The sequence below is a fragment of the Donghicola sp. genome (assembly GCF_025210255.1).
Lineage (GTDB): Bacteria > Pseudomonadota > Alphaproteobacteria > Rhodobacterales > Rhodobacteraceae > Donghicola > Donghicola eburneus.
Genome location: NZ_JAOARZ010000040.1, coordinates 1 through 55,385 on the forward strand (window position 1 = coordinate 1; position 55,385 = coordinate 55,385).

Genomic DNA, 55,385 nt, shown 5'->3' on the forward strand with positions numbered 1-55,385 from the left:
CGGTCTGGCGCCTGTGGCGCAGGACAGCGGAACGCTGCGTGGCAAGCGCGCCATCGCCGGTGGCAGGCGTGCTCTGCGGCACGTTCTCTTCCAGGCGGCACTGGTTGCCTCAAATCACAACCCGACGCTCAAAGCTTTCGCCGATCGGCTCCGCAAAGCCGGCAAGCCGCACAAGGTCATCGTCACGGCCGTCGCGCGCAAGCTCGTCATCATCGCCAATGCTCTTTGCAAAAAACGGCGGAAATGGGAGCCCCGCCATCCCTGATGAATACAGTTGCTATCGACGCAAAGAGCATCGAGAGCTTTGCGAAGTCCATCGGCATCGGGCAACCATCACACCTAAAGCGTATGATTGAGGCCGGTCATGTTCAAACGACGACCTTGAAGAACCCGATCACCAAGGCAGATCAGGTCTACTTCACCCCAGATGACGAGATCGCCTTTCGAGCGCGTTTCGTTACCCCCAAGCTCATGGCGAAAGTCTACGGCGCCACGTGGCAGAGGTCGGTTCGACAGCTGCGCGACGCCGGCATTGAACCTCTAGGAGGCCGCGAAGGTCCGTTTGGGCACATCTACTTGCGTGAAGAAACCGATCGCATCCTAACTTAACCAACTGATTTTCCTAAAGACAAAGAGGCTCGGGGCAAAATCCCGCCGCCTCTTTGCGCTTGCTTCCACTCCAACGGAAATCAGCTCTTGGAAAACCTATGGTGTGATTTCTGGAAAAGACATGCGGTAACTGACAGGGAGGGCAGGCTTCTTTTTGCTCTAAATACTCAAAACGCCGCCCCAGAGGGGCGGCGCTTCGGTTTGCCATCAGTTTCGGGCCAGATCAGGCGGCGTATGCGTCGCCTTCGCCGTACTTCTTGTAGAAGCTGCTGTTCTTGTCCGCCATCTGGCGCAGCAGGGCAGGGCACGCGAAGCGTTCACCGAATTTTTCGGTCAGGTCATCGCAAACCGCTTCGGCAAAGGGTGCGCCGATAATGTCCAGCCAGCTGAACGGCCCGCCAGACCAAGGCGCAAAGCCCCAGCCAAGGATCGCGCCCACGTCACCTTCGCGGATGTCTTCCAGCACGCCTTCTTCGAACGCGCGGACGGCTTCCAGAACCTGCGCCATAAGCAGACGGTGCTGGACCTCGTGCAGGTCGGGCTGTTCGTCCGCATGGGGATATTTCTCCGCCAGACCGTCCCACAGACCCGTACGCTTGCCCTTTTCGTCATAGGCATAGAAACCGGCGGCAGCTTTGCGGCCCAAGCGGCCTTCGTCCGCCAGCCAGAACAGCACTTCGTCCACGTCGTCGTTGCTGTACTCAGCCCCCATCGCGGCCTTGGTCGCCTTGGCGATCTTGACCCCCAGATCGATCGAAGTTTCGTCGGTCAGCTGCAGCGGACCCAAGGGCATCCCGACCAGCTTGGCGGCGTTCTCGATCAGGGCGGGGCTGACGCCCTCGTGCACCATGCGGATGCCTTCGTTGATGTAGGGGATGATGCAGCGGTTCGCGTAGAAGAAGCGCGCGTCATTCACCACGATCGGCGTCTTACGGATCTGGCGCACGTAGTCCAGCGCCTTGGCGACAGCCACATCGCCAGTCTTTTGACCCTTGATGATTTCGACCAGCATCATCTTCTCGACGGGGCTAAAGAAGTGGATGCCGATGTACTTCTCGGGGCGCTTGGACGCCTTGGCCAGCTCCGAAATCGGAAGGGTCGAGGTGTTGGTGGCAAAGATGCAATCCTCACCGATCACCGCCTCGACCTGAGCGGTCACTTGGGCCTTGATGGCGGGGTCCTCGAACACGGCCTCGATGATTAGGTCGCAACCTGCCAGCGCCTCATAGTCGGTAGTGGCGGTGATGCGGGACAGCACCTGCTCTTTCTTCTCGGGCGTGGCTTTGCGCTTGGCGATGCCCTTGTCCATATAGCTGGCGGTGTAGTCGCGGCCCTTGTCGGCAGCGGCCTGATCGCGGTCCAAGAGAACTACTTCGATCCCCGCCTGAGCGGACACCAGTGCGATGCCAGCACCCATCATGCCCGCGCCAAGTACGCCAACCTTCTGCACTTTCTGGTCGGCAACGTCGGGACGGTTCGCGCCCTTTTCCAGCTTTTCCTTGTTGATGAACAGGGACCGGATCATCGCGCCGGAACTGGGGTTCATCAGGACGTGGGTGAACCAGCGGGCCTCGATCTTCAGCGCAGTGTCAAAGGGCACCATCGCGCCTTCGTAGACCGCCGAGAGCAGCGCCTTGGCCGCCGGATAGACGCCCTTGGTATTGCCGTTGACCATCGCGGAAGCGCCGACAAAGGTCATGAAGCCCGCAGGGTGATAGGGAGCGCCGCCGGGCATCTTGTAGCCCTTGTCGTCCCAAGGCTTCACGATGTCCTTGTCGGTCGCCGACAGGACCCAAGCGCGGGCGTCTGCCATCGGATCAGCGCTGACCTCGTCGATCACACCCAGCATCTTGGCCTTCTTGGGGGCGTTCAGCTTGCCTTCCAGCAGCAGGGGGGCCGCCGCCATCGCGCCCATCTTGCGCACCAGACGGGTGGTGCCGCCCGCACCGGGGAAGATGCCGACCATGATCTCGGGCAGGCCGATCTTGGCCTTGTCGTTATCGGCGGCAAAGATGCGGTGGCAGGACAGGGGCAGTTCTAGGCCGATCCCCAGCGCGGTGCCGGGCAGAACGGCGGCCACAGGCTTGCCGCCCTTGTTGGTTTTGGGGTCCATGCCCGCGCGCTCGATTTTACGCAGCAGTCCGTGCATGTTCATGATGCCGTCGAACAGGCCCTGAGCGGGGTTGTCGCCCGCGCTGTCCTTCATCTTGGCGATGATGTTCAGGTCCATGCCGCCAGCGAATGTGTCCTTGCCGCTGGTGATGATGATGCCCTTTACGGCCTCGTCGGCCAGCGCGTCGTCGACCAGATCGTTCAGCGCTGCCAGACCTTCTAGCGACAGCACATTCATCGACTTTTCTTTGACGTCCCAAGTGATCGTTGCGATCCCTTCGGCGTCTTTAACCATAGTGAAATCGGTCATTTCGAATTCCTCCTCGCAGGTCTGACGCCCGCTTAAACCCGTTCGATGATGGTGGCTGCGCCCATGCCGCTGGCAACGCAGAGGGTGGCAAGGCCGGTGCTTTTGCCCGTCCGCTCCAGCTCGTCCAGCAAGGTGCCAATGATGATCGCACCGGACGCCCCAAGGGGGTGGCCCATCGCAATTGCGCCGCCGTTCACGTTCAGCTTGTCGTGGTCCACGTTGAAGCGCTGCATAAAGCGCAGGACCACGGCACTGAACGCCTCGTTCACCTCGAACAGGTCGATGTCGCTGATCGACATGCCGCTCTCGCTCAGGATTTTTTCGGTGACGGGCACGGGGCCGGTCAGCATGATGGTCGGGTCAGTGCCGATCTTGGCCGTGGCGCGGATCACGGCGCGGGGCTTCAGCCCGTGACGTTCGCCGAACTCCTTGGAGCCGACCAGAACGCCAGCCGCCCCATCCACGATGCCGCTGCTGTTGCCCGCGTGGTGGATGTGGTTGATCCGCTCAAGATGGGGGTACTTCATCAGGGCGATCTTGTCGAAACCGGGCATCACCTCGCCCTGATCCTTGAAGCTGGCCTTGAGCGCGCCAAGGGCCTGCATGTCGGTGCCGGGGCGCATGTATTCGTCGCGGTCCAGAATGGTCAGGCCGTTCACATCGCGCACAGGCACGATCGATTTGTCGAACCGTCCGGCGGCCCAAGCCTCGGCGGCGCGGCGCTGGGATTCTACGGCAAAGGCATCGGCGTCATCGCGGCTGAACCCGTATTCGGTGGCGATGATGTCGGCCGCAATGCCCTGCGGGACAAAGTAGTGATCCATGGCCACCGTCGGATCGACCGCCACGGCCGCGCCATCGCTGCCCATGGCAACGCGGCTCATCATCTCGACGCCGCCTGCGATATAGGCGTGGCCCGAGCCCCCCTTGATCTGGTTGGCCGCCAGATTGACGGCCTCCATGCCGGACGCACAGAAGCGGTTGATCGACAGACCCGGCACGTTCTCGGCCAGATCAGAGGCCATCACCGTGGTCCGCGCCAAGCAGCCGCCCTGTTCCATGACTTGGGTCGCGTTGCCCCAGATCACGTCCTCAAACTCGTCCCCTGCCAGATCCGAACGCTCTTTGAGTGCGTTCAGGATCGTTGCGCCCATACGGACGGCGGTAACCTCGTGCAGGCTGCCATCCTTGCGGCCCTTGCCGCGTGGGGTGCGCACTGCGTCATAGATAAAGGCGTCAGCCATCTGCCTCTCCTCCTAGTCAGTTTTTCTTGGTCTCAGGCCCGGTCCGACGGGTTGCCAGGCATGAGGTCATACGGGTGTTTCCAGCCGGGCAGAGCGCTGATGCGGTCCAGCCAAGCGTTAATGTGGGGCCATTCGGCACGGTCAAAGCCGAACTCCTCGGGGTAGAACAGATAGCCGCAGCAGGTCAGATCAGCGTTGGTCACACTGTCCCCGACGATCCAGTCGCGGCCCTCAAGGTGTTTGTCGAGAATGGCATAAGCGCCTTTGAGACGTCCCTGCAGGAAAGCGATCACCTCGGGCTGTCTCTTGTCCTCGGGGATGAAGTTCATCAGGAACCGTGCGATCCCGGCAAATGATGACAGCTTATGATTGTCCCAAAACTGCCAGCGCAGAACTTCGCGCTCTTCCTCCGGCGTAGTGCCACCGAATTTACCGGTCTTCTCGCCGATGTACCGCTGGATCACCGCCGATTGTGTTAGCTTCAGATCGCCATCCACAAATACTGGCGCTTCGCCCATCTCGTTCACTTCGGTGCGGTAGGCTTGCCCGCGCGTCTCTCCATTAAAGAAATCGATATAGACCGGCTCCCACTCCAGACCGGACAGCTCCAATGCCAAAGCGGCTTTATAGGAATGTCCGCTCTCTCCGAAACAATGCAGCTTGATCGTCATTTCTAAATTCCTTTTCCGGTTCTGACCGATGGGGTCCAACAGTTGAGTATTTGCAGAAAAAAGAAGCCTTAAACCTCTCTGCGGATCACCTTCCTTTAACCAGAATCACCAGAGTTTGATCTCGCGGTACAGGCTGGGGAGCCGATGACCGCCCAAGGTGAAGCTCCGCTCTGGATGAACCGCAGTCGCGCTGTGCGACCCGATCCGGGGCGGAGTAACGCCCTATCCTTCAGCTTGGTAAAAATACCCTCGCGCCGAAGGCGCCCTGACATCTCCACCAGAACCGACTTCACCGCTTCCGCGCCTCGAGTTCCGAGTTGAACAAACGCAGACGATGAGGAAACCGTTCTTCGTGCATCACGCTGTCGAAGTTTTCAAAAATGAACGACAGGGCTTCCCCTTCGTCCAACCCCGCCTCCTGCGCAAAGCGGCGAAGGCGGCGGTAGCCGTCTTCGGTCATGGCAACAGGAAATCGGCGGGTCAGGCGCAGGCGTTTGGGCATAGGTTCCTCGGTTTGATCAGATGGGGCCGAAGGTGCCGGCCCCTGTGGCTGATCAGAAGTTAGCGGCCTCCAGCGTCATCACCGTATCAGCGCCAGTCTCAATACGCGACAGGTGCAGTGCGGTGGCGGGCAGTTGGCGCGCCATGTAGAACCGGCCGGTCTCGATCTTGGTCTGATAGAACTCGGGGTCCGATGTGCCGTTCTCAAGCGCTGCATAGGACGCCTGCGCCATCTTCGCCCACATCAGGCCAAGGCAGACATGCCCGAACAGGTGCATGAAGTCATAGCTGCCAGAAAGCGCGTTATGCGGGTTTTTCATGCCGTTCTGCATAAAGTACATGCCCGCCGTTTGCAGGTCCTTGCTCGCCTTTTTCAGCGGATCAAGGAAGTTGGCCTTCAGCGCCCCGTTGCCTTCGTTCTCTTTGATGTAGCTCTTCACCATGTCAAAGAACGCCATGATGGTCTTGCCGCCATTCATCGCCAGCTTGCGGCCCACAAGGTCCAGCGACTGGATGCCGTTGGTGCCTTCGTAGATCATGGTGATACGGGCATCGCGGACGAACTGTTCCAGTCCCCATTCCTTGGTAAAGCCCGACCCGCCGAGGGTCTGCTGCGCCAGAACGGTGGTCTCAAACCCTTTGTCGGTCAGAAAGCCTTTGATCACGGGGGTTAGCAGCGAGATCATTGCGTCTGCATCGGCGTCCGATTTGCGGTGCGCTTCGTCGATCATTTTGGCGCCCCAGAAGGTGAACGCCCGTGCCCCTTCGGTAAAGCTCTTTTGCATCAGAAGGTTGCGGCGCACGTCGGGGTGCACAATGATCGGATCTGCGGGGCCATCGGGGTTCTGCACACCCTTGACTTCGCGGCCTTGCAGACGCTCGCGGGCAAAGCCCAGAGCGTTCTGGTAAGCGACAGCGCCTTGGGCATAGCCTTGCAGGCCTACACCCAGACGAGCTTCGTTCATCATGGTGAACATGGCGCGCATGCCTTTGTGCATTTCGCCGATCAGGTAGCCGGTTGCGCCGTCATAGTTCATCACGCAAGTGGCGTTGCCGTGGATGCCCATCTTGTGCTCGAGGCCGCCGCAAGACACAGCGTTGCGATCACCGAGAGAGCCATCCTCGTTCACCATAAATTTGGGCACGATGAACAAGGAGATGCCTTTGGTGCCTTCACCGCCGCCTGGTGCCTTGGCCAGCACCAGATGGATGATGTTGTCGGTCAGGTCGTGCTCGCCAGCCGAAATCCAGATCTTGGAGCCACTGATTTTGTAGCTGCCGTCGTCCTGAGGCTCTGCCTTTGTGCGGATCAGGCCCAGATCGGTGCCGCAGTGGGGCTCGGTCAGGTTCATGGTACCGGACCATTTGCCCTCGATCATGTTGGGCAGGTACTTGGCCTTCTGATCGGGCGAGCCGTGGGTCTGGATCGCCGAGATCGCACCGTGCGATAGGCCCTGATACATGTTGAACGCCATGTTGGCCGAAACGAACATTTCGCCCACCGCGGATTGCACCAGATAGGGCATGCCCTGACCGCCGTATTCGGGATCGCAGTCCAGCCCGATCCAAGCGCCTGCGCACATCTGGTCATAGGCGTCCTTGAACCCGTCGGGGGTGGTCACGACACCGTTTTCCAGTTTGCAGCCCTGTTCGTCGCCCACCTTGTTCAGCGGGGCCAGAACGTTTTCCGACAGCTTTGCGGCCTCGTCCAAGATGGCCTGCGTGGTGTCACGGTCCAGCTCGTCATAGCCGGGGATATCGGATTGGGCGACATTCAGAACATCGTGCAGGATGAACTGCATGTCCTTTACCGGAGCGGTATAGGTCGGCATTGGTCTCTCTCCCTTGGTCGCGGCGGATTACTCGGCCGCTTTATTCGTCTGCTTCAGCGAGGCGATGACTTTCTCCGCCCACTTCAGCTGGTCCTTCAGATCGTCGATGGCCTCGTTCAGTTCGTCGCGCTGCTGCTCCATGGCGTGCAGACGCTCCAGCCCGACCTCATGGGTGCGGGATAGCTGGGTCAGCTGCTGGTCGCCCATGTGGTACAGATCCAGAAGCTGGCGGATTTCTTCGAGGCTGAAACCGAACCGTTTGCCGCGCAGGATCAGCTTGAGCCGCGCACGGTCACGTTTGGTGAACAGGCGCTTCTGCCCATCACGAATAGGAAAGATAAGCTCTTTGGCTTCGTAAAAGCGAAGCGTCCGAGGCGTTACGTCATAGGCCTCGCACATTTCGCGGATGGTCATGATGCGATCGTCCATGACGGGTCTCCTGATAGTGTTCGCGCACCAGAATTCGGTTTCTGGTCGTACTATACTACAGGAGTTGACGTTTACGTAAACAGTACGTCACGTCACCTTTTTGTGTGACGGAGGGTCACTTTTGAACTGAACGGTTCATTTTTCTTTCAGAAGGCTTTCCTGCACTTCATCCCGCAGCTGCCGCAGCTCTGTCATGGCGGTTTCGATCTGAGTTTGTTGCTCGTGCAGCTCGCCAAGCTGGCGGTTTGCCATCTCGACCCACGCTTCCATTTGGGCCGTTGTGCCTTCTTTTTCGTAGATTAGCAGCCACTGGCGAATCTCTTCGAGTTGGAAGCCGAACCGGCGTCCGCGCAGAATCAGCGTCATGCGCGCCACATCACGCGGCGAATAGAACCGCGACCGCCCTTCGCGCTCGGGGGCGAGCAGTTCGATATACTCGTAGTAGCGCAGGGTGCGCGGGGTAACGTCGAACTTGGCACACATTTCTTTGAAGCTGAGACGAGTCTCGGACATCTGGCTCCTCCTTGGTTGAGGCGGAGCGTAGGGCGAACGCTGGGGCAGGGCAACTGTCACCCTTTACGGACGCGGCGTGAATGCTCCATACCAAGAGCAACCAAGGAGTTTACCAATATGAGCGCGGACAAGGCGAAAATCGCAGCGCAGTTTATACAGGCGATTCCCCACTCTCGGGCGTTGGGTATGAATCTGGTCGAGATCGGAGATGGCGAGGCCGTGATCGAAATGCCCTATGACACCAAGCTTATCGGAGATCCCGACACGGGCGTGATCCATGGTGGTGCCGTCAGTGCACTAATGGATACCTGCAGCGGAGCAGCTGTCATGAGCCATCCTGACGCGCCGACCTCGACCGCGACCATCGATTTGCGAATCGACTACATGCGGGCCGCGACCCCCGGTCAGACCATCCGCACGCGCGCCTATTGCTACCAAGTGACCCGCAGCGTTGCCTTTGTCCGCGCCGAGGCGGTGGACGAAGACACTGCGCGCCCCGTCGCCACGGCCACCGGTGCCTTTACCTTCGAGAGGTCGAAATGAGCCGTCCCCGTCCCGAACCCGTACAAGTGGTGAAACAACGTCGCGACTCCGCGCTCTCTGCTCTGGTCGAGCGCGTGCCTTACGTCCAGTTCCTTGGGATCAGTTTTGATCGCCGTGGCGACGAGCTGACCGCAACCATGAATTATGACGAAAAGCTGATTGGCAATCCGATGCTGCCCGCCTTGCATGGGGGTGCGACGGCGGCGTTTCTGGAAACAGCCGCGATCATCGAACTCAGCTGGCAAATGATCTGGCCCAGCATCGAGAGCGATAGCCATGAACTGCCCCCCTTGCGGATGCCCAAGACAATCGACTTCACCGTTGATTACCTGCGCTCTGGCCTGCCGCGCGATGCTTATGCCCGTGCACGGGTGAACCGCTCGGGCCGCCGCTACGCGAGCGTCCATGTCGAAGCATGGCAGGACAACCGCGAGAAGCTGTTCGCGCAGGCGACGGGGCATTTCATGATGCCCCAAAAGAATGACTGACACCCCCGCGCCGCGGGCCGTGACCCATCGCAGAGTGCTGAAAATCGCTCTGCCGATTGTGCTGTCTAATGCCACTGTGCCCATCCTGGGTGCGGTAGACACAGGCGTGGTGGGACAGCTTGGAGAGGCCGCGCCCATAGGTGCCGTCGGCATCGGTGCGGTGATCCTGACAGCGGTCTATTGGATTTTTGGCTTCTTGCGCATGGGAACCACAGGGTTCGTGAGCCAAGCCGCGGGGGCAGGCGACCGCTCCGAAATCGCCGCGCTGCTGACGCGGGTGATGATTATTGCCGGACTGGCTGGCTTTGCGCTGATCCTGCTCCAGCAACCGATCTTTGCAGCAGGGTTTGCCCTGTCCCCAGCCTCGACCGAGGTCGAAGCGATGGCCCGCGACTACATGTCGATCCGCATCTGGTCGGCCCCAGCGCCGATTGCCTTGTACGGAATTACAGGCTGGCTCTTGGCCCAAGAACGCACACGCGGCGTTCTGGTTATCCAGATCATCATGAACGGCACCAATATTCTGCTCGACCTGTGGTTCGTGTTGGGGCTGGGCTGGGGCGTCCAAGGAGTGGCGCTGGCGACACTCATATCGGAAGTCTTCGGCCTCTGCGTCGGTCTCTGGCTCTGCCGCGCGGCGTTCCGAGTCCCGGCATGGCGCGACTGGCCCCGCGTGCTGGATCGCGTGCGCCTTCGCCAGATGGCGCTGGTCAACTCGGACATCCTGATACGGTCCTTGCTGCTGCAAGCGATCTTCATGGGATTTCTGTTCGTCAGCGCGCGGTTCGGAGACGTGGCGCTGGCTGCCAACCAAGTTTTACTTCAGTTCCTGAACATCACGGCCTACGCGCTGGACGGTTTCGCCTTCACCGCCGAAACAATAGTCGGCCAAGCCCTCGGAGCGCGCAGCGCGCCCATTCTTCGTCGCGGTGCGGTCCTAACGTCCGCTTGGGCTGTCGGCGCGTCAGTGTTGCTTGCCTGCGTCTTTGCTGTCGGAGGGGGCACCATAATCGATATCATGACCACGGCCCCCGAGGTTCGCATCGCCGCGCGAGAGTTCCTACCGTGGATGGTGGCGGCCCCGCTCCTTGGGGTGGCGGCGTGGATGCTGGACGGTATCTTTATCGGAGCAACCCGCTCGCAGGATATGCGCAACATGATGATCGTCAGTTTTGTGTTCTACGTGGTCTGCGTTGTCGCGCTTGTCCCACCTTACCAAAATCACGGTCTCTGGCTTGCGTTCAACATCGCGTTCGTCGCCAGAGGGGTCACCCTTGGCCTGCGCTATCCCGCTTTGGAACGCAGCGCAGCCTGACTTCTTTTTGCTCTAAATACTCAAACAGAAAGGCCACTTCCGCATCGGAAGTGGCCTGACCAGAATGCGTGCGGGGCGCGGCCCCGCACGCTTTATCTTATTTCGCGCTGATGCGACCGTCGGTATAGGGCGTGTAGGGCGCATTGGCCGCGATGTATTCTGCGGTAACGTCCGCCAAATCGGGGCCAAAGTCGTAGGCATTCTCTGCGTCACGGAACATCTTGTAGCCGTCACCGCCATTGCGAACGTAGTTGTTGGACACCACTCCATAGGTCGCAGCGGGATCAATCGGCTCACCGCCCACCATCACATCGCTCACACGGCTACCTGGCTCTGCGCTTGCGTCAAAGACAAAGCTCATGCCCGCGATCTGGGGGAAGCGGCCGCCGCCTTCCTCGATCTCGCTCACACCATTTTCCAGTGCGTCGATCATGGTCTGGCCCGTGACTTGGAAAGTAGAAAGGGTGTTTTGGAAGGGCAGAACGGTCAGGACTTCGCCCATGGTGACTTCGCCCGCGTCAATGCTGGCACGGACGCCGCCGCCGTTCTGGATGGCGATTTGGATGCCTTGGTCTTTGACACGGTCGAGCATCGCATCCGCGATCAGAGTGCCCATCTGGCATTCCATCGCGCGGCACGAACCACGGTCGCCGTCGATGGCTTCGGCGGTCTCGGCTACGACTTTGCTGCGGATCTCTTCCAGCGGCTTCGCGGCTTCGGCGATGCGATCGACAGTCGGCGCGTCTTCGGTAACGGCCGCGTCCATGATGATCGGAGCGCCGCTGGCCGAGATGATGTTGCCTTCGTCGTCAAAGACAACGTTCAGCTCGCCAAGGAACTTGCCGTAGGCGTAGGCCGACAGGATTTGGGTGCCATTGACCACGGTGGGGTAGGGCCCTTCGGCACCGTCCATATCACCCAAGAGGGTGTTGGTGTGTCCGCCAACGATCACGTCAACCCCGGTGGTTTCCGATGCAACGCGCTGGTCCACGGCGTAGCCCGAGTGGGACAGGACGATAATCTTGTTCACGCCTTCGGCGGTCAGCTTGTCGACTTCGCCCTGAACGGCGTCCACCGGATCGGTAAAGATCACTTTGTCACCGGGCGAGGCCAACTCGTCGGTGTTTTGGGGTGTCAGGCCGATCAGGCCCAGCTTCTCGCCATTGCGCTCGATTACGGTGGACTTCATCAGCTTGTCAGCCAGCGCGGGCTCCATCGAGACATCTGCGTTCGACATCAGCACGGGGAACTCGACTGCATCCATGAAGCCGGCCAGCACTTCGGGGCCGTCATCGAATTCGTGATTGCCAACGGTCATGCCGTCATAGCCGAGCTTGTTCATCATCTCGGCGGCAAGTTTGCCTTTGTAATAGGTGTAGAAGAGCGTGCCCTGAAACTGGTCGCCGCCGTCGAACAGGACGGTGTTTTCGTTGCGGGCGCGGGCGTCTTCGACCGCTGTCACCAGACGGGCGCTGCCGCCAAAACAGTCGCCGGCTGCGTTGTCTTCGGCAGAACAGCCGCTGTCATACTTGCTAATGGGTTCGAAACGAGCATGAAAGTCGTTGGTGTGAAGGATGGTCAGCGCATAATCGGCCGAGGCCGCAGAGGCGGTAATGGCCAGAGCGGCGCAGGTGCTGAACAGACGGATCATCGGGAAACCTTTCTTTCGACTCAGTCTAATGGGACGATGCTAAGGGCATTACATCTGAACTGGCGACATCTTTGTGAACTTGACGTGGGGGCGTGCAGGGGCCATCACCGCACTATGCTCATTTACAAGATCTTTCGGGCCCACGAGTGGGCGATTCTGGAAACGCAAGGCAGCACAACCGGGGCTCAGGTTGATGTGACTGACGGATATATCCACTTCTCGACTGCTGCGCAGGCGCGCGAAACAGCGGCAAAGCACTTTGCCGGAGAAGAGGGGCTCGTTCTGCTTGGCGTGACGACGGAAACCATGGACGGCGATCTGCGTTGGGAAAAATCGCGCGGTGGCGCGCTGTTCCCGCACCTCTACCGCGATCTACGGATGACCGATGTGGCATGGCACAAGCCGCTGCCGCTGGGGCCGGACGGGCACTGTTTTCCCGAGGAAATGGTATGAAGATTCTCGAACAGATTGGGATGCGGGCGATCCGGTCCTTTGATCCTGAAACGGCGCATGGACTGGCGCTCAAGGCGCTGACCTCGGGGCTGGCTCCGCGTCCGAAAACCGTGACATCACCGCGTCTGGCGACCGAACTGGCGGGCTTGTCGCTGCCGAACCCGCTGGGCTTGGCCGCTGGCTTTGACAAGAACGCGGTAGCCCTGCATCCGCTGGCCAAGGTCGGGTTTGGCTTTGTAGAGGTTGGCGCGATCACCCCCCGCGCGCAGCCGGGTAACGCCCGTCCGCGCCTGTTCCGTCTGGAAGAGGATCAGGGCGTGATCAACCGCTTCGGCTTCAACAACGAAGGCATGGTTGTTGCGGCAGAGCGTCTCGCGCAGCGTCCGCGCGATGCGGTGATCGGCCTGAACCTTGGGGCGAACAAGGACAGCGACGACCGCGCCAGCGACTACGCCAAGGTTCTGACCAAGTGTGGTGATTATCTGGATTTCGCGACCGTGAATGTCAGCTCGCCCAACACCGAAAAGCTGCGAGACTTGCAAGGGCGCGAGGCACTGACCGCGCTGCTGGACGGTGTGACGGAAGCGAACAGCAAGCTGGATCGCCCGATCCCGATCTTTCTGAAGATCGCGCCGGACCTGGACCACGATGGGTTGGCCGAGATCGCAGATGTGGCGATCCAGACCGGACTATCCGCGATCATTGCGACGAACACGACTCTGTCGCGAGACGGTCTGAGCAGCAAGCACAAGGACGAGATGGGCGGACTGTCAGGACAGCCCTTGTTCGAGAAATCGACCCGCGTTCTAGCCGAACTGTCCAAACTGACCGAAGGGCGCATTCCTCTGGTTGGTGTCGGCGGCATCAGCAACGCAGAACAAGCCTATGCCAAAATCCGTGCAGGGGCTTCGGCTCTGCAGCTTTATTCGGCGCTGGTCTATGGTGGACTGTCGCTGGTCGAAGACATCTTGCAGGGGCTGGACGAATGCCTGCTGCGCGATGGCTTTGCAACCGTCGAGCAGGCGATAGGCTCAGGGCGCGGCGACTGGCTCTGACCGGTTGATCTGCAGCACAACCTGCACCACTTTTCAAAGGGCGAGGCACTGGGCCTCGCCTTTTTCATGCGGGGCTCGGGGATGTGCGGACGATTTGCGATAACGCTGCCGGATCAGGCGATGGCCGATGTTTTTGACGCAGCGCCCTCGAATGATCTGCCGGATACCCCCAATTATAATGTCTGCCCGACGAATACAGTGCACGTCGTGGTTTCTGCCGAGGCGCGGCGGATCGTGCCCATGCGCTGGGGATTCATCCCGCACTGGTACAAGGCGCACAATGACGGCCCGCTGCTGATCAATGCCCGATCCGAGACGATCGCCGAGAAGCCCGCATTCCGCGAGGCTTGTCGCGAACGGCGCTGCATTCTGCCCGCAACTGGGTTCTATGAATGGACAAAATCGGCCGAGGACGCGCGGCTCCCTTGGTATATTTCACGCGCGGATGAACGACCCATCGCCTTTGCCGGGATCTGGCAGGAGTGGGGCACGGGGGAAGAGCGAATGCGGACCTGTGCCATCGTCACCTGCGGCGCGAATGATCCGATGAAAGCGATTCACCACCGGATGCCTGTTATCCTGACGCCAGACTGCTTTGGCCTGTGGCTTGGCGAAGAAGGGAAGGGCGCCGCGCGCCTGATGCACGCCGCGCCTGACGACGCACTGGTCTGGCATCGCGTTGATCCCAAAGTGAATTCTAATCGAGCAGAAGGAGAGGATTTGATCGAGCCGATCGCTTGACCTTCCTGAAAAGTTGCAATATCTCTCTGCCCACTGCGCGGGTGTTGTGTAGTGGTAAGACCTTAGCCTTCCAAGCTAATGACGCGGGTTCGATTCCCGCCACCCGCTCCAAAATCTTCCACACTTTCGAATTTTTTCGCACAGGTGCTCCTGTATGCGCGACAGTTGTGCTCGTGTGCTGCGTATTTTATTTCTGACTAAATTGCTTTGGAAAGGAATTATGATGCAAAGCCAAACTTTAATCGAGACCGGACAGGCGTCGAAATACTTGCAGCAACTGTGCAAACACTTTGCTCACAAGACCGAAGTCACATTCAGCGAAACCGAAGCGCACTGTGTTTTCGGCACCGCAACTGCTGACATGAGAGCCAAGGAGCAGGGCCTTGAGGTGATCATCACCGCCGAAGACCCCGAGGGCATTGATCGCGGGCAGATGGTGATTTGGAAGCATCTCGAACGCTTCGCTTTCCGCGAAGATTTGTCCGAACCCGTTTGGGAGACGGCCTAAACGTTCCTGATACTGAGCCAAGGAGCCAAGTGAAGGGAAACCTTTGCTTGACCGCGTAGCGCCACGCGGCCATGTATCCCCCGTTATTTCGGAGGACCCATGGCACGAGCTCCTGTTTTGAACGCGCAGCAAGCGGAACGCGAGAAATCCAAGCGTGTGGGCGCGTTACGCGCGCTCTTTCCGTTTCTGGCGCCATACAAAGGGCTCGCTGGTTTTGCCCTGATCGCACTGGTTCTGACGGCATCGATTTCGCTGATGCTGCCTTTGGCTGTGCGCCGCGTCGTCGACAATTTCGGCGCGCAGGACGGGGGGATGCTGAACCTGTATTTCAGCGCTGCACTGGTGCTGGCTGGATTGTTGGCCGTGGGTACGGCACTGCGCTACGCGTTGGTGACGCGGCTAGGTGAGCGCGTGGTCGCGGATATCCGCAAAGCTGTTTTTGGCCGCATGGTCGGGATGAGCCCCGCCTTTTACGAAAACATCATGACTGGCGAAGTGCTGAGCCGGATTACAACGGACACGACGCTGATCCTATCGGTCATCGGGTCGTCCATCAGCGTAGCGTTGCGGAACGTGCTGATCCTGTTTGGCGGCCTTATCCTGATGCTTGCGACGTCAGCCAAGCTGACGGCGCTGGTACTACTGATTGTACCGCTGGTCTTGGTGCCGATCCTGACTCTGGGCCGTAAGCTGCGCGTGCTGAGCCGTGAAAACCAAGACTGGATCGCGACCAGCTCTGGCGAGGCGTCCGAAGTGCTGCTCTCGGTCCAGACCGTTCAGGCATTTACCGCCGAAGCGGCAAGCCGCGATCACTTTGGCGAGGTAACTGAAAAGTCTTTTGACGCCGCACGCCGCCGGATCACCACGCGCTCTTTCATGACGGCTATTGTGATCTTTCTCGTGTTCGCGGGGGTTGTCGGGGTGCTGTGGATTGGTGCGTTGGACGTCCGCGCGGGTCAGATGTCCGCAGGGGCCTTGGTGCAGTTCGTGATCTACTCGGTCATGGTGGCGGGCTCCGTCGGCGCCCTGTCCGAAATCTGGAGCGAACTGCAGCGTGCCGCCGGTGCGACCGAACGTTTGGTGGAACTCCTGCACGCGGATGATGCTGTGGTTGACCCCGACGCACCGGTCTCTTTGCCCGCCCCGGTCAAAGGCGAGATCACCCTGGATCATGTTAGCTTTACCTATCCCGCGCGCCCTGACGCACCCGCGCTGCGCGACCTGTCTTTGCATGTCAAAGCAGGGGAAACTGTAGCGCTGGTCGGCCCATCAGGCGCGGGCAAATCTACTGTGATCCAGTTGTTGGAACGCTTCTACGACCCGACCGCAGGTCAGGTCATGCTGGACGGCGTGGCCTTGGATACGCTCAGCCGTGATGCGTTCCGCCGACACATGGCGCTGGTCCCGCAAGATCCGGTGATCTTTGCGGCATCGGCACGAGAGAACATCCGCTTCGGCCGCCCCGATGCAACGGATGCCGAGGTCGAAGCCGCCGCCAAAGCTGCCGCCGCCCATGACTTCATCTGCGCGTTGCCCGATGGGTACGACACCTATGTTGGCGAACGAGGCGTCATGCTGTCCGGTGGTCAAAAGCAGCGCATCGCGATCGCTCGCGCTATCCTGCGCGCCGCGCCGGTCCTGCTTCTGGACGAAGCCACCAGCGCCTTGGATGCCGAATCCGAACGTCTGGTGCAGGCGGCGGTGGACGAGCTGTCCAAGGATCGCACCACCATCGTAGTCGCGCACCGTTTGGCAACTGTTAAAAAAGCTGACCGGATCGTCGTGCTGGAAGACGGGCAGATTGTTGCGCAGGGCACCCACGAAGAACTGGTCGCCGCTGATGGTCTCTATGCAAAACTAGCGCGTTTGCAGTTCACCGATGGCTTTTCAGGAGAAAAGTAACGCTACGGCGCAACAAGTTTATCTTTCGTTGCGTAAGTCTTGCGCCGCGCCGCTGCTCCGCTCACATTGATAGGTGGGAGACAAGAAATCTGCGACCAAGCAGGTTCAGGGAGGAAGCATGCCATACGCGTCGTATGCAGATCGCGCTGCGATCGAAACAGAAATGCCTTGGGCGGACAGGGATGTGCCCAAGACTATGTACAAACTGCTGGAACGCACCAAAGAGCAGTTTGGCAAACGTCCGGCGGTCAGTTTCCAGCTGACCTCTAGCCCCAAAGACGCGGGTGAAACCCTGACTTGGGCCGAACTGTTCGAAAAAGTCACACAGACCGCGAACCTGCTGCGCAGTCTGCGCGTGGGTCCGAATGACACGGTCGCATTTCTGCTGCCCAACTGTTCCGAGACGGTTATGGCGCTGCTTGGCGGGATGGTCGCGGGGATCGCGAACCCCATAAATCCGCTGCTGGAACCAGAGCAAATCTCGGCCATTCTGCGTGAAACAAACGCCAAGGTGCTGGTGACCCTGCGGGCTTTCCCCAAGACAGACATCGCGCACAAAGCGGCCGAGGCTGTGCGCTTTGCGCCGAATGTGCATACGGTGCTCGAGGTTGATCTGCTGCGCTACCTTAGCCCGCCAAAGTCTTGGATCGTGCCGATGATCCGTCCCAATGCGCCGGACTACGCCCACGCGGACGTGCTGAATTTCAACAAGGCGATTGCCAAGCAGAATACAACGCTGGATTTCGAGGACACCGACGAGGACCGCGTCGCTGCGTATTTCCACACGGGCGGGACAACTGGCATGCCAAAGGTCGCGCAGCACAAATATTCGGGCATGATCTACAACGGCTGGCTCGGGGCCAAGCTGCTGTTCTCGTCCGATGACAACGTGATCTGCCCGCTCCCGCTGTTCCACGTCTTTGCTGTGCACCCGATTATGATGTCCATGATGTCGAGCGGGGCGCACGTGATCTTTCCCACGCCTGCGGGGTATCGAGGCGAGGGCGTGTTCGACAATTTCTGGAAGCTCGTCGAGCGTTGGCAGGTCACTTTCATGATCACCGTGCCGACGGCAGTGTCCGCGCTGATGCAGCGCCCCGTCGATGCCGATATCTCTTCGCTGAAGACGGCGTTCTCTGGCTCTGCGCCCATGCCGCTGGAACTGTTCAAACGGTTCGAGAGCGCGTGCGGCGTTTCGATCTGCGAGGGGTATGGCCTGACCGAAGCAACCTGTCTGGTGTCGATCAACCCGCCTGCGGGGGAAAAACGCGTGGGGTCTGTCGGCATTCCGTTTCCCTACACTGACGTCAAAATTCTGCGCCACGGGCCCGATGGCCCGATTGAGTGCGGTGTCGAAGAGGTTGGCGAAATCTGTGTCGCGAACCCCGGTGTCTACGCGGGCTCGACTTATACCGAGGCGGACAAGAACGCTGATCTGTTTCATTACGACTGCTATCTGCGCACAGGCGATCTGGGGCGTTTGGATGCGGATGGCTACCTGTGGATCACCGGTCGCGCCAAGGATCTGATCATTCGTGGGGGCCACAACATTGACCCCGCCGAAATCGAAGAGGCGCTGCTGACCCACCCCGCCGTTGCCTTTGCGGGCGCGATTGGTCAGCCGGACGCGCATTCTGGCGAGATGCCCTGCGCCTACGTGGAGTTGGTGGATAATGCAGAGGTCACGTGCGAGGAACTGCTCGCCCACGCCAAAAAGCATATCCACGAGCGTGCTGCATGCCCAAAGCATCTGGAAATTCTGCCGGAACTGCCCAAGACGGCGGTGGGTAAGGTCTTTAAACCGGACCTGCGCAAAAGCGCGATCAAGAGGATTTATAATGCCGCTCTGACCGGCACAGGTGCCGAGGTGATCGAAGTTGTAGACGATAAACGCCGCGGACTGACGGCACGCCTGCAGCGATCAGATTCGACGGATACCAAGGCGGTCGAGGCGGCACTGTCGGCGCACACGCGACCTTGGGAATGGGCCGATTGAACGGAGAAGGGGCACCAAAGCGGTGCCCCTTTTATGTTACTGCGCGGTGTAGCCGCCATCGACCAAGTGATAGGAGCCTGTGACAAAGCTCGCTTGGTCTGAGAGCAGGTAAGCGACCAGTGATGCCACCTCTTCGGGTTTGCCGAGCCGCTTCATCGCGTGCATGCCTGCCAGCGCGTCCTGAGTTTCGTCATCCAGCGATTTGTCCACCAGCGGCGTCCGGATAAAGCCCGGCCCGATCGAGTTAACGCGGATGTTGTCGCCCGCATGTTCAATCGCGGCGGCCTTGGTCAATCCAACCACGCCGTGTTTTGCGGCCACGTAGGCGCTGGACCCCGCGATCCCGACCGACCCTAGGATAGACGCGATGTTCACGATGGCGCCGCCACCTGCGGCTTTCATTTCGGGGATCGCATAGCGCAGACCGTAAAAGACGCCGTTCAAGTTGATGTCGATCACCTGCCGCCAGCCGTCTGTGGGATACTCACCGGTCGAGGCTTGCTCGCCGCCGATGCCTGCGTTGTTCACCAGATAATCCAGTCGGCCAGTCTTTTCTTTGGCGAATCGGATCATCTCTTGGACCGACTCTTCGTTTGCGACGTCCACTTTGGTGCCCAAAGCCGATTCGCTAATTTCTTTGGCTGCGGCGTCAGCTTTGTCCTGATCAAGGTCCGCGACGACGACCGTTGCGCCAGATTCTGCCAGTTGTTTTGCGACCGCGTACCCGATGCCAGAGGCGGCTCCGGTGACGATGGCAGTTTTTCCGGAAAAATCGATATTCATAACAAACTCCTTCTCCCGCGAATGTTTTGCGGATGGGTCTGATATGGCGCGATTTTCAGCAGGGCGAAGGCGATCTCTCGAAACCGTGTGTGTGCCAGTGCATACCAAACGGCGCACAGTCGCACGGATCCAAACGCACCAAACAAAGTTGTGACGCGAAGGACGAAAGTTTAACGATTTCAGGGATTTGATGGTGCTGCAGGGGAGGATTGAACTCCCGACCTCTCCCTTACCAAGGGAGTGCTCTACCACTGAGCTACTGCAGCGCCGTGTTGGTGAGGGGGCTTCTAATAACAAAATTCAGGGTGTGCAAGGGCAATCTGGACGGTTTTTTCATCAGGATGTAGGAACGGGGCATGAAAAAAGATTCCGAGCCCCAGAACACCAAGAAATACAAGGATCCGAGCCGTGAAGATCGGCTGAAGGCCGCGCTCAAAGCCAACATGGCGAAGCGTAAGGCTCAGGCAAAGGCTCGTGTCACGACCTCAGAGCAGGACAAGGAAGAGAACTAATGGATTCAATCATCGTAAAAGGCGGCACCGAACTGCGCGGCCAGATCCCGATCGCCGGCGCCAAGAATGCCTGCCTGACGCTGATGCCCGCGACTCTTCTGTCCGAGGAGCCTTTGACCCTGACGAATGCGCCGCGTTTGTCGGACATCCGCACAATGACCCTGCTGCTGCAATCGCTGGGGGCCGAAGTTCAGAGCCTGAACGATGGCCGCGTTTTGGCGCTGTCTTCGCACGGGTTAAATAACCACAAGGCCGACTACGATATCGTCCGCAAAATGCGTGCGTCGATTCTGGTTCTGGGCCCGATGCTGGCGCGCGATGGCCACGCTGTTGTGTCGCTGCCCGGCGGTTGCGCCATTGGCGCGCGTCCCGTGGACCTGCACCTGACCGCGCTAGAGGCGATGGGCGCAGAGCTTGAACTAAAGGACGGCTATGTCCACGCCAAGGCAGCGGGTGGCCTGAAGGGCGGGATCGTTGATTTCCGTTTCGCGTCTGTCGGCGCGACCGAGAACGCCCTGATGGCGGCGACGCTGGCCAAAGGCACCACGGTCCTGAATAACGCGGCCCGCGAGCCCGAAATCGTCGATCTGGCGCAATGCTTGCGCGCGATGGGCGCTCAGATTGAGGGCGAGGGAACAAGCCGAATCGAAATTCAGGGCGTTGAGCGTCTGAATGGCGCGACTCACCAAGTCGTCGCAGACCGAATCGAAATGGGCACCTACATGCTCGCCCCTGCAATTGCGGGCGGTGAAGTCGAAGTGCTTGGCGGATCTATTGAGCTGCTCGGGGCGTTCGTTGAAAAGTTGGAGGCGGCGGGTGTCTCGGTGACGCCCACCAAAGGCGGTGTTCTGGTCGCGCGTAAGAATGGCCGCGTTGATGCGGTAGACGTCACCACCGAGCCTTATCCTGGCTTCCCCACCGATCTTCAGGCACAGTTCATGGCGATGATGTGCACGGCGAATGGCACCAGCGTTCTCGAAGAGAAGATCTTTGAGAATCGCTTCATGCACGCGCCGGAACTGATCCGGATGGGCGCCGATATCGAGGTTCACGGCGGCACTGCAACCGTGACCGGCGTCGAACGTCTGCGCGGCGCGCCTGTGATGGCGACCGACCTGCGCGCCTCTGTCTCGCTGATTCTGGCGGGTCTGGCAGCCGAAGGCGAAACCCGCGTGAACCGCGTGTATCACCTCGACCGCGGCTACGAGAGCGTTGAAACCAAGCTTGGCGCCTGCGGTGCCAACATCGAAAGGGTCAAAGAAGAGTGACACAGGACGCCCGTTTCGAAGATGCCAGCCCCAAGCCCCTGAACATTGGGGCGATGGATGCCGATGACCTGCAAGTGATCTCGGCCCTTGTGCAGGATGCGGTCCTGCCCGTGGGCGAGATGACCTATGAACGGGGGGCAGGGCGCTTTGCCCTGCTGCTGAACCGCTTCCGGTGGGAGGACAAGTCTGCCGCCCGTCCCGAACGAGTGCAGGCTGTGCTGGCCTTTGAAACCGTGCGCGGCGTGTCATCCCAAGGCATCGACCGCAGCGACAAGGACACCGTTCTGTCGCTGCTCTCCGTCGAGTTCGCCGAAACGGACGCCCCGAGTGGCCACGTGACCCTGCATTTCGCGGGTGACGGCGCCTTGCGCCTAACGGTCGAGGCGATCGAAGCGACCCTGCGGGATGTGACGCGGCCCTACTACGCGCCTTCGGGTAAAGTGCCTGATCACAACGCCTGATGCGGCCAAAGCACCGGTAGTTCTTGAGGACAGCGCCCCTGCGGTCTATGTCTGCGCCCGTAATCTTAGGAGCCGCAGCCCATGCCCGTATTACTGTCCACCCGTGACGCCGATTTCGAAGCCCAGTTCACCGCGCTGCTCGGTGCCAAGCGCGAGGACAGCCCCGATGTGGATCATATCGTGGCAGAGATCATTGCGGACATCCGTGCGCGCGGCGACGAAGCTCTGCTGGAATACACGCGGCGCTTTGATCGCCTGGAGCTGACCGCGGATACGCTGGCCTTTTCCGAAGCAGAGATCGACGCACTGATCGCCGAAGTCCCCGCCGAAGAGCGCGAGGCTCTGGAACTGGCAGCCGCCCGCATCCGCGCCTACCACGAGCGTCAAATCCCCGAAGATCAGCGCTGGACTGATGAGAGCGGCGCAGAGCTTGGCTGGCGCTGGACGCCTGTTTCGGCCGCAGGCCTGTACGTGCCAGGTGGTTTGGCGTCCTATCCTAGCTCTGTGTTGATGAACGCCATTCCGGCCAAGGTCGCTGGTGTGCAGCGTCTGGCGATCACCGTACCGACCCCTGATGGCGTGGCGAACCCCTTGGTCCTGCTGGCTGCGCACCTGTCCGGCGTGGACGAAGTTTACCGCGTAGGTGGGGCACAGGCCGTGGCCGCGCTGGCCTATGGCACTGACACCATCAAGCCTGTCGACAAAATAACTGGCCCCGGCAACGCCTTTGTCGCGGCAGCCAAGCGCCGTGTGTTCGGCAAGGTTGGGATCGACATGATCGCGGGCCCCTCGGAAATTCTGGTGATCGCGGACAAGGATAATAACGCGGACTGGATCGCTTTGGACCTGATGAGCCAAGCCGAGCACGACGAAAGTGCGCAATCGATCCTGATCACCGACAGCGAAGATTTCGCGCGCGAGGTCTGCGTCGCTGTGGATCGCCAACTTGAAACGCTAGAGCGTCGTTCGATCGCGGGCGCCAGCTGGCGCGATTTTGGCGCGGTCATTGTGGTGGACGATTTGGATCAGGCCGCGCAACTGTCTGACCGCATCGCGCCAGAGCACTTAGAGCTGTGTGTGGCCGACCCTGACGGCCTGTCGGACAAGATCACCCACGCGGGCGCAATCTTCCTCGGTGCTTGGACGCCAGAAGCGATTGGCGACTATGTCGGCGGCCCGAACCACGTGCTGCCCACCGCACGCTCGGCCCGTTTTAGCTCTGGCCTGTCGGTGATGGATTTCGTCAAACGCACGACGCTGGCCAAGATGACCCCCGCCGCGTTGCGGGCCATCGGGCCTGCGGCTGAGGTGCTGGCAAAATCGGAGAGCCTGCAGTCGCATGGCTTGTCCGTCACCGCACGCCTGCAAAGCCTGAATGATTGATCGCCATGACTGCTACGATTTATCACAATCCCCGCTGCAGCAAATCGCGCAACGCCCTGACTATTTTGCAAGCCGCAGGCGAAGCGCCAGATGTCATTGAATATCTGACAACCGGATGGACGAGCGACTTGCTGGTGTCACTGTTTGCAGACGCGGGCATCACCGCCCGCGATGCTTTGCGCAAGGGCGAGACGCAGGCAAAAGAGCTCGGGCTGTCTGCCCCCGATGTCAGCGACGACCAGATCATCGAGGCCATGATCGCGCACCCCGTTCTGGTCGAGCGGCCCATCGTCCGCACGCCCAAAGGCGTCGCAGTGTGCCGTCCGATGTCGAACCTCTTATCGCTCTTGGCGCAGCCGCTTTCGGGACCCGTCACCGATGCCAAGGGCAAAGTCCTGGTCGACGACCAAGGAAATGCCCTGTGACCGATACGCCGAATATCGACGACACCTTGTTTCAGCCCTTCGACCCTGCGCGTTTGTTCGAGGCGGAGCGCAGCACCCACGCTCCGCGCATTCTGGTGCTCTTTGGATCGCTGCGTGCACGGTCCTATTCGCGCCTTCTGGCCGAAGAAGCTGGCCGCATTCTGACGCGCCTTGGTGCGGAAGTGCGGTTTTTTGATCCCACAGGCCTGCCCTTGCCTGACGCCGAAGACGCCAGCCACCCCAAAGTCGCTGAATTGCGCGAGCTGGCCCAATGGTCCGAAGGCATGGTGTGGTCCAGCCCCGAACGGCATGGCGCGATGACGTCTGTCATGAAAGCGCAGATCGACTGGATACCGCTGTCTCTGGGCGGTGTGCGTCCGACTCAGGGCAAGACGCTGGCGCTCTTGCAGGTCTGCGGCGGCAGTCAAAGTTTCAACACGGTCAACCAGATGCGCATTCTGGGCCGCTGGATGCGGATGCTGACGATCCCGAACCAGAGCAGTGTCGCCAAAGCCTTTCACGAGTTCGATGAGGCAGGCCGGATGCTGCCAAGCGCCTATTACAACCGCGTTGTCGATGTCATGGAAGAGTTGGTGAAATTTACTTGGCTCACCCGCGATCTGAACGATACCCTGCTGGATCGCTACAGCGAACGCGTAGAAACCGCCGAAGAGCTGTCGCAACGGGTGAACCAGAAATCGCTCTGATCGGGGCAATGCGCTTGCACCTATCCTAATGGTCACTAAAGATACGGTAGAAGAAAGTAACTGTTAGTGCCCCCTCTTATGTCTCGTATCTCAAATATCACTCTGGACGACAGCGCCCTCCCGCCGCCGACCCCCGAGATCGAACAGGAACGCCGCGTGGCGATGTTCGATCTTCTAGAGGATAATAGCCTTGTCTTGCCCGCACGGGATGACCGCCCCGCGCCCGACGGGCCCTACCATCTGGATCTGTCGATCCGGGACAAGCGTCTTGTCTTCGATCTGAATACCGAAGGCGGCGAGAAAGCCGCTGAATTCCATCTGTCGCTTGGGCCGTTCCGCCAAGTGGTCAAAGACTACTTCCAGATCTGCGCCAGCTACTTTGACGCGGTCAAAAAGATGCCCCCGAGCCAGATCGAAGCGATCGACATGGCCCGTCGCGGCATCCACAACGAAGGTGCGCGCATCCTTCAAGAGCGTCTCGAAGGCAAAGCCGAGCTCGATATCGACACAGCGCGGCGTCTCTTCACCCTGATTTGCGTTCTGCATTTCGGAGGCTAGTGGTTGACGCGGGAGGTGCCTCAGTCGGTTTTGTTCTGCTGCGATCACAACGCGGTACGGTCCCCCATGGCCGAAGGCTTGATGAAAAAGCTGTACGGGCAGCAATGCTACGTCCAGTCGGTCGGCGTAAAGAATGACATGGAGATCGACGGCTTTGCCGTTTCTGTCTGCAAAGAGGTCGGGGTGGAGTTGGACCGACACCAGTCCCGCAGCTTCGATGAGATGGAGCAATGGGGCGATGATTTGTCGTCCTATGACCTGATTATTGCACTGTCTCCCGCAAGTCAGCGGCGCGCGTTGGAATTGACCCGTTTCTTCCACCTCGACGTAGACTATTGGCCTATCCTCGATCCGACAGGTTTGGGGGAAACTCGCGACGCGAAGCTGGTGCAATATAGGGCCGCTCGTGACCAGATTGTGCAGCGGCTAACGGATGCATTCGGGCCGCCAGAAAGCGAGGATTGAATGAGCGCGACCGACGTACTGCGCCGTTACTACGATGCATTTAACGCAGGCGACACCGACGGCATGCTGGAGTGCTTGTCCGACGACGTGGCGCACCACGTGAACGAGGGTAACATCCGCGTGGGCAAAGAAAAATTTGCAGAGTTCAACGCCCACATGACCCGCTGCTATAAAGAAAACCTGACCGACATCGTGCTGTTCGAAGCCGAAGGCGGTACACGCGCAGCGGCCGAGTTCACCGTGAACGGCACCTATCTGCAAACTGACGAAGGTTTGCCCGAGGCCAAGGGCCAGACCTACCGTTTGCCCGCCGGGACATTCTTTAGCCTCGAGGGCGACAAGATCACTCGCGTGGTGACCTACTACAACCTCTCTGACTGGATTCGGCAGGTCCAGTGACCCTACGCATTGAAACCCTGAGGGGCGAAGCGCTGGACGCGGCACTCGATGATGTGGCGCGTCTGAGGATCACTGTATTTCGCGACTGGCCTTATCTGTACGACGGCTCGCTAGAGTACGAACGCAAGTATCTAGAAGTCTACCGCCAGAGCGATCAGACCGTGCTGGTGGGCGCCTTCGACGGAACGCGCCTGGTTGGTGCGGCGACGGGCACCCCGATGCTGGACCATGCCGAGGATTTCGCGACCGCCTTCGAGGGCGTGGGCTATGACCTTGTGAACATCTTCTACTGTGCCGAATCTGTTTTGCTGCCGGACTATCGGGGGCAGGGCGCAGGGCACCGTTTCTTTGACCTAAGAGAAGCGCATGCGCGATCGGTCGGGGCGCAATACACAGCCTTCTGCGGCGTGCAGCGTCCAGCGGATCACCCGATGCGTCCCGCGGACTATGCTCCGCTGGATCCGTTTTGGCGCAAGCGGGGATACCGTCCACTCGACGGGGTCATTGCACAGTTCAGCTGGAAAGATGTGGGCGATTCCTTCGAAACGAAAAAGCCGCTCCAGTTCTGGATGCGCGACCTTTCGTATGAAGATAAAAGCTGAGGGGGCCAGGGGGTTGGGGGATTTGGGGTGAAGCGCTCGTAGCGGGCCACTCGTACTCTGATACCGACCGTTGAACTCTTTACCGTCACTCGCAAACATGCGCCGTTTGGAACATCTTCATTCGCGTGGACGGGTGAAACGGTCACTCTGTAAAAGGTTACTTCCGACCAGTGGCGCCGCTGGCGCCCCTCTACCCGGCGTAAACCGAGTAAGAATGGTATACCGTCTTGATTTGCAAAAATCTCGGGCACATCGGTGCAGAATCTACTGCCTTTTGTTGGGGCCCCTGACTTAAGGGTAGGAAACTCAACGTCTTGCGTAGGTTTGGGCCTACATGCAAAATTTTGTTATCACGTGAATGGGAAGCCAAAAGATGAAAGTCGCAACCGCAGCCTATCCGATTGACTGGCACGATTCTTGGCAAAGCTACGCGGACAAGGTCACGCGCTGGGTGCATGATGCGGCCGAGAACGGGGCCCAGATGCTTGTTTTCCCAGAGTATGGCGCAATGGAGCTGGCGTCTTTGGCTGGCGCAGTGCAGGCGGGGGACCTGGCTGGGTCGATTCGGGCCGTGTCGGACCGTGTGGCAGAGGCGGATGACTTGCACCGCCAACTGGCGCAGGACACGCAGACCTATATTCTGTCGGCAAGTGCGCCCGTGCCAGACGGGGATGTGATCGTGAACCGCGCTCGCTTCTTTAACCCCGCAGGTGCGATGGACTGGCAGGATAAACAGATCATGACCCGCTTCGAACGCGAAGATTGGGGAATCGCCGGGGGTGGCCCGCTCAAGGTATTCGATACTGCTTTCGGCAAGGTTGGCATCCTAATCTGCTATGATTCGGAATTTCCACTTTTGGCGCGCGCTTTGGTGGACGCAGGCTGCGAAGCGATCCTTGTGCCCTCTGCGACCGAAGCGCTCAGTGGCTACAGTCGCGTTCGTATCGGCGCGATGGCCCGTGCGCTGGAATGCCAGTGCGTGACGGTCATGGCCTCGAACGTGGGCGATGCCCCGTGGTGTGAAGCCGTTGACCTGAATGTGGGGCGCGGAGGCGTCTTCTGCCCGCCGGATAAAGGGTTTGACCCCACGGGCGTTCTGGCCGAAGGTGTGATGAACCAGCCGGGCTGGACCTATGCCGAGATCGACTTTGACCAGATCGCGGAGGTCCGAAAAGACGGCGTGGTGCTTAATTTGACCCACTGGGAAGAGCAACTGCCGCGAGTTTCTGCGGTGGAATTGTCACCTTTCTGAGATTGTTCTTGAAAATCTGCTATAATCGGCCCAATTAGTGGCGCGTCCTACATGAGGGCGAGACTAAATACGGAGTGAACATGGCCAAGGAAGAATTGCTCGAATTTCCCGGCGTCGTGAAGGAACTCCTGCCTAATGCGACATTCCGGGTCGAGCTTGAGAACGGCCATGAGATCATCGCACACACGGCAGGCAAGATGCGCAAAAACCGCATCCGTGTTCTGGCTGGCGACCGCGTACAGGTGGAAATGACCCCCTACGATCTGACCAAGGGTCGGATCAATTACCGCTTCAAGTAAACGAAGTGGCTTTAATCCTCGGCTCAGGTAGCCCGCGCAGGCGGGAACTGTTGGCGCAAATGGGCGTCGTGGCCGATGATATCCGATCGCCGGATATCGATGAAACGCCGGAGCGGGGCGAACAGCCCCGTCCATACTGCGAACGCATGGCGCGGGAGAAGGCTTTGGCCGTTCCCGGCGGTGCGGACGACATCATCCTTTCTGCAGATACGACCGTCGCGCTGGGGCGCCGCATCTTGGGTAAGCCCGAGAACGAGAAAGAGGCAGCCTCTTTCCTACTCGCGCTGTCCGGTCGTCGTCACCGCGTGATCACCGCTGTTGCGGTGCGCAAGGCTGGCAAGCTGTGGGAAAAGTCTGTCGTCACCCAAGTTATGATGAAGCGCCTCTCGGACAACGAGCTCAACACCTACCTCGCCAGCGGTGACTGGAAGGGCAAGGCAGGCGCATACGGGATTCAAGGCGCAGCCAGCGCGTTCATCCCGTGGATCAACGGATCATTTACTGCGGTTGTCGGTCTGCCGATGGCAGAGACCGCGAATTTGCTGCAGGCCGCAGGATATCCTCTTTACGGAGAATGAAGACATGAAAGGTCGTCTGATTGCCCTGGACCACATCGGAGAGGTCGAGGCTGCTGCACTTATGGTGGATGGCAAACTCGAAGACCTTCTGATCGATAGCGATATGCCGCGTCCGGGCACCATCTACCGCGCCATTGCTGACCGCCCCATGAAAGGGCAGGGCGGCATGTTCCTGAAAACACCCGATGGCAACTGCTTCTTGCGTCAGACCAAGGGGCTGGCCCCCGGGGATGCGGTGCTGGTGCAGGTCACCGGCTATGCCGAGCCGGGCAAAGCGATGCCTGTGACCTTGGACGTGTTGTTCAAGAGCCGCTACGCCATCATTACCCCCGACAAGCCCGGTCTGAATATCAGCCGTTCCATCCGCGACGATGATCGCCGTGACGAGCTGCAAGGCATCGCCAAGGGAACGATGCAAGGCAGCGAGTTTGGTTTGATCCTGCGTTCTGCCTGCGCCGAAGCGGACGACGAAGACATCGCCGAGGACGTAACAGCCATGCTCGACATGGCGAATGCCGTGCTGGCAGACCGCGAAGGCTCTGAGCCTGAGAAGCTGGTCGAAGGCGATGGTCCCCACCTGCTGGCATGGCGCGAATGGTACGAACGCGCGACCGTCGACGCAGAGGCTGGCAGCTTCGAAGCCAACGGTGTCCTAGACGCGATAGAGGACCTGTCCTCTCCGAAAGTCATGCTCGAAGGCGGCGGGTTCATGTTTGTCGAACCGACCCGCGCTTTGGTCGCTGTGGATGTGAACACCGGCGGGGATTCGTCCCATGCAGCTGGGACCAAAGCGAACTTTGCTGCTGCACGCGCCATTCCGCGCGCTCTTCGCCTGCGTGGTCTTGGCGGCCAGATTGTGCTGGACTTGGCTCCTATGCCCAAGAAAGAGCGCCGGACGTTTGAAACCAGCCTGCGTGCGGCCTTCAAAGCGGACGGGATCGACACCGCACTTCTGGGCTGGACGACCCTTGGCCATTTCGAACTACAGCGCAAACGCGAGCGCCGTGTCCTACGCGATTGCTTGCCCAAGGTGTAACCGATGGCCTGCCCGATCTGTGATAAGCAAACCGATCCAAAGTACCGTCCGTTCTGCTCCAAACGCTGTGCGGACATCGATCTGGCCAAGTGGATGACCGGCTCTTATGCCGTGCCGTCCACCGATCCCGAGGACTTGGAACAGGCCCTTGAGGAGGCTGCACAAAAAAAATCAAAACCCCACTGATTTTTTCTGTTTCGGGTCTGGACACTCCCGAGAACTGCGCATAATACAGCGCTCACCCGAACGGACAACGTTCACCCAGCCCGGGTAGCTCAGGGGTAGAGCAGTGGATTGAAAATCCTCGTGTCGGTGGTTCGATTCCGCCCCCGGGCACCATTTTACCAAATATAATCAGTCGCTTATGCCGCTATCTAGCTTGCGCGCTTCTTTTGATTTTTGACTGGGTGTCCTATGGGTGCCAAATTCTCGTGGATCGCATAGACTTTGCAGCAACGATGCAATCCTAGCTAGCCTATGAGTGCGTCTCGCTCTAATCTGAGGTGAATTCCAGAAAAGCAACTCACGGACAAATACATCTATGACCCTGCCAACTTTGGAGATTGACTAGTGTTGGGCAAGGCCAAATCAAATCTGTCGCGCTGGCGTTTCGGCGTGGCGTTCATCGCGAAAATCTTTGTGTTCGCCATGATCTACTGGTTGGTGTTCTTCTTCCGCCCGGACGCGTTCAATTTCGCTAGCCGATACAACGCAAACCCAATCTCTTCATTCATTGAAGAGTTCTACACGAGCGATGAGACGGAAGGTTTGCTTGGTCGCGATCCGCAGGGGGTGATTGCAGATTTCCAGTTGAAAGGTGCGGAACTGCACTCCGCGCGGAACGTTTATTTCGCCGCCTTGGATGTCGAACGTGAGAAGGAAGAAGCATTCTTTGCCGCTGGCGACGCTTCCGCCGCAGCCATCGAAGCCAACATACGCGTCTATGAAACGGAAAAGGTTGAACCGCTGCGGGAAGAAATCGCGGCCTTGGAGGCGGAGGCGGACGCGCTGCCCTACGGCTCCCCCGAGAAGCCTGTGATCCTGACGAAAGTCATCGCGCTCAATGAACACGTCCTATCGGAACTCAATTACTTGATCGGAAACAGGATCGATTTCGCGGACGAAACTCTGTCATCAGCCCGCGAGGACGCCTTTGAAGCATACCAATCGGCGAGGGAAGCCGCCGAAGACGCAGGATCGGCATATCGCGAGTTGAGAGGGGCCGTGCACAACGAGTTTTACACGACACGACAGGCCATGCTTGATCAAGTTGGATTTGCCGACTTCCTCTATTTCAGCGCCTGCATTTCGACGACAACGACCTTCGGCGACATCACTGCAAACCAAGCATGGTTGCGGATGGTCGTGGTTGCACAGATTTTGGCTGGCATCCTTATTTTGTCAGCATTCATAGATAGCTTTAGAAAACCAAGGTAGGCTTTTCATGTAACTCCCCGCTGTCGTGCGCAACGCCGGGCGATATAGCGCGAGAGAGACAAGGTGAAAGAGAAACACAGACATGACCGCGACCAAGTCGAATTGGGCCAACGACCCCGAAGGCCGGATCAACAACATCTCCCTCGCTCCAAACGCTAAGAACACGTTGTACCCACTTTTCGAAGCGGTCATGAATTCGATCCATGCAATCGAAGAGCGTTTCGGGAAGGATCAGATTTCCAAAGGTTTCGTCGAAATCTCCATCATCCGAGATGATAACAAGGACTACGTGGGGTTTCAGATAAGTGACAATGGGGTCGGGTTCACCGAAAAGAACCTCGACTCGTTCCAACGGATGGATAGCCGCAAGAAGGCTGCAATTGGCGGCAAAGGCGTTGGGCGTCTCCTTTGGCTGAAGGTTGTTGAAAACGCCAAAATCCTGAGCGAGTTTCACAATGGTTCGTCGATGGAACGCATCGAATTTGATTTCTGCGTTGCAGACCCACTCAAAAACATGAAACGCACCAATGGTGGTAGTTCGGAAAACATCGGAACCGTGGTCAACTTGCACCCATACCGGGGTGAGTATGCGCGCGCGATACCTAAAAAGGCCGCAACGATTGCCAACCGGGTGCTCGCGCACTTCATCAGCTATTTTATCAACATCAGCCACCCGATGATCAAAATCATTGATGGTGAAAAGTCCATCGACCTTTTTGACCAGTTCACGGAATCCACCGAGCGCGATCAAGACTTCGAGTTCACGGTCGCGATCAATGACGACGAGAGTAATTTTGTGCTGCATTGCTTTCTGTTGCCTAAAGCAATTTCGGATGACGAGAAAAGCACGAATGCAATGTACCTTGGGGCCAACGGCCGCGCGGTGAAGCGGTTTGACATGGACGGCGTCTTTGGGCTTAAGGCCATCGATGGGAAGTTTGCGTTCTTGGGCTATGTCGAGTCAGAAGCTCTGGACGAGTCCGTGAACGAAACCCGGACCGACTTTTCGCTGTCAGACGATGAGATTGAAGACATTGTCGATACGGCTAAGGCCTTGGCGAAACAGTTTCTTGAACCCGAATTGCAAGTCATTCGAGAGAAACAAGTGAAGGTCGTTTCCACGCTTCGGGTGGAGCATCCGCGTTTTCTTTCTGTTGCGCGAGCCCCGGAAGAATTTGCACGCGATTTGCACCTGTCGACACAAAAAGAAGAGGACATCTACCTTGAGCTGTCGCGCCGTTCGTACCGCGATTATCGTCGGCGAAAAAACAACTTCCGAACTTCGGTGAAGAAGTCTCTTCCAGACATCGAAAAGAAAGCAAAGGATTATGTCGACGGCCTGCAATCCGAGTCCGTCTCGTCTCTCGCTGAGTATGTTATGAAGCGAAAGCTGATCTTGGACGTCTTCGAGGAGGCGCAGAAATACACTGACGAGGACGGGAAGAAGTCAGAGTATGAGGACGTGGTTCATGACATTATCTGCCCGCTCCGCTCCACCTCGGATGACCTCAACTATGACGATCACAATCTTTGGATCGTTGATGATAGGTTGGCCTTCTATTCTTATTTCAACTCGGATAAGCAGATGAAAGCACAGGTCGGGAAACCGGTTGACGCTCTAAAAAGGCCCGACATTTCCTTTTTTGATTTGGGGCTTGGCTTTCAAAACAGCGATGCAACCCAGCCAATTACAATCGTTGAGTTCAAGAAACCCAAGCGGGATGATTACACGGTCGCCAGCAATCCCATTGCTCAGGTCCGTGAGTATGTAGACGACATGCGACAGGCGAAGCACGCCAAGCGGCATGATGGGGTGATCTTACGTCCGATTAGCGAGGAAACCCCATTCATGTGCCATATCATTGCCGATATCACCCCGTCTTTGGAAAAAGCGATGCGGCAGTTGGGACCATTCCACCAAAAAGCGGGGACAAACTGCTTCTACAAATGGGACGAAGGATACAAGACTTTCATCGAGATTTCGTCGTTCACTGATGTCCTTCAATCGGCAAAAGCGAGGAACAAGGCATTTTTCGAGAAACTCGGAATCGATTTGTAGAGTTTGTCGGTCTGGGTTTCTCAGGGCTCGCTATGTTGCTTCTGTCTGTAGCGGCGACGCATCGACTTCGAGCGCAACCGCGACCTTTTCGACTGAGACGAGTGAAGGATAGCGCAGGCGACGCTCACACCCGTTTTTTATATGTCCGGTCCAACGTCGACGACGTTCGACGCCCAGAATTTTGACCGCACCGCCATCTCGCACAAGAGACGTCTTTTACGACGTCATTGTGCACGTCTCTTAGAAATCTCTCAGCGACACACGCAGGCGGTTCAAATCAGGTGCTTGCGAAGGGATGGGCTGGGAAGCATTTATTGCTTGGGAGTGCGAAACCATTGAGCCGGATGCCCTTTCGGTCGGCTCGTCAGTTTTCTTGCAAACTAGTGCCAGCCTCAGCAAACTCGCAGCAGAAATTGCCGCGAGGTGCAAATTTCGATTGTTCAGCTTGAAAGGACTTTTCGAGCTTCCTTTTCGGCAACGGACCCCTTCACCCACTGCCACGGCGTGCGCGGCTTGCGTGCCTTTGCTAGTTCGGGGTTCGCCTTGGCATCACTGACGGCAGCGCGCAGACGTTCACGGGCTTCGCGTGGATCGATCTTGAGTTCTTCGCAAAGGGCTTTGAGTGTAACGATGTCGGCCATTTCGATCTCCTAAGTTGCTGATGCAGATCGATAAGACGAGACCAGCAGGTCTGTCAGGGACAACCCTAGGCCCGGCCAAACTCTCCGATGCACGTGCCTTGTGTGGGTCTCTACCAAGAACTTCTGGGCTTGGTTGTTGACAGCCAGACTTTGCCTGTAGCCATCCAACGAAAATCGCCGGACCTCATGAACGAAGCCCGGCGACCATTGATGCATTTACATTAAGACAGAAAGGATATGAATGACCCTCTCCGTTAGGCTCCAGACGCTGTCAATGTTTCCTGCGACAGCTACTGCCCAAAGCAAAATGCGTTCAGTACTTCTCCTCATGGATCCGCTCCTGAGGGCGGAGGTGACCTCCTCAACAGGATGCGGATACAGGTTAGCCGTCGGCCTTATGTCAGGCGGTTGCAGCCAACACCGTTGTTCCCGACACGCCCTGATGTTTGGTCTTCGACCAGAGCCAGGGAAGCTGCTGTTTGATAAGTATGAAACCCTCGTGGTATTTTCAGGGAACCCTAACAAATCCCCAGCATATGCGGCGATAGGCGCGCGTGGCCGCGTTTTATTGAGCCAGCAGGACGTATGACCGGCATTCGCGACATATCCAGCACGACGCCATACTAAGCTCGCCGCTGGCTCCTGTGCGCCGCGCAGGCAGGTACCTCACCGGGAAATACCCTGACGACGGATGTTGCCCGATCTTATTGCGCTATTGCGACTGCAATCAGTGAAAGGAAATCGCAATGGTCATTTGTGCAACTTGGAGCTTCAACGGACAGGAGAAGGTTATCCTCGGCAATTGGCATCGCCTGTGGTGCCTGCTGTTCGGCCCATTCTACTATGCCTTCAAAGGTATGTTCCTGTCGGCGATCTTGTCTCTGATCACGGCGAACGGCCTGTGGATCGGCTTCCCGTTGTTCAACCGCAGTATTGTGCTGCGCCATTTCTATCGCAAGGGTTGGGTTCAAAATTGATGCGCCGGACAGTCCAGCCAACGAGTAAACCCACCCATGCGGCACCCGAATACACCCACTCAGATGAACCCGTTTGCGGACCAATTGAAAATACTCAGACATTTGGCTTCATCTCGCTTCCAACAGCCTGATCAATAGTCCGCGTGTCGCTCTCGGGTGTATCTGGCCGTACCTACGGAGGCGGGAACGACTGGTGACCACAGGGGGATAGGGGGAGGCATTTTTTTAACGGCGCGCACCCTTTAGGCGGACAAGGGGCCATGCATACTGCCGAGGTTTTCGGCCTTGAACCGCTCAGTTTTACCAGTTGAACAACGATAACCTCGGTAACGCGATAACTTCCAGCAGGGGCCGTTGGTTATCTGGTTACCGAAGTTACTGGGTTCGTCACGCTTCCCCAGCGACGCAATATCGACCGCGCCCCTGTTTCTCTATTTCGCCATCCTTGTGCATCTTGAACAGCAATTGTTTTATGTTGTTCTCGGGCTTGCCCAAAGCGTCGGCGATTTCCTTGGGTCCCATTGGCTTATCAGCCCCTTCTAAGACTTCAAGGATTGCGCTGCGCTCCTCCGACCGACGCACCTCGGCAGCATCGCCCAACACCTTCCACTCGCCACCGACAAACTCGACGGCCTGCTCCATTTCCTCGATTTCGCGGCCACGACCATACAGCGTAACGCCCTGCTTGCCTCGATGCAGCACGAAGGCGGCATCAACCGCCCCCGTTAGCCCGGTTGTGCCGGATATCATGTCGAACGGGTCATCGCCCAGCATCTTCCGCAGGTGGTGGATGACGAGGATTGCGACGCCCATTTGACCGGCCATTTCCTGCAAAGGCGACAAAGCCGCATAGTCGGCATCGTAGCCTTCACGCCGGGATTGAGGGCGCACCCCAGCGAAAGTGTCAATGATGACGAGTTTCGGACGATGGACCTCAATCCAATCGCGCAAGTCGTCAACCAGCCCGTCGCCAAGACGCCTGACCTGCGTGGCGAAATGAAGCCCCGGTGGCCAGCGCTCAACATCGCCGTAGAGCTGGCTCATGCGTCGTTGTAGACGGCGATGGTTGTCCTCCAGCGCGCAGTACAATACCGGGCCTCGGCGACATCTGATGCTTCCTAGCGTCAAGTCCCCGGTGGCGACTGCCATTGCGAAGTCCAGCGCCATCCACGACTTCCCGATTTTCGGCTTACCCGCTAGCAGGGTCACGCCCTCGGCAAGGTAGCCGTCCACGGCATATCGAAGTGGTGGAAACTCCTTGGACTTCAGAGTACTGGCCGAAATGGTCGTGATCGCTCCTTTAGTTGAGGTCTTTTTGGTGGACTTTGCGGCGCGACCTTGCCTTGTCGATGGGCGCGGTGTGTTCTTTGGGTTTTGGCGTCGGATGATTTTGGGTGATTGCCGCTTAGTCATTGCGCCCCTCCACCCACGCGATGATGCGCGATATCTCGGTTTCGAGAGCGTTCCGGTCTTCGCCGTACTTGTCGCGGAAATACGGACTGGTCCAGATCACGCTGGCGATCTCATCCAGCTTTGCGCCTGCCTCATGCAGGCCAGCCACCATCGAGAATATCCTGCCGGACCGATCGTCCGTCATCACGCGCTTGTGCCGGATCAGTGACCGCGACGAGGCCGATAGCTTCGAACGGTACTTTTTGAGCACGGCGAGGCTGTCATGTGCGTGAGGATTCATGCTCGACGCTTCAATCTGCCTCCCAATGCCCGGACCATGATCGGGCAACAGTTCCGGTCTCTTGAAGATCAGTCGCGTGTCATAGTGCCGGAGAGGGATGAAGGGCTTCGAATAGGCTAGCTTGTGGTTGAACGAACCCGGCAGGCGCAGCAGCTTGTTCGGTGCGCTTCCGCCCTTGTCGCCTCCGTGGCGATAGGTCAGTGCCTTCGAAAACGCCGAAGCCCGTTTCGGGGTGTGGGGGCGGTCCCAGAACCACAGTGCCTGAGTATTTCCCGGCGACGTTTCCCAGACCACCGAAGGCAGCGGCTCAAAGCTGCTCGGGTTGCCCTTATCGATGTCACACCAGCCCAGGCGGCAGAGATGAACACATTTCACGAGCCGCTTGGGGCGCGTGTACACATTGGGGCTGAAATACTGATCCCATTTATGGCGGTCGTACTTGCGAAGCAGACGCCCGATTTTCACCTCTTGGTTCAGCCATTCGAACTCTTGTACCATTTTGCTTGACCCGCGACGCTTGAAACAGAACGCGCCGAACAGGTCTTGAGAGACGCGGTTCTGCGGCTCCCAGAGGGTGGTGAGAAAATCAACCTGTTCGCGGATTACGGCGCGATCTGACGCCCCATCTTGCCAAAGTGATGGGAACTCGGATTTCTTGATGATCGGATACATGGTGTTGCCTTTCAGCTAGGCGCAACTTCTCCGTTCGCGCGAATGTGCGCGTTGCAGGAAGTGTGCGATTTTTCGGGAGAGGTGCCGGACTTAGAAGTCGGCGTAATGGTGACGAGACCGTTCTTCAGCGCGCTCGGAGAGCCACTGTTCGATCTCGTGCAGGAACCACGTCACACTGGTGCCTGCGAGGCGCGCTCGCCTAGGGAAACGCCCACGGGCCTCCCAGCGCAAAAGCGTGCTGTTGCTCACGGTGATGCCAAGGCGGCGCAAATCAGCGCGTGTGGCAAGGACCTTTTGTCCGTTCGAGATATCCATCTTGTCTTTCCTTCTGCATGGTTGGGTTTGCGAAGGAGCGCTCCGACAAGGGAGTCATCTCAGATAATGTTGTTTAGTTCCAATCCATTGCATGGATCAGAAAGGGTGTAGAATGCTTCTTTCTCATCCATTACGTTCAGCTTCCAGTTCCTGAATGGTCTTGCGCAGGGCTTCTTTCCATTCGTCGACGTGCTTGCGAATAGCGCCATCGAACTTGATCTCTGAGCCGCGTTTGTCGCCCCACTTCAGAGGTTCAGCGAGTAGGTAAACACATTTCCCAAATTGGCTGTGGTCTTCTGATCCAGCATCGACCGCGCGCCGAGGTTCAAGGCTCGGATTAAGGAACTCACAGAGCCAATCGACATAGATGACAAAGCGGTCTTTTGCTTCACTGTCCCACGACTTCCCTTTCCGGCTCCGAGACTTGATCTGAGCAATATGCGCTTCGACGCTCTCCTTGAATGCCTTTATATGGCCTAGGATTTCCTCCCGTTTTTCTTCGTCCAGAGGCAAGTCATCATGCAAGAATTCCAGCGCAAGATCATCGTTCTGCAATGCCGCTAGGAACTTTTCTGTCGGGGCGAGCAGTTTGCTATGCAGACGCTGCAGTCGTTCTTTCGTCGTTTCTACTTTTGTCACGATCAGGGCGCGCCCGATCAGCACAACTAGCGCATCTGTGTGTTCATGTAGAACCTCGTCCGGGAAATGGGCTTCGTCGAGGTCCAGCAAGCGCCTCAAATGGTTGAGCGTTTGCCTGTTGTAAGCATGGGCCCCATCTGGCTGGTCGATGAAACGCGAAATGAACTTGATCCGGGAATCCGCATAGGTGTCCGCGTAGGACTTGGCTCTTTCCCAAATCCATGGCTCCACATCAGTCAATCCTGCTTGGTCAGTTTCATCAGTTCGCTCGCCCACAGTTCCAGCGCCTCACGCTTCTCGTTGAAATACGTGTAACGATTGTAGGTTGCGCCGACGCCTGAGACGACTCCTGATTTGTGATTGGTCACGGCGTCGATCACATGGGGCATCACGCCAAGCTTCGCCATGCCGGTCGAGGCCGTGCGCCGAAAGTCGTGAAAGCGCCAATCGGGCGTCCCGTCAGGCAAAGCCGTATCGACGCGTTCTTTCAGACGCCCGAAGCCAGATATCGCCGAGCGCCCAGTCGTCGTGAAAACAAAGTCGCTGTCGAGGAATTTGTGCGGCGAACGCAGGATATCCACGGCCTGATCTGGCAACGGCACGATATGCAGGCGGGCGTTCTTCACACGGTTGGCAGGAAGTTCCCAGACGCCCTCATCAAGGTTTAGTTCTGACCAACGCATCCCGGCGACTTCGCTCCGGCGCTGCCCCGTTATCAGAAGGAGCTTGAGGAAGGGGCCGAATGGGTAGTCCTCGGCATCGCTGTGCTGCCATATCGCCCGAATTTCAGCATCGCTCAGTACGCGATCACGCTGAACCTCACGCGTAGGCGGCCTGAGGAGAGCCACGGGCGACGTTTCGATGTCACCACGCATGACACACCAGTTCATGAGCTTTTTGATCGCTGAGAGCGCCCGATTTGCCCGTGTCGGCGTGCCGTTGGCGATGATGCCGTCCAGCACTTTGCTGACATCCTGCCGTTTGATCTGGTCGATAGGCCGATCCTTCAAACCATCGAACTTGTGCAGAACACTTTCGGTGCGCTTCCAGTCCTTGGTGTTGGGCTTGGCATGAAGCTCGATGAACTTGGGGATCATCTCACCCAGTGTTTCGGTCGATACCTCTGAAATCTCAGGGGCCTTTTCGAATTCGCCCAACTCGACATCACGCGCGATTTCCATCGCGCGGCGTCTGGCGTCGGCTAGGGAGACCACAGGATAAGGGCCGATCTTGATACGCCTACGCGCACCGTTCGGTCGGACCAACGTGTAGAACACCTTGGCACCTGTGGTCGACACACGCACATGCAGGCCGTTTACTTTCTGGTCGCGGACCTCGTACCGTTTTGTGGTCGCCGGAGGCATCGCGTCGAGTGATTTGGTTGTCAGCATCTGTTTCATGCAGACAACGTAAGACACCCAGAATCCGCGTGTCAGGGTATGGTTTGGCAGGTTCTGTGCCGGATCACATCCGTATGCTTAGTTTTGCCCCTATCAAGAGACTAATCCTCATCTGCCGGTTGCTCGGGTTCTTCCCAACCCAGAGAGCGAAGGTGTTCCCAAATATCGTCGAAGCGAATTCTTGAGCGTCTTGAAAGGCTCAGAAAAAACTCGTCGACCGAACCGGCACTGGGGCATGTCGGTTGCTTGGCTTTTAACAACTCTAAAAGACGGTCCGGTACTCCGCCCGCATCCCAGATTTGCCCATTCTCTCGGGTTGCCTCTAGAACCTGATCCAGCATTTTTTCCGTTATGTCTTCGGTGAATGGCCGTATGAATCTGTCAAAGTTTGCCTCAGCATTCCGGTAACTTCCTGAATTGCCGAACCTTTCAAGTGCGTTTGGCCAGAACTTTTTTGCAGGGACTGCGTTCAATACTTCAGCTGCCTCAGTGCGCGAAAGGCCTGCAAACCTTGTAAGGAGCACCTCTTCAAACGGTTCAAGCTCAACAGCTGCAAACGCTTCTGGGTGGTCTGCGAGCTGTGCATCGGAGGCGGCAACTTCCTGCAAAGCGGCTAAAGGGGCTTCCTGAACTCTTGGCAGAACTTCAGGGAAGTCTGCGAGCATGGCTAGCGCGCGCGGTCGAAACTCCGGATCGTCATCATTTATGAGCTTTGCGACAGCAGTAAGAACCTCTTGCCAGCTTTCTGATCGGCGGAGCCGCAGGGCGTTTAGCGCGTCAACAATACGAATGCGATGGTTGTCCCACTCGGGAGGCACGTTCTTGATGAGGGACTTTGCCAGTATTATTCCAAAATTCTTAAGAACCTCGCTACGCATACCAGAAAGATATTTATCTTCAACGAATTGGATTGCCTTTCCTTCGTCACTTGGGAAGCCGGGCGATTGGACGTCGGTACTGAAGGCCTCAAAGATCTTTCGCCCCTGTACGGGACGCTGACTCAGAACAATGTCGACAATTCCCACGATATGCGTTCGCACCAACTCATCAGTCGGTTCAAACAGCTTATCTTCAACCGCAAATGCCGGGTGAGCGCACAGGTGCCGATCCTCGTATAGCCTCTGTAGTAGGCGATGCTCCTGCAAGTTCATCAGGCCCATCTTTGTCTTTGCATGCTCTAGCAAACTGCGTTCATGCTCAAGCAGCTTTGCGACATCGTTCGCCGCAATAGCCTTGTCCCAATCACCGATGAATGCCGTGGCTTCTGCATCACCTGCTGCAGAAAGTTCCCGGTACTTTAGCAAAATATCGAATACCAACGCCACCCACGCTGCGGATATCGCTGCGCGATACGCTCCAGAGCGATAGGCACGCAACGCTTCTTTGTAGTACGTTCTAGACCTGTGGTCTCTAATTCTCACGATTTCTGCGTCGAGATCTTTCAATGCCATAAATGAGAACCTTAGTTGCTGGGGGTAGCTTCAGGGCCACAAACCTCAATCAAACAGGCTCGAACAACTTTCTCAAGGCTCGGAACTGGGCCATGGGTGTCGTGGGGGTGTTCCAGAGCGTAGGCTAGAATGATCTGACGTGAAACGGGTCGGCGCGGTCTGCTGCCCTTAAAACGTTGAAGTCACTGCACTTCTTGGACGGATTGCTACGTTGTGAACTACTTTGCAGTCCCATCTAGGAAAATTGAAAATCCTCGTGTCGGTGGTTCGATTCCGCCCCCGGGCACCATTTTACCAATGAACATAAAATGTTACCCGCTTGGCTCGCGCAGTGGTGGGATCCCATTTGTTCTGCGCTACACGCTCAAATACAAAAAACGCCCGTCGCAATCTGCGAGGGCGTTTTGTGTTTTCGCTTGGGGTTATTCTTACCAGCGCAAGTACTTGTGGCCCGCCAACGCACCGATCCCGGTGCTGATCAATATCCCGATACCGTACCATGTGACGTAGAACAGCGGCGCGTCTTCGTCGCAGTGCAGAGCGTAGCCCGCCGCAGCCAGTGCGCCTATCGCGAGGCCAAGGAGTGCGCCGGTGCGAATTGGGCGAGTTGTGGCTCCTTGGCGCAGGGTGCGAATACCAACCACCAGCGGAAGAGCCGAGATGGCGGTAATTGAGATCAGGCAGGCGCCTGCCGTCTGGCCCATCAGCTCGGGTAGGAAGTTGGTGGGAGCTGTGTTCACGGCCTGTAAGACGAAAAGGCCCGCGGCCAATGCGACAGGCACGATGAGCGGCCAAACAGGACCGTCTCGTTCGGGGCGGGTGGTGAGGAACGCGATGGGCAGCGCCAGGCACGCCAACAACAAAGGCAGCGCGTTTTTCGCCAGCGTGACGGGGTCTTGAAGGGCCGCCCCAAGATCTGGACGGATCCCGAGTGAGCCAAGCACTGCGCCTAGGCCCACGGCAAAGGCCCCGCCGATCCAGCCAGCCGCGCGTGGCAGGTCCAGTGGTCCAGGCGTCGGGCGCGCCGCGAGCGAGGCGATGAACGCGTCAGTGTCCTGAGGAGTTGTCAATTCTTTGTCCTTTCGGCGATACGTGCCAATTGTTTTAGGGCGCGGTGCAAGGCAACCCGCGCCGACGAGGCCGAGAGCCCCACCTTTTCGCCTGCGTCTTCTGCACTTTCGCCTTCGAGGGTCATAGATCGCACCAACGCTGCGCCGCGCCCGTCCAGATGGCTCAGCATGTATTCAGCGTCCTTGCCCGCCAGCGGTACAGCGGCCGACAGATCCTCGAGCGTTTCGGAAAACGGCTCGATCGGCACGTGAATGATAGCGCCCCGGCGGCGAAAGGCATCCACGACCTTGTAGCGGGTGATCGCATAGACCCATGGTTTGACGGGCGTCCCCTCTTTCCATGAGCCGCGCTTGAGGTGAATTGCCAGCAGAACCTCTTGGAGGATATCTTCGTGCTGGTGTTCGGGCAGGCTGCTACCTTTGGCGCGGATGACGGTCCGTATCGCGGGCGTGATGCGGCGCAGGAACTGGGCAAAGGCCGGACCGTCCCCGGCATTCGCGCGTCTTAACAGCTCTGCGAGTTCGTCCGGTTGGGACACTTTTTCCTCCGCGCGCGTGCCGCCCAGTTTGGCCCGAGTATACGGCGCGGGCCGTGCGGCGCAATTGGCAGAGAGAGCGAGTAAAGCTGTCTGTGTCACGCGTGATCCAGCCCCAACTTGTGGTCCACCGAAATCCGGCCCGGTCCCATGGCGATCAACGCAATCAGGGCTGACGCCCAAAGCCCATGTGTGATCCACGCATTGGGATAGACGAAAATCTGGATCGTCGCGGTCATCACCAACAGGCCCAGAGCTGACAGGCGGGTAAATAGGCCAATGATCATCAAGGCGGGTAGGATGTGTTCGGCCAGTGTCGCCAGCACAGCTGCCAGTTCGTGGGGGATCAAGGGCAGGGCGTATTCGTGTTCAAACAGGAAGTACGTGCTGTCCTTGATCGAGAACCCCTCGACCTTGGTGCGGCCTGATTGCAAGAACACCGCAGCGGGAAAAATGCGCAAGGCGAGAGCGGTGATGGATGCAGGAATACGGTCTCCAAGCGCGTTCAATTTGGTGATCGGTGTCATATCTTGGGGCTCTCTTCGGTCAGCACGCCGGCCTGCATCAGACTGACCAGCAAAGGTTGCGGATTGAACATCGGATCCTTGAGCGATCCCGACGCGGCGGCAGAGGCCAGAGGGCGCCCCATGCGCAGGGCTTCGATCATCTCAGCTTCGGCAGGGCTAATTGCTGCGACGGGCACGTCGAAAATGCGGTCGCGCAGGACCAATGCGATTTCACCGCTGTGGCCGATGGGGTGCGTTTCGAAGCCGGGCTGATTGCGTGTCCAGATCGACACTGCGGCATAGCGCAGTTTTAGAACTTGGACCGACGGATGCAGCCCCATGCGCAAGGTTTCTGGGTTGGCGCTGGTCAGCGTGCTGGCTGCGATCGGCTCGGCATCTGCTGCGTGAAAGGCCACACCGCGCGCGTATTCGATCCGCGCCACATCACCGAGGTAGGGGTACTCCTTTAGCGGCGAGAACCGGTCGAGGAAGATGGCAAACTCTTTGCCCCATTCCTGAAGGACGGGCGAGGTCGGCTTGTGATGCTCGATGAACACCCGCGCCATCGCGCCAAAAAACGCGTCACCGACCAGTCGCCGGATTACAGGGTAGCGGGCGTTCAGGGCTTCGGTCAGGCTGACCATCACGTTATTGCGGTAGACGTTAAAGCGCTGCTCGGCCTCTGACGGGTCGAGCGCGGTGATACCTGTGGGCAGCGGACCGCCTGTCAGGGCGCGGTCGAACGCCGCCAGTGTTTCATGATGCGAGGTCAAGGCGTGCCCCTCCTTGTGCCAGGATGTCTGCAGCAGCGCGGGCTTCGGCCGCCAGTATGGGCCAGTCGGGCAGATCGTTGTCCCATTCGACCAGCGTGGGCAGCGCGCCGGTCTGTCCTATGACATGGGCAAACAGGGACCACACGGGATCAGCCACGGGCGAGCCGTGCGCGTCGATCAGCAGAGGGCCAGACGGCAGCTCTTCGGTACTGTGACCGCCAAGGTGGATTTCTCCGACCGATGCCAGCGGGAACGCGTCTATGTAGTCGTAGGGGTCTTGGCCATGGTTGGTGCAGGACACAAAGACGTTGTTCACATCCAGCAGCAGCCCGCAGCCGGTGCGCTGAACGATCGCCTTTAGAAAATCGGTTTCGCTGATCGTAGATTGTTCGAACAGCACATAGGTAGAGGGGTTTTCTAGCAGCATCTTGCGGCCCAGAACCTCTTGGACCTGATTAATGTGGTCGCAGATGGTCTGCAGTGTTTCCTGTGTGTAGGGCAGGGGCAGCAGGTCATTCAGGTATTCGGCCCCGTGGCTGGACCATGCCAGATGCTCGGAAAAGCTGTCGGGCTGATAGCGGTCGCATACGGTTTTCAGGCGCTGCAGGTGATCTGCGTCCAAACCGCGCTGTCCGCCGATGGACAGGCCAACTCCGTGCACGGACAGGGCATAGTCGTCGCGCAGAGCGGTCAACTGTGCGTGCGGCAACCCGCCAGCGCCCATGTAATTCTCGGCATGGATTTCAAAGAAGTCCACGCGCCGCGCGTCGTTGCGGATGGCGGTGAAATGGTCGGGCTTGAAGCCGACGCCGACAGATGCAGGAAGTCCGGTCATGGCAATACCTTTGGGGCAAATGAAGAAAGGGGGGCGCTGTTGGGAAGCGCCCCCAAGCGCGTCTTAGGCAGGGATGTCGCGGGTCAGAGCCTCGAGCGAGCCCATGCGCGATTTGCCCATGTCATCCGAAGGCAGCTCCATGCTGACGCAGGTACCTGCAGGGACCAGCTTCCATGCGTTGCCCTGATAATCGACTTTCGATGTGCCGGCGCAGGTGGTGCCGGGGCCTGCGGCGCAGTCGTTCTGGCCGGCCAGCGCCACGCCAAAGCATTTCTCCATGCCGTCTTCTGCCGCGTGCGCAGGAATGGCTGCCATGGCACCCAGAGTACAGGCCAGCGAAGCACCCAGAACGATGTTGTTTTTCAATGCGGTCATTTTTAGCTCTCCATCACTAAATCAAAGGGCGTTCTCCGTTGCCCTTCACTGATCAGTTCGCAGAGAGCGGCCCGTTCGTTACGGCGCTCACACCCCCGTTATGGCCAATGGGCGTTCCGTGATGGGTGTTACAGAAAAAGCGGGATTTTGCGGGATTTCGGGCGAAATCAGTCCGCGCTGTGCAGGGAGATTGAAACAAAAAGGGCGCAGCCGAAGCCGCGCCCTTGGGGATTTCGAGGCCCGCTCTCACGGGCCGGGAATATTTTTACGCCTTCAGATCGAAGCGATCTGCGTTCATCACCTTGGTCCATGCGTCCACAAAGGCCTTCAGGAAGGGCTCGGTGCCATCGTCCTGAGCGTAAACCTCTGCATAGGCGCGCAGCACAGAGTTTGACCCGAACACCAGATCCACGCGGCTGGCGGTCCACTTGGTCTCGCCAGTTTGGCGGTCACGGATTTCGTAGGTGCCATCACCGATCGGGTGCCATGTGTTGGCCATATCGGTCAGGTTCACAAAGAAGTCCGTGGTCAGTGCGCCTTCGCGGTCGGTGAAGACACCGTGCTTGGTGCCGCCGTAGTTGGTGCCCATGGCGCGCATACCGCCGACCAGAACAGTCATCTCGTGCGCGGTCAGACCCAGCAGCTGTGTGCGGTCCAGCATCATCTCTTCGGCCGAGACGATGTAGTCCTTCTTCAGCCAGTTGCGGTAGCCATCGTGGATGGGCTCCAGCGGTTCGAAGCTGTCCTCGTCAGTCTGCTCTGCGGTCGCGTCGCCTCGGCCGGGGGCAAAGGGCACTTCGATGTCGTGCCCTGCGGCTTTCGCTGCCATCTCGACACCGACGCTACCGGCCAGCACGATGGTGTCCGCGACGCTTGCACCGAACTGCTCGGCCAAGGGCTCCAGCACCGACAGGACACGCGCCAGACGCTCGGGCTCATTGCCTTCCCAGTCCTTCTGCGGGGCCAGACGGATGCGGGCGCCGTTTGCGCCGCCGCGCATGTCAGACCCGCGATAGGTGCGAGCGCTGTCCCAAGCGGTGTTCACCATGTCCGCCACAGTCAGGCCGCTGGCGGCGATGGCGGCCTTCAGGCCAGCAACGTCGTAGCCGGTGGTGCCTTCGGGGATGGGGTCCATCCAGATCAGGTCTTCTTGGGGCACATCGGGGCCAAAAAAACGTGCTTTGGGGCCCATGTCGCGGTGCGTCAGCTTGAACCATGCACGCGCAAAGGTGTCCGCAAAGTACTCGGGGTCCGCCATGAACTTCTGGCAGATCGCGTTATAAGCGGGGTCCACCTTCATAGCCATGTCTGCATCGGTCATGATGGGCATGCGGCGGATCGAGGGGTCCTCGACGTCGACCGGCATGTCCTCTTCCTTGATGTCGACAGGCTCCCACTGCCAAGCGCCTGCGGGGCTCTTCTTGAGTTCCCACTCGTGGCCGAACAGCATGTCGAACCAGCCCATGTCCCACTGGGTGGGGTTTTTGGTCCAAGCGCCTTCGATACCGGACACCACCTGATCGCGGCCAACGCTGCGGCCTTTGGTGTTCATCCAGCCGATGCCTTGATATTCGACGTCAGCCGCTTCGGGATCGGCGCTCAGGTTCGCCGCGTCGCCGTTGCCGTGGCATTTGCCGATAGTGTGGCCGCCTGCGGTCAGGGCTGCGGTTTCCTCATCGTCCATGGCCATGCGGGCAAAAGTCTCGCGGACCTGTGCGGCGGTTGCCATGGGGTCGGGCTGACCGTTCACGCCTTCGGGGTTCACATAGATCAGACCCATCTGCACAGCGGCCAGCGGGTTTTCCATGGTGCTTGGTTTGGTCACGTCGTCGTAGCGGTTGTCCGACGGTGCCAGCCATTCTTTTTCAGCGCCCCAATAGACGTCCTTCTCGGGGTGCCAGATGTCTTCGCGGCCAAAGGCAAAGCCAAAGGTCTTCAGGCCCGCAACTTCGTAGGCGATGGTGCCCGACAGGATCATCAGATCGGCCCACGAAATCTTGTTGCCGTACTTCTTCTTGATCGGCCACAGCAGACGGCGGCCCTTGTCGGTGTTCACGTTGTCGGGCCAGCTGTTCAGCGGCGCAAAGCGCTGGTTGCCGGTGCCACCACCACCGCGGCCATCGGCCAGACGGTACGAACCAGCCGCGTGCCATGCGACCCGCGCGAACATACCGACATAGCTGCCCCAGTCGGCGGGCCACCAGTCTTGGCTGTCCTTCATCAAATCACGGAGGTCCTGCTTCAGCGCCTCGACGTCCAGCTTCTTCAGCTCTTCGCGATAGTTGAAGGTCGGGCCAAAGGGCTGAACCTTGGTGTCATGCTGGTGCAGGATGTCGAGGTTCAGAGCATTCGGCCACCAGCTGGTGACGGAATTGCCGTTCGAGGTTTGGCCCCCATGCATCACCGGGCATTTGCCAGTCATCGGTGCGTTGCCGTCCATTGTCTTTCCTCCGAGTCATTCACGTTGGTTTTCAATAAAAAGTGGCCTCGGCCGCCTAAAGTTCCAGCAACTTTAGAATCGTTTTTGAAGCGCCTTGATGCGGACAGTATGCATTGGTGGTGATAAAATATAATCGTATGTTTTTCTTGTTGTGATAATTTCAGATTATCAAATTTGCTGCACGCGCATCCTGCGGTGCAGCATTTTCTGTATCTGTGATTTAGCGAGCTAATCAGTCGGACCTAGGGGCGCTGCGTGGGGTTCAGAGCCTGAGCTGCGTTGCTCACAGCATGCCCACGAAAGCTTCAAGTAGCGGACTTGCGGCTCCGACCAGCAGGGGGGACAGGGCGAGCAGAAAGCTCAAAAACCGCTGGCGCATATCCTTGTCACCAAGCACGTCCGACAAGGATGCGTTCAATGTATCATCTCCCTTGCTGCGGGCTGCGCGTAACAGCAGAAGCCGCGCTGGCGCAAAGATCGCAAGGAGGGTGAGCGTGAAAATCATACCGTAGAACAGGGTCAGGGCTGATCCGTATCCGCTGAACGCAGCTGTCGCATCCGCATGCAAAATGCTGAGTGGCAATTTAAAGAATAGCGAAAGGGTGACTGCACTGGTCACCAAAACAACGACATTGGCCTGAAAGGCATCTTTCAAAATCGATGCGGTGCGCTTTAGCCCCTCCTCGTCGCTTTCCGATGCGCCGATCCCCGCGCTCACGAGCGCAGAGACGAAGCCCGTCGCCAAGATGCCCGCGATCAATGGCAGAAGCGCAATCCAAGCGAGCAAGCTAACTCCTGCGCTGGTGCAACTCGTGGGCAAGAAGTTTGATCCAAGGTCGGCAGCGTTAATGACCGCACAGATGTTTCGGTAGGTCAGGAACAGAGCACCATCAAGGCCCTCTTGCCGCGCGCCATATCCCATTAGAACACAGGCACCGAGCGACAACCCTAGAACGACCGCCGTTCTCGCGATAATCCGGCGCGGTTGGGCAAGCAATCGCACGATAGCCCAAAGGCCGATGACAAGGCACACAGTCAGGTGAAACAGTCCAACCGCCGAATAGACCAGTAGCCCGCTGAGCAAACGCAGATCGCTGTCCGCCCCCACAAAAAGCGGTGTGGTCTCGAGCGCAAGCAAGCCCGCGTTCCCGTGGAGTGTTTCGAGAGCCAGCAAGGCAACCCCGAGGGGCAGGACAGGCAGCACACCCCAAAGCAGATAGATCTGGTTGCGAAAAAACGATCTCATTCCAAGGCCAAATCTCTTGCGCATCGAAATCCAAACTGTCGCGAGCAAATCGCATGCGTGCGACCCTGAACAGCGATGATGTCCGACAGGACGGTCAGAGCCCGATGTCGCTGCGCGTCACGACAACCTCCAGAGTGGGCGAAGAGTCGTCTTGGGTTTCGTATCGAACAGACGCACGGCCAAAGTTTTCTGTCCCCCGAAGGTCGGAATCGTAAATCCAGTTCATGACATCGCTCCACGGCGTCGGAGCCCACTTCTTGGCGGTCATGACCTTGCAAAGGGCAGAGGACGATTTACTGCCCCATGGCGTCGAAAAGCCGACCATCAAGACGTCATCATGACCATATCCCAGCAAGTCATAGCCGACGACTCCGCAGGACCCCGATGCCGCCCCGTGCGTCTTGTGATGGAACCCGATGGACCATTGCCCAACCTCGATCCTCTCAGCGAGCGTGTTCGCTGACCAATAGCCATAATCGTCATGCTTGGAGCGAAATTTCAGCGGCACACCGAGTCCGTTATAGACCATCACACGCGTCGACACACCGGTACCCCAGTCTTCCTTCATCCCATTGAGTTGCTTGATCGCCTCGTTGACGGTCTCGTCTTTCGCGCGCATTGCTTGCTGCGCCATCAGTTTGCACACATCGTCTTCGTCAAGGCTTTCGGGGTCGTCATGAGTGACCGCTAGATTGGACTTGAATTGCTCGTAGAAAATCGGCGTACCGAACACGAAATCGGGCATTGAAAGCTCCTATGGCGCAAGAAAATCAAATGAATGTGGTTGTCGATCTGGCTGCTTGGAAAGCGCCGTATCAGTAGAGTGCGTGCTCCTTTGGCGGGTACGTGAAAAAATGAAGTGACTAATCAGGCAGCAGTGACGTGGCCATCTCAGACGACATCGTATGGCTCATCTCAGCGTAGGTGCTGGTCGACATCGGCAAGCGCATTGAGGGGCTGACCGTTAGGTTTCCGAATAGAGACGCGACGATCACGTCGAACATCTTGTAAAGCCCCATGCCCACCGCTGTGACGATGCCTGCAGCAACCAGAGCCACGGCAACAGGTGGCACTTCGACAGTCGCTGCAGCGGCGGAGAATAACCCGGTCAGCGCGCCGCCCATAGTGGCAAGGGTAGAGGTGACAGCGGCACTAATAGCGCCCTCAGCCGCAACTGTTGCAATCGTAAAACCAGCCACCAAAGAGCTTTTGGCGACTGCGTTGGCCCAACTGCCTTTGGTGGCCATCTCGCTAAAGAACGTGGTGACCACTTCGATGAGCGGCACGCCATACTTAAACCATTTGGCAGAGATAAAATCATCGAGCGCCCGAAGCCACTTTGGCGCCTTGGTTGCGTCAGAGAAATTCTCGGTGAAGAGATAGGCGCGGAGCGCTGCGATCTCTTGGGCGTCTGGCAACGCCTTTCCTAACTTGGATGCTACGAGCGAAGCGACCTTGCCTGTTGCCTTCGAGATGTATTTGACGAGGAAGAGTTGGGTCTTGCCCGTCAGGAACTCTACCGCGATTTGCTGATATTTGAGTTTGTTGGTGGCGAGTTCGAGAAAGAAGTTTTTGACCTGTTCCACCCGATCAAGCCATTCTTGGAGGGCTCCGCTCGCGTCAGCGGCCGAGGAGTGTCCAATTCGCTCGAGGGTCTGCCGCTGCTTATTCAGACCGTCTGAATACTCTCGGATCTTCTCAAGTCGGTTCTCAACGCTGTTGTGTTCCTTGAGGATGGCCTCTGCGATATCCAGTTGCAGCGTCGCGAACTGTTGTCTGGCCGCATCTAGGGACTTTGGACCCGGTATTTCGGCCACTGCGGCGTCTATCATCGCGAGGTGCATCTTGCGTGCGCGTTTGACACGCGCCAAAGATTTCTGCTGCGCGGTAACTTGTCCGCGCCATTGCGCATTCAACAGACGTGCCCCCTCGTGCTTGTGAAGGCGCACGATCAGAGCGCGCAAAGAGTCTGCCCTTTGGTGGATGTCCATTCGACTCTCCTGACACGCTATGGTTGCGTGTGGATACCATGTCTTGTGCCAAATAGCCATATAAATAAGGAAGGGTTCGATGTCGTGATGTGGGGCTATCGTGGTTTCTGGCATCCACGGATACCGCGATACAATTACTGATTGCTTTTGATTTCCTGTAGATGAACCAGCTGAAAGAACTCGCCAATCGCTACTCTTGAACCGAGGCTCCGGATGGAAGTGATGGAAGTGATGGGACCGGCGACGGCGAACATGACCTTGGTGGTCGGGGCCCGAAGGCTGCGTTCCGCCCTGAAGGACGCGCTGCGGGCGCGCTGTGCCCTCCTGAAAACAAGAGCATTTCCATACATCGCGCACTACCCTTATACGTGTGGTTCGGGGCCCTTGTTCGTGGAGCATTCTGAGGTGAAAGCGGAAGACATCAACTTGACCGGCTGCAGGGTGCAGGAAGCGGTTCGTAGGATCGCCAGTGCATATCAAGTGGATTTTGTGACGCTCCACCTCTTTCGCTCGGGTGAGGATGCACAGAACAAGCCTTACGTCCGCACCAACTACCCCGACGCTTGGGTGAGCCGCTACCTGCTGAATGACTACGTGCGTATCGACCCTGTCTTGCACATGGCCGAGCAGATCCAAGGTCCGTTTTGCTGGTCCAAGATAACGCCGCATGAGGGGCAAGCCGAGATGATGGCGCAGGCTGTGAAGCACGGCTTAGGCCAGACAGGCTTTAGCGTGCGGCACGTCGATGCCGTTGGCCGCCGCACGGTGTTGTCGTTCAACGCGCATGACGCCAGAGGTGAAACAACGTGGGACGCGCATCTCCCCGCGATGCGCGATGATCTGATTGCACTGGCGCAGGCAATGCACAACGTGGCTCTGGCAGAGATTTATGTGGATGGCGAAACATTCCCTCAGCTGACACCTCGCGAGGTGGAGTGCTTGCGATGGACGGCAGAGGGCAAAGCTCACACGGACATTGCCATTATTCTTGGTTTGTCAGGCCACACTGTGCGTGGATATCTGAAAGATGCCCGCGTGAAGCTGGACTGCGTCACGCTCGCTCAGGCTGTGTCCAAAGCCATTAGCCTCGGTCTGATCTAGGGCCACGCGTCCCGAGCCCCCTCAATTGCGGGGATTTCTCAAATGTTGTCTGCCGCCTAGCGTTTGAGTGGTTACGCAGCAGGGGAACGGGTCAAACGCACGGGGAAATGACATGACACAGATGAATGCGGTCGGTTGGTTCGACATTTACGTGAGCGAAATGGAACGCGCCGAGGGGTTCTACAAGACGGTACTAAGAGCCGAGATGGAGGATATGAAAGACCCCACAGGCGAGACCGAAATGAAGAGCTTTGTCGCCGACATGGGGGTCTATGGCGCGGCAGGCGCTCTGGTCAAAGCGCCCTACGCCAAACCGGGGCCGGGTGGCGCACAGATCTATTTTTCTGTCGAAGATTGCGCGACGCAGCAAGCGCGGATCGAAGCAGCGGGCGGCCAAATCATACGGCCAAAGTTTTCCATCGGGGAATACGGTTACGTAACCTTGGCGCAGGACACCGAAGGCAACCTGATCGGGTTCAACTCGCTGAAGTAAGCCGTGCGCAATGCGCGCCAGTCGCCGCGAGACCCAATCCAGAACCTCAGAGGAAAGTGGATGTTCAAACTCAAAAAAGTGGCCGAGGTTTCTGCGGCGGCATGTGCTGCAGTTGCGATTTGCTGGGCCGGATACGAAGCCTTGCGTCCCACCTACGAGGGAAATGTCGGGGTCACACATGGCAAGGCCTATGCGCCCGCCCGTCAGTCGCATGTCTCCTTCGATATCTGGTATCCAGCCCGCCCGGGCGGAAAAGTCGTGACTGTCGGCGGGAACGGCGTGTTTATTGGCACTCCGGCAGGTCGCAAAGCGCCGAGGCGCGAGGGAGAGTTCCCCTTGGTAGTCATTTCGCATGGGGCAGGTGGAAATGCAGGACAGTTCGGTTGGATCGCGTCGGCGCTGGCAGAGAAAGGGTTTGTGGTTGTGCTGCCCAATCATCCCGGTACGACAAGCGGGAACGCCAGTGCAGAAGCGGCCGTTCGAGTCTGGGAGCGTCCGCAAGACGTCACAGCAGTGCTGGATCACATGGCGGATCATCAGGAAGAGTTTTCCTATATTGATTTCGATAAAATCGCTGTGGTTGGGTTCTCGGCAGGTGGGTATACGGCCTTGGCCGTGTCAGGCGCGCGCGTCGATCCTGACCGCTTGCAGGGGTTCTGCGATGCGGGCGATCACGGGATGTCCGATTGCGCATTCCTGCGCCGCTTTGGAATCGACCTGCATCAGATGGATCTGACACCTGCAGCGCAAGACTTGCATGATGCGCGGATCAAAGCTGGTGTGATCGTGGACCCAGGGATTATCAGCACGATCACTGAGCAAAGCTTGGAGAATATTCAGATCCCGCTCTTCGTGATCAACCTAGGGACGAAAGAAAGCGTACCTTCGGGCGTTCATGCATTGGCAGCGTCTGGGGTCATTCCGAATGCAGAACACCTGTTCGTGCCCGATGCCACCCACTTCAGCTTTCTAGCAGAATGCACCGAGCGCGGCGCTGACATTCTGAAGAACGAGGGCGAACTGGACCCTCTTTGCGCAGATGCAGGGGGACGCGGCCGGAGTGAGATCCACGAGGAACTGGCCAGAATGATTGTCGCCTATCTTGACCGAACAATGAGAAGTTTTGAATTGTATGTTGCGGCTGCTGGCTCTGACTAATGCCACCAAGGCTCGTGCCTGACTGCTGCAGTGCGCGACCAAGCGGGACAAATCGCCGATAATCAACCAAACTACTGGTTTGTCCGACCTTCTTTACCCGAGGTGGTCCTGGCCGAGCTTGTCGACATGTCCGTGCAATGTGCTTAACTAGGCGTTGAATTGTTCGCGGTTAGAAAGCAGTGATGTGACGTCCCCCCGAAACTCCACCGAGCCATCCGAAGAGCGCGACATCGTGGCTGATCTGACGGCCGAAAACTTGGCTCTTCGGTCAGAGCTTGCGGAGCTTCGCGCGGCGCTTGATGCGAGCGCTGCCAATGCCGAATGCACCAAGGCGATGCAGATTGCGGTGGAACGCGAAGCAGCCGACAGGCGCAAAGAGCGCGCCGAGCACACTGCGCGGCTCGACGCGTTGATCCGCTCTTCGTCCGAGGTGCGCTACGAGATCAATGCAGACTGGAGTGCGCTCGGCACACTTTCGGGCGGCGGTTTCATACCGGACACAGAAGCAGTGAACGCGAATTGGCTCGAGGAATATATCCCCGAAGAGCACCGAGAGCGCGTCCGCGAGGAAATCCGCCGCGCGATTGCTGCCAAAGACACATACAACATCGAGCACAAGGTGAACCGCGTCGATGGGTCTGTCGGCTGGGCTCTGTCTCGGGCGGTGCCGCTTTTGGACGAAAACGGCGAGATCACGAGCTGGATGGGGGCGGCCTCTGATATCACTGACCGCAAGACCGCGACAGACCTGCAGCAGGTTTTGAACGACGAGCTGACCCACCGAATTAAAAACATCTTTTCGATGGTGCAGGCGATTGCAAGTCAGACGCTCAGGGGCGCAAGCAGCCTCGAAGAGGGGCGCGCGGCCATCAGCGCACGGCTTGCTGCACTTTCGCGTGCGCAGGATGTGCTCACTGGTGAAACCCTTGCCGGAGCCGACATTCGGGAGGTGATCACCGCAGCAATGGTCCCGCATGAAGAAGAGGCAAAGCAAATGCAGCTGGACGGACCGCCGATGGTCCTGAACGCGCAGCAGGCATTGGGGATGACTCTCGCGATCCACGAGCTTTCGACGAATGCGATCAAATATGGTGCGCTCTCAAACGAGCAGGGAAGCGTTGCGGTGACGTGGCGCTGTCAGGGCAGCAGCTTTACATTTGATTGGATCGAAGCGGACGGTCCGCAAGTCGAGAAGCCAACGCGGCGCGGCTTCGGGTCAAGTTTGATCGAGCAGATCGTGCCCTCTTATTTCGAGGGCGAGGCGCATTTGGAGTACGACCCTGAGGGCCTGCGCTTCCGGCTGACTGGGGCAGTGCGGGCGTAACGCCCGCCGCTACTCCACACCGTCAACGAGCATCGCGTTCAACGTAGATCCCGTGCGCCTGAGGATCGCAAGTTCCTGAAACGCGGCAGAGTTCCAGAAGGCCTCTGCATGCTTGCGATCCGGAAATTCAATGATAAACGCGGCGTCTGGGAGCGGTGCCTCCCCCTCCATCCGCTGCGGGTTTCCACCGCGAGCCTTGAACGTGCCTTGGTGCGAGCTGACGACGGCGGGGATCTTGGAAAAGTATTCCTCCATCCAGTCGGAGCTGTGGATCGTCATCTGTCCGATAATGTACGCGCTCATTCTGGATCCTAATGGCAGCTATATGGCATGTGCCTCTAGCCTAGGCGGATGGTGGTGCTTTGGGCAACAGTCCCGCTTCAGCGACGCCGGCAGACAGCAGAGCACTGCGCTTTGAGTAGGTGAGGTAGGCTCTGTCTTGAACGGCGTCTCGACCAGACAGAGCCTTTGATCCCCTTAGGCGTAGAAACACGCCGCCTGATGTGTTTCGTCCATCAGTTCAGGGCGTTCCGCGCGGCATTTGTCGGTGGCCTTCCAGCAGCGCGGGGCAAAGGCGCAACCCGCGGGCACATTCAAGGGCGAAGGCAACTCGCCAGTCAGCTTAATCCGCTCTTTGTGGTGTTCTGGGTCG

At 58.3% G+C, this 55,385-nt stretch carries 61 protein-coding genes and 3 tRNA genes (1 of these 64 running past the window's edge); 35 read left to right on the plus strand and 29 right to left on the minus strand.

The features are described 5' to 3' along the window. Positions 1-265, plus strand: a 265-nt coding sequence (locus N4A58_RS17840) for a transposase (protein WP_293712139.1), incomplete at its 5' end; no start/stop codon positions are given. Continuing rightward, on the plus strand, positions 265-609 hold the full coding sequence (locus N4A58_RS17845; RefSeq protein ID WP_293712142.1) for a hypothetical protein: 345 nt from the start codon (positions 265-267) through the stop codon (positions 607-609). The genes N4A58_RS17840 and N4A58_RS17845, both read left to right, overlap by 1 nt. A 223-nt stretch (positions 610-832) precedes the next feature. On the opposite strand, the gene N4A58_RS17850 is transcribed toward N4A58_RS17845, so the two are convergent. The 7 genes from N4A58_RS17850 to N4A58_RS17880 form a co-directional block, all read right to left on the minus strand. After that, a complete protein-coding gene (locus N4A58_RS17850) occupies positions 833-3,031 on the minus strand; it encodes a 3-hydroxyacyl-CoA dehydrogenase NAD-binding domain-containing protein (protein WP_293712145.1) in 2,199 nt (732 codons plus the stop codon). A gap of 32 nt (positions 3,032-3,063) precedes the next feature. After that, positions 3,064-4,275, minus strand: a complete 1,212-nt coding sequence (locus N4A58_RS17855; RefSeq protein WP_293712148.1) for an acetyl-CoA C-acetyltransferase — start codon at positions 4,273-4,275, stop codon at positions 3,064-3,066. A 32-nt stretch (positions 4,276-4,307) separates the two neighbouring features. After that, on the minus strand, positions 4,308-4,946 hold the full coding sequence (locus N4A58_RS17860) for a glutathione S-transferase family protein (protein ID WP_293712151.1): 639 nt from the start codon (positions 4,944-4,946) through the stop codon (positions 4,308-4,310). A gap of 289 nt (positions 4,947-5,235) precedes the next feature. Then, complete coding sequence (locus N4A58_RS17865; RefSeq protein ID WP_072705163.1) at positions 5,236-5,448, minus strand: hypothetical protein; 213 nt, start codon at positions 5,446-5,448, stop codon at positions 5,236-5,238. A gap of 52 nt (positions 5,449-5,500) precedes the next feature. After that, complete coding sequence (locus tag N4A58_RS17870) at positions 5,501-7,279, minus strand: acyl-CoA dehydrogenase C-terminal domain-containing protein (protein ID WP_293712154.1); 1,779 nt, start codon at positions 7,277-7,279, stop codon at positions 5,501-5,503. A gap of 27 nt (positions 7,280-7,306) precedes the next feature. Beyond that, positions 7,307-7,708, minus strand: a complete 402-nt coding sequence (locus N4A58_RS17875; protein ID WP_072705169.1) for a MerR family DNA-binding transcriptional regulator — start codon at positions 7,706-7,708, stop codon at positions 7,307-7,309. Between the two features lie 135 nt (positions 7,709-7,843). Then, positions 7,844-8,221, minus strand: coding sequence for a MerR family DNA-binding transcriptional regulator (locus N4A58_RS17880; RefSeq protein ID WP_072705171.1), 378 nt, complete (start codon positions 8,219-8,221; stop codon positions 7,844-7,846). 117 nt (positions 8,222-8,338) lie between these two features. On the opposite strand from N4A58_RS17880, the gene N4A58_RS17885 reads away from it, so the two are divergent. Genes N4A58_RS17885 through N4A58_RS17895 form a run of 3 tightly spaced genes read left to right on the plus strand, consistent with a single transcriptional unit; the run spans position 8,339 to position 10,567 of the window. Beyond that, the gene (locus N4A58_RS17885; protein WP_072705174.1) at positions 8,339-8,764 is read left to right on the plus strand and encodes a PaaI family thioesterase; all 426 of its coding nucleotides are present in this window, start codon (positions 8,339-8,341) and stop codon (positions 8,762-8,764) included. Continuing rightward, positions 8,761-9,252: a PaaI family thioesterase gene (locus tag N4A58_RS17890; RefSeq protein WP_293712161.1), complete on the plus strand. Its 492-nt coding sequence runs from the start codon at positions 8,761-8,763 to the stop codon at positions 9,250-9,252. The genes N4A58_RS17885 and N4A58_RS17890 overlap by 4 nt, the downstream gene beginning before the upstream one ends. Beyond that, positions 9,245-10,567 (plus strand): MATE family efflux transporter, encoded by a 1,323-nt coding sequence (locus N4A58_RS17895; RefSeq protein WP_293712164.1) that lies wholly within the window; start codon positions 9,245-9,247, stop codon positions 10,565-10,567. The genes N4A58_RS17890 and N4A58_RS17895 overlap by 8 nt, the downstream gene beginning before the upstream one ends. Before the next feature lie 97 nt (positions 10,568-10,664). Here the strand turns inward: N4A58_RS17895 and N4A58_RS17900 are convergent, their stop codons facing one another. Beyond that, positions 10,665-12,218 (minus strand): bifunctional UDP-sugar hydrolase/5'-nucleotidase, encoded by a 1,554-nt coding sequence (locus N4A58_RS17900; protein WP_293712167.1) that lies wholly within the window; start codon positions 12,216-12,218, stop codon positions 10,665-10,667. 114 nt (positions 12,219-12,332) lie between these two features. On the opposite strand from N4A58_RS17900, the gene N4A58_RS17905 reads away from it, so the two are divergent. From N4A58_RS17905 to N4A58_RS17935, 7 genes are all read left to right on the plus strand, one after another. Further along, a complete protein-coding gene (locus N4A58_RS17905; protein ID WP_293712170.1) occupies positions 12,333-12,671 on the plus strand; it encodes a DUF952 domain-containing protein in 339 nt (112 codons plus the stop codon). Beyond that, positions 12,668-13,726, plus strand: a complete 1,059-nt coding sequence (locus N4A58_RS17910) for a quinone-dependent dihydroorotate dehydrogenase (protein ID WP_293712173.1) — start codon at positions 12,668-12,670, stop codon at positions 13,724-13,726. The genes N4A58_RS17905 and N4A58_RS17910 overlap by 4 nt, the downstream gene beginning before the upstream one ends. Before the next feature lie 81 nt (positions 13,727-13,807). Continuing rightward, entirely contained in the window at positions 13,808-14,467 is a 660-nt protein-coding gene (locus N4A58_RS17915; protein WP_293712175.1) for an SOS response-associated peptidase, read from the plus strand. Between the two features lie 37 nt (positions 14,468-14,504). Beyond that, positions 14,505-14,578: transfer RNA gene (locus tag N4A58_RS17920), tRNA-Gly, on the plus strand. Between the two features lie 112 nt (positions 14,579-14,690). After that, on the plus strand, positions 14,691-14,975 hold the full coding sequence (locus N4A58_RS17925) for a DUF2218 domain-containing protein (protein ID WP_293712177.1): 285 nt from the start codon (positions 14,691-14,693) through the stop codon (positions 14,973-14,975). Between the two features lie 99 nt (positions 14,976-15,074). After that, positions 15,075-16,877 (plus strand): ABC transporter transmembrane domain-containing protein, encoded by a 1,803-nt coding sequence (locus tag N4A58_RS17930; RefSeq protein WP_293712180.1) that lies wholly within the window; start codon positions 15,075-15,077, stop codon positions 16,875-16,877. A 118-nt stretch (positions 16,878-16,995) separates the two neighbouring features. Continuing rightward, positions 16,996-18,873 carry an acyl-CoA synthetase gene (locus N4A58_RS17935; protein WP_293712183.1) on the plus strand — a complete coding sequence of 626 codons (1,878 nt, stop codon included), beginning with the start codon at positions 16,996-16,998 and terminating at the stop codon, positions 18,871-18,873. Positions 18,874-18,909: 36 nt separating this feature from the next. Here the strand turns inward: N4A58_RS17935 and N4A58_RS17940 are convergent, their stop codons facing one another. Both N4A58_RS17940 and N4A58_RS17945 read right to left on the minus strand, forming a co-directional pair. Beyond that, positions 18,910-19,656, minus strand: coding sequence for an SDR family NAD(P)-dependent oxidoreductase (locus N4A58_RS17940; protein WP_293712185.1), 747 nt, complete (start codon positions 19,654-19,656; stop codon positions 18,910-18,912). Between the two features lie 191 nt (positions 19,657-19,847). Then, positions 19,848-19,922 (minus strand) — tRNA-Thr (locus tag N4A58_RS17945). 90 nt (positions 19,923-20,012) lie between these two features. On the opposite strand from N4A58_RS17945, the gene N4A58_RS17950 reads away from it, so the two are divergent. From N4A58_RS17950 to N4A58_RS18035, 18 genes are all read left to right on the plus strand, one after another. After that, complete coding sequence (locus N4A58_RS17950; protein WP_177218630.1) at positions 20,013-20,168, plus strand: hypothetical protein; 156 nt, start codon at positions 20,013-20,015, stop codon at positions 20,166-20,168. Beyond that, on the plus strand, positions 20,168-21,436 hold the full coding sequence (gene murA / locus N4A58_RS17955; protein ID WP_293712188.1) for a UDP-N-acetylglucosamine 1-carboxyvinyltransferase: 1,269 nt from the start codon (positions 20,168-20,170) through the stop codon (positions 21,434-21,436). Before N4A58_RS17950 ends, murA begins: the two co-directional genes overlap by 1 nt. Beyond that, entirely contained in the window at positions 21,433-21,897 is a 465-nt protein-coding gene (locus N4A58_RS17960) for a DUF2948 family protein (protein ID WP_177218631.1), read from the plus strand. Before murA ends, N4A58_RS17960 begins: the two co-directional genes overlap by 4 nt. Positions 21,898-21,978: 81 nt before the next feature. Then, positions 21,979-23,280 carry a histidinol dehydrogenase gene (hisD, locus tag N4A58_RS17965; protein ID WP_293712191.1) on the plus strand — a complete coding sequence of 434 codons (1,302 nt, stop codon included), beginning with the start codon at positions 21,979-21,981 and terminating at the stop codon, positions 23,278-23,280. Positions 23,281-23,285: 5 nt separating this feature from the next. Further along, complete coding sequence (arsC, locus tag N4A58_RS17970; RefSeq protein ID WP_293712194.1) at positions 23,286-23,705, plus strand: arsenate reductase (glutaredoxin); 420 nt, start codon at positions 23,286-23,288, stop codon at positions 23,703-23,705. After that, positions 23,702-24,412 (plus strand): arsenical resistance protein ArsH, encoded by a 711-nt coding sequence (gene arsH, locus N4A58_RS17975; protein WP_293712197.1) that lies wholly within the window; start codon positions 23,702-23,704, stop codon positions 24,410-24,412. The genes arsC and arsH overlap by 4 nt, the downstream gene beginning before the upstream one ends. Before the next feature lie 78 nt (positions 24,413-24,490). Beyond that, positions 24,491-24,970: a UPF0262 family protein gene (locus N4A58_RS17980; RefSeq protein WP_293712200.1), complete on the plus strand. Its 480-nt coding sequence runs from the start codon at positions 24,491-24,493 to the stop codon at positions 24,968-24,970. A 3-nt stretch (positions 24,971-24,973) separates the two neighbouring features. After that, positions 24,974-25,435 carry a low molecular weight phosphatase family protein gene (locus tag N4A58_RS17985; protein WP_072705236.1) on the plus strand — a complete coding sequence of 154 codons (462 nt, stop codon included), beginning with the start codon at positions 24,974-24,976 and terminating at the stop codon, positions 25,433-25,435. After that, the gene (locus N4A58_RS17990; protein ID WP_072705239.1) at positions 25,436-25,834 is read left to right on the plus strand and encodes a ketosteroid isomerase-related protein; all 399 of its coding nucleotides are present in this window, start codon (positions 25,436-25,438) and stop codon (positions 25,832-25,834) included. It abuts the gene before it with no gap. Beyond that, complete coding sequence (locus N4A58_RS17995; RefSeq protein ID WP_293712208.1) at positions 25,831-26,436, plus strand: GNAT family N-acetyltransferase; 606 nt, start codon at positions 25,831-25,833, stop codon at positions 26,434-26,436. Before N4A58_RS17990 ends, N4A58_RS17995 begins: the two co-directional genes overlap by 4 nt. A 373-nt stretch (positions 26,437-26,809) precedes the next feature. Continuing rightward, positions 26,810-27,688, plus strand: a complete 879-nt coding sequence (locus tag N4A58_RS18000; protein WP_293712211.1) for a carbon-nitrogen hydrolase family protein — start codon at positions 26,810-26,812, stop codon at positions 27,686-27,688. A gap of 80 nt (positions 27,689-27,768) precedes the next feature. After that, on the plus strand, positions 27,769-27,987 hold the full coding sequence (gene infA, locus N4A58_RS18005; RefSeq protein WP_021097168.1) for a translation initiation factor IF-1: 219 nt from the start codon (positions 27,769-27,771) through the stop codon (positions 27,985-27,987). A gap of 5 nt (positions 27,988-27,992) precedes the next feature. Further along, positions 27,993-28,565 carry a nucleoside triphosphate pyrophosphatase gene (locus N4A58_RS18010; protein ID WP_293712227.1) on the plus strand — a complete coding sequence of 191 codons (573 nt, stop codon included), beginning with the start codon at positions 27,993-27,995 and terminating at the stop codon, positions 28,563-28,565. A 4-nt stretch (positions 28,566-28,569) separates the two neighbouring features. Further along, entirely contained in the window at positions 28,570-29,601 is a 1,032-nt protein-coding gene (locus N4A58_RS18015) for a ribonuclease E/G (protein WP_293712230.1), read from the plus strand. Between the two features lie 3 nt (positions 29,602-29,604). Further along, positions 29,605-29,787 carry a DNA gyrase inhibitor YacG gene (locus N4A58_RS18020; RefSeq protein WP_293712233.1) on the plus strand — a complete coding sequence of 61 codons (183 nt, stop codon included), beginning with the start codon at positions 29,605-29,607 and terminating at the stop codon, positions 29,785-29,787. A gap of 78 nt (positions 29,788-29,865) precedes the next feature. Then, a tRNA-Phe gene (locus N4A58_RS18025) sits at positions 29,866-29,940 on the plus strand. A 231-nt stretch (positions 29,941-30,171) separates the two neighbouring features. After that, positions 30,172-31,038: a potassium channel family protein gene (locus tag N4A58_RS18030; protein WP_293712236.1), complete on the plus strand. Its 867-nt coding sequence runs from the start codon at positions 30,172-30,174 to the stop codon at positions 31,036-31,038. An 82-nt stretch (positions 31,039-31,120) separates the two neighbouring features. Beyond that, positions 31,121-33,097, plus strand: a complete 1,977-nt coding sequence (locus tag N4A58_RS18035) for an ATP-binding protein (protein ID WP_293712239.1) — start codon at positions 31,121-31,123, stop codon at positions 33,095-33,097. Positions 33,098-33,537: 440 nt separating this feature from the next. Here the strand turns inward: N4A58_RS18035 and N4A58_RS18040 are convergent, their stop codons facing one another. Further along, positions 33,538-33,738: a hypothetical protein gene (locus N4A58_RS18040; protein WP_293712242.1), complete on the minus strand. Its 201-nt coding sequence runs from the start codon at positions 33,736-33,738 to the stop codon at positions 33,538-33,540. Positions 33,739-34,484: 746 nt separating this feature from the next. Between N4A58_RS18040 and N4A58_RS18045 the strand changes: the two genes are divergently transcribed. After that, positions 34,485-34,715 carry a hypothetical protein gene (locus N4A58_RS18045; protein ID WP_293712245.1) on the plus strand — a complete coding sequence of 77 codons (231 nt, stop codon included), beginning with the start codon at positions 34,485-34,487 and terminating at the stop codon, positions 34,713-34,715. Between the two features lie 387 nt (positions 34,716-35,102). Here the strand turns inward: N4A58_RS18045 and N4A58_RS18050 are convergent, their stop codons facing one another. From N4A58_RS18050 to N4A58_RS18125, 16 genes are all read right to left on the minus strand, one after another. Then, positions 35,103-36,128, minus strand: a complete 1,026-nt coding sequence (locus N4A58_RS18050; protein WP_293712248.1) for an AAA family ATPase — start codon at positions 36,126-36,128, stop codon at positions 35,103-35,105. Continuing rightward, positions 36,121-37,080 (minus strand): DNA-primase RepB domain-containing protein, encoded by a 960-nt coding sequence (locus N4A58_RS18055; protein WP_293712251.1) that lies wholly within the window; start codon positions 37,078-37,080, stop codon positions 36,121-36,123. The genes N4A58_RS18050 and N4A58_RS18055 overlap by 8 nt, the downstream gene beginning before the upstream one ends. A 90-nt stretch (positions 37,081-37,170) precedes the next feature. Next, complete coding sequence (locus N4A58_RS18060) at positions 37,171-37,395, minus strand: AlpA family transcriptional regulator (protein WP_293712254.1); 225 nt, start codon at positions 37,393-37,395, stop codon at positions 37,171-37,173. 123 nt (positions 37,396-37,518) lie between these two features. Then, the gene (locus N4A58_RS18065) at positions 37,519-38,310 is read right to left on the minus strand and encodes a hypothetical protein (protein ID WP_293712257.1); all 792 of its coding nucleotides are present in this window, start codon (positions 38,308-38,310) and stop codon (positions 37,519-37,521) included. Then, positions 38,271-39,434 carry a site-specific integrase gene (locus tag N4A58_RS18070; RefSeq protein ID WP_293712260.1) on the minus strand — a complete coding sequence of 388 codons (1,164 nt, stop codon included), beginning with the start codon at positions 39,432-39,434 and terminating at the stop codon, positions 38,271-38,273. Before N4A58_RS18070 ends, N4A58_RS18065 begins: the two co-directional genes overlap by 40 nt. Before the next feature lie 101 nt (positions 39,435-39,535). Beyond that, entirely contained in the window at positions 39,536-40,885 is a 1,350-nt protein-coding gene (locus N4A58_RS18075; RefSeq protein ID WP_293712263.1) for a hypothetical protein, read from the minus strand. Between the two features lie 428 nt (positions 40,886-41,313). Then, positions 41,314-41,955, minus strand: coding sequence for a DUF1109 domain-containing protein (locus N4A58_RS18080; protein ID WP_293712267.1), 642 nt, complete (start codon positions 41,953-41,955; stop codon positions 41,314-41,316). Further along, positions 41,952-42,494: a sigma factor gene (locus N4A58_RS18085; protein ID WP_072705261.1), complete on the minus strand. Its 543-nt coding sequence runs from the start codon at positions 42,492-42,494 to the stop codon at positions 41,952-41,954. The genes N4A58_RS18080 and N4A58_RS18085 overlap by 4 nt, the downstream gene beginning before the upstream one ends. A gap of 95 nt (positions 42,495-42,589) precedes the next feature. Further along, positions 42,590-43,018, minus strand: coding sequence for a DoxX family protein (locus N4A58_RS18090; protein WP_293712273.1), 429 nt, complete (start codon positions 43,016-43,018; stop codon positions 42,590-42,592). Then, on the minus strand, positions 43,015-43,770 hold the full coding sequence (locus N4A58_RS18095) for a DUF2063 domain-containing protein (RefSeq protein WP_293712275.1): 756 nt from the start codon (positions 43,768-43,770) through the stop codon (positions 43,015-43,017). Before N4A58_RS18095 ends, N4A58_RS18090 begins: the two co-directional genes overlap by 4 nt. Beyond that, entirely contained in the window at positions 43,754-44,605 is an 852-nt protein-coding gene (locus N4A58_RS18100; protein WP_293712278.1) for a DUF692 domain-containing protein, read from the minus strand. Before N4A58_RS18100 ends, N4A58_RS18095 begins: the two co-directional genes overlap by 17 nt. 63 nt (positions 44,606-44,668) lie before the next feature. Beyond that, positions 44,669-44,920: a DUF2282 domain-containing protein gene (locus N4A58_RS18105; protein ID WP_092464819.1), complete on the minus strand. Its 252-nt coding sequence runs from the start codon at positions 44,918-44,920 to the stop codon at positions 44,669-44,671. Between the two features lie 325 nt (positions 44,921-45,245). Continuing rightward, positions 45,246-47,420, minus strand: a complete 2,175-nt coding sequence (gene katG / locus N4A58_RS18110; RefSeq protein WP_293712281.1) for a catalase/peroxidase HPI — start codon at positions 47,418-47,420, stop codon at positions 45,246-45,248. A gap of 283 nt (positions 47,421-47,703) precedes the next feature. Continuing rightward, positions 47,704-48,666, minus strand: a complete 963-nt coding sequence (locus N4A58_RS18115; RefSeq protein ID WP_293712284.1) for a hypothetical protein — start codon at positions 48,664-48,666, stop codon at positions 47,704-47,706. 94 nt (positions 48,667-48,760) lie between these two features. Beyond that, positions 48,761-49,411, minus strand: a complete 651-nt coding sequence (locus tag N4A58_RS18120; protein WP_293712288.1) for a hypothetical protein — start codon at positions 49,409-49,411, stop codon at positions 48,761-48,763. 118 nt (positions 49,412-49,529) lie between these two features. Then, positions 49,530-50,657: a hypothetical protein gene (locus N4A58_RS18125; protein WP_293712291.1), complete on the minus strand. Its 1,128-nt coding sequence runs from the start codon at positions 50,655-50,657 to the stop codon at positions 49,530-49,532. A 213-nt stretch (positions 50,658-50,870) separates the two neighbouring features. Here N4A58_RS18125 and N4A58_RS18130 point away from each other — a divergent pair, with 213 nt between their 5' ends. The 4 genes from N4A58_RS18130 to N4A58_RS18145 all read left to right on the plus strand — a co-directional run bounded on the left by N4A58_RS18130 (position 50,871) and on the right by N4A58_RS18145 (position 54,733). Then, complete coding sequence (locus N4A58_RS18130) at positions 50,871-51,758, plus strand: autoinducer binding domain-containing protein (protein ID WP_293712294.1); 888 nt, start codon at positions 50,871-50,873, stop codon at positions 51,756-51,758. 112 nt (positions 51,759-51,870) lie between these two features. Continuing rightward, positions 51,871-52,251 (plus strand): VOC family protein, encoded by a 381-nt coding sequence (locus N4A58_RS18135; RefSeq protein WP_293712297.1) that lies wholly within the window; start codon positions 51,871-51,873, stop codon positions 52,249-52,251. A gap of 60 nt (positions 52,252-52,311) precedes the next feature. Beyond that, the gene (locus N4A58_RS18140; RefSeq protein ID WP_293712300.1) at positions 52,312-53,409 is read left to right on the plus strand and encodes an alpha/beta fold hydrolase; all 1,098 of its coding nucleotides are present in this window, start codon (positions 52,312-52,314) and stop codon (positions 53,407-53,409) included. A 184-nt stretch (positions 53,410-53,593) separates the two neighbouring features. Further along, the gene (locus tag N4A58_RS18145) at positions 53,594-54,733 is read left to right on the plus strand and encodes an HWE histidine kinase domain-containing protein (protein WP_293712303.1); all 1,140 of its coding nucleotides are present in this window, start codon (positions 53,594-53,596) and stop codon (positions 54,731-54,733) included. Positions 54,734-54,742: 9 nt separating this feature from the next. Here N4A58_RS18145 and N4A58_RS18150 read toward each other — a convergent pair whose 3' ends face one another. Further along, a complete protein-coding gene (locus tag N4A58_RS18150; protein ID WP_293712306.1) occupies positions 54,743-55,036 on the minus strand; it encodes a DUF1330 domain-containing protein in 294 nt (97 codons plus the stop codon). A gap of 174 nt (positions 55,037-55,210) precedes the next feature. Beyond that, a protein-coding gene (locus N4A58_RS18155; protein ID WP_293712309.1) for an ABC transporter ATP-binding protein crosses the window boundary here: on the minus strand, positions 55,211-55,385 show its 3' end. The gene runs 779 nt beyond the window's last position; only the last 175 of its 954 coding nucleotides appear in the window; its start codon lies off the right edge, out of view; its stop codon occupies positions 55,211-55,213.

What these genes read in the sequence shown, in the direction of transcription:
- N4A58_RS17845 (WP_293712142.1), top strand. Translation starts at nt 265, where the DNA reads ATGAATACAGTTGCTATCGACGCAAAGAGCATCGAGAGCTTTGCGAAG.
- N4A58_RS17850 (WP_293712145.1), bottom strand. Translation starts at nt 3,031, where the DNA reads ATGACCGATTTCACTATGGTTAAAGACGCCGAAGGGATCGCAACGATC.
- N4A58_RS17855 (WP_293712148.1), bottom strand. Translation starts at nt 4,275, where the DNA reads ATGGCTGACGCCTTTATCTATGACGCAGTGCGCACCCCACGCGGCAAG.
- N4A58_RS17860 (WP_293712151.1), bottom strand. Translation starts at nt 4,946, where the DNA reads ATGACGATCAAGCTGCATTGTTTCGGAGAGAGCGGACATTCCTATAAA.
- N4A58_RS17865 (WP_072705163.1), bottom strand. Translation starts at nt 5,448, where the DNA reads ATGCCCAAACGCCTGCGCCTGACCCGCCGATTTCCTGTTGCCATGACC.
- N4A58_RS17870 (WP_293712154.1), bottom strand. Translation starts at nt 7,279, where the DNA reads ATGCCGACCTATACCGCTCCGGTAAAGGACATGCAGTTCATCCTGCAC.
- N4A58_RS17875 (WP_072705169.1), bottom strand. Translation starts at nt 7,708, where the DNA reads ATGGACGATCGCATCATGACCATCCGCGAAATGTGCGAGGCCTATGAC.
- N4A58_RS17880 (WP_072705171.1), bottom strand. Translation starts at nt 8,221, where the DNA reads ATGTCCGAGACTCGTCTCAGCTTCAAAGAAATGTGTGCCAAGTTCGAC.
- N4A58_RS17885 (WP_072705174.1), top strand. Translation starts at nt 8,339, where the DNA reads ATGAGCGCGGACAAGGCGAAAATCGCAGCGCAGTTTATACAGGCGATT.
- N4A58_RS17890 (WP_293712161.1), top strand. Translation starts at nt 8,761, where the DNA reads ATGAGCCGTCCCCGTCCCGAACCCGTACAAGTGGTGAAACAACGTCGC.
- N4A58_RS17895 (WP_293712164.1), top strand. Translation starts at nt 9,245, where the DNA reads ATGACTGACACCCCCGCGCCGCGGGCCGTGACCCATCGCAGAGTGCTG.
- N4A58_RS17900 (WP_293712167.1), bottom strand. Translation starts at nt 12,218, where the DNA reads ATGATCCGTCTGTTCAGCACCTGCGCCGCTCTGGCCATTACCGCCTCT.
- N4A58_RS17905 (WP_293712170.1), top strand. Translation starts at nt 12,333, where the DNA reads ATGCTCATTTACAAGATCTTTCGGGCCCACGAGTGGGCGATTCTGGAA.
- N4A58_RS17910 (WP_293712173.1), top strand. Translation starts at nt 12,668, where the DNA reads ATGAAGATTCTCGAACAGATTGGGATGCGGGCGATCCGGTCCTTTGAT.
- N4A58_RS17915 (WP_293712175.1), top strand. Translation starts at nt 13,808, where the DNA reads ATGTGCGGACGATTTGCGATAACGCTGCCGGATCAGGCGATGGCCGAT.
- N4A58_RS17925 (WP_293712177.1), top strand. Translation starts at nt 14,691, where the DNA reads ATGCAAAGCCAAACTTTAATCGAGACCGGACAGGCGTCGAAATACTTG.
- N4A58_RS17930 (WP_293712180.1), top strand. Translation starts at nt 15,075, where the DNA reads ATGGCACGAGCTCCTGTTTTGAACGCGCAGCAAGCGGAACGCGAGAAA.
- N4A58_RS17935 (WP_293712183.1), top strand. Translation starts at nt 16,996, where the DNA reads ATGCCATACGCGTCGTATGCAGATCGCGCTGCGATCGAAACAGAAATG.
- N4A58_RS17940 (WP_293712185.1), bottom strand. Translation starts at nt 19,656, where the DNA reads ATGAATATCGATTTTTCCGGAAAAACTGCCATCGTCACCGGAGCCGCC.
- N4A58_RS17950 (WP_177218630.1), top strand. Translation starts at nt 20,013, where the DNA reads ATGAAAAAAGATTCCGAGCCCCAGAACACCAAGAAATACAAGGATCCG.
- murA (WP_293712188.1), top strand. Translation starts at nt 20,168, where the DNA reads ATGGATTCAATCATCGTAAAAGGCGGCACCGAACTGCGCGGCCAGATC.
- hisD (WP_293712191.1), top strand. Translation starts at nt 21,979, where the DNA reads ATGCCCGTATTACTGTCCACCCGTGACGCCGATTTCGAAGCCCAGTTC.
- arsC (WP_293712194.1), top strand. Translation starts at nt 23,286, where the DNA reads ATGACTGCTACGATTTATCACAATCCCCGCTGCAGCAAATCGCGCAAC.
- N4A58_RS17980 (WP_293712200.1), top strand. Translation starts at nt 24,491, where the DNA reads ATGTCTCGTATCTCAAATATCACTCTGGACGACAGCGCCCTCCCGCCG.
- N4A58_RS17990 (WP_072705239.1), top strand. Translation starts at nt 25,436, where the DNA reads ATGAGCGCGACCGACGTACTGCGCCGTTACTACGATGCATTTAACGCA.
- N4A58_RS18000 (WP_293712211.1), top strand. Translation starts at nt 26,810, where the DNA reads ATGAAAGTCGCAACCGCAGCCTATCCGATTGACTGGCACGATTCTTGG.
- infA (WP_021097168.1), top strand. Translation starts at nt 27,769, where the DNA reads ATGGCCAAGGAAGAATTGCTCGAATTTCCCGGCGTCGTGAAGGAACTC.
- N4A58_RS18015 (WP_293712230.1), top strand. Translation starts at nt 28,570, where the DNA reads ATGAAAGGTCGTCTGATTGCCCTGGACCACATCGGAGAGGTCGAGGCT.
- N4A58_RS18020 (WP_293712233.1), top strand. Translation starts at nt 29,605, where the DNA reads ATGGCCTGCCCGATCTGTGATAAGCAAACCGATCCAAAGTACCGTCCG.
- N4A58_RS18035 (WP_293712239.1), top strand. Translation starts at nt 31,121, where the DNA reads ATGACCGCGACCAAGTCGAATTGGGCCAACGACCCCGAAGGCCGGATC.
- N4A58_RS18040 (WP_293712242.1), bottom strand. Translation starts at nt 33,738, where the DNA reads ATGGCCGACATCGTTACACTCAAAGCCCTTTGCGAAGAACTCAAGATC.
- N4A58_RS18045 (WP_293712245.1), top strand. Translation starts at nt 34,485, where the DNA reads ATGGTCATTTGTGCAACTTGGAGCTTCAACGGACAGGAGAAGGTTATC.
- N4A58_RS18050 (WP_293712248.1), bottom strand. Translation starts at nt 36,128, where the DNA reads ATGACTAAGCGGCAATCACCCAAAATCATCCGACGCCAAAACCCAAAG.
- N4A58_RS18055 (WP_293712251.1), bottom strand. Translation starts at nt 37,080, where the DNA reads ATGTATCCGATCATCAAGAAATCCGAGTTCCCATCACTTTGGCAAGAT.
- N4A58_RS18060 (WP_293712254.1), bottom strand. Translation starts at nt 37,395, where the DNA reads ATGGATATCTCGAACGGACAAAAGGTCCTTGCCACACGCGCTGATTTG.
- N4A58_RS18070 (WP_293712260.1), bottom strand. Translation starts at nt 39,434, where the DNA reads ATGAAACAGATGCTGACAACCAAATCACTCGACGCGATGCCTCCGGCG.
- N4A58_RS18075 (WP_293712263.1), bottom strand. Translation starts at nt 40,885, where the DNA reads ATGGCATTGAAAGATCTCGACGCAGAAATCGTGAGAATTAGAGACCAC.
- N4A58_RS18090 (WP_293712273.1), bottom strand. Translation starts at nt 43,018, where the DNA reads ATGACACCGATCACCAAATTGAACGCGCTTGGAGACCGTATTCCTGCA.
- N4A58_RS18100 (WP_293712278.1), bottom strand. Translation starts at nt 44,605, where the DNA reads ATGACCGGACTTCCTGCATCTGTCGGCGTCGGCTTCAAGCCCGACCAT.
- N4A58_RS18105 (WP_092464819.1), bottom strand. Translation starts at nt 44,920, where the DNA reads ATGGCAGCCATTCCTGCGCACGCGGCAGAAGACGGCATGGAGAAATGC.
- katG (WP_293712281.1), bottom strand. Translation starts at nt 47,420, where the DNA reads ATGGACGGCAACGCACCGATGACTGGCAAATGCCCGGTGATGCATGGG.
- N4A58_RS18115 (WP_293712284.1), bottom strand. Translation starts at nt 48,666, where the DNA reads ATGAGATCGTTTTTTCGCAACCAGATCTATCTGCTTTGGGGTGTGCTG.
- N4A58_RS18120 (WP_293712288.1), bottom strand. Translation starts at nt 49,411, where the DNA reads ATGCCCGATTTCGTGTTCGGTACGCCGATTTTCTACGAGCAATTCAAG.
- N4A58_RS18125 (WP_293712291.1), bottom strand. Translation starts at nt 50,657, where the DNA reads ATGGACATCCACCAAAGGGCAGACTCTTTGCGCGCTCTGATCGTGCGC.
- N4A58_RS18130 (WP_293712294.1), top strand. Translation starts at nt 50,871, where the DNA reads ATGGAAGTGATGGAAGTGATGGGACCGGCGACGGCGAACATGACCTTG.
- N4A58_RS18135 (WP_293712297.1), top strand. Translation starts at nt 51,871, where the DNA reads ATGACACAGATGAATGCGGTCGGTTGGTTCGACATTTACGTGAGCGAA.
- N4A58_RS18140 (WP_293712300.1), top strand. Translation starts at nt 52,312, where the DNA reads ATGTTCAAACTCAAAAAAGTGGCCGAGGTTTCTGCGGCGGCATGTGCT.
- N4A58_RS18150 (WP_293712306.1), bottom strand. Translation starts at nt 55,036, where the DNA reads ATGAGCGCGTACATTATCGGACAGATGACGATCCACAGCTCCGACTGG.